Source organism: Clostridium akagii DSM 12554, assembly GCF_000686725.1.
In the GTDB taxonomy this organism is placed as follows: Bacteria; Bacillota; Clostridia; order Clostridiales; family Clostridiaceae; genus Clostridium_I; species Clostridium_I akagii.
Genome location: NZ_JMLK01000012.1, coordinates 115,343 through 173,013, shown reverse-complemented (window position 1 = coordinate 173,013; position 57,671 = coordinate 115,343). Strand labels below are relative to the sequence as shown.

At 31.1% G+C, this 57,671-nt stretch carries 58 protein-coding genes (2 of these 58 running past the window's edge); 55 read left to right on the top strand and 3 right to left on the bottom strand.

Annotated features, from left to right (window positions below; all coding sequences use genetic code 11):
* The 37 genes from ftsA to spoVM form a co-directional block, all read left to right on the top strand.
* Positions 1-963, top strand: partial view of a cell division protein FtsA gene (ftsA, locus tag BR66_RS0107540; RefSeq protein WP_026882372.1) — the 3' portion only. 294 nt of this gene lie to the left of the window's left edge; the window shows 963 of its 1,257 coding nt (coding positions 295-1,257); the start codon falls outside the window, past its left edge; its stop codon occupies positions 961-963.
* A gap of 15 nt (positions 964-978) precedes the next feature.
* Positions 979-2,085: a cell division protein FtsZ gene (gene ftsZ, locus BR66_RS0107535; protein ID WP_026882371.1), complete on the top strand. Its 1,107-nt coding sequence runs from the start codon at positions 979-981 to the stop codon at positions 2,083-2,085.
* A gap of 208 nt (positions 2,086-2,293) precedes the next feature.
* A complete protein-coding gene (gene spoIIGA, locus BR66_RS0107530; protein ID WP_026882370.1) occupies positions 2,294-3,094 on the top strand; it encodes a sigma-E processing peptidase SpoIIGA in 801 nt (266 codons plus the stop codon).
* A gap of 16 nt (positions 3,095-3,110) precedes the next feature.
* Positions 3,111-3,815: an RNA polymerase sporulation sigma factor SigE gene (gene sigE, locus BR66_RS0107525; RefSeq protein WP_026882369.1), complete on the top strand. Its 705-nt coding sequence runs from the start codon at positions 3,111-3,113 to the stop codon at positions 3,813-3,815.
* A 73-nt stretch (positions 3,816-3,888) separates the two neighbouring features.
* Positions 3,889-4,662, top strand: coding sequence for an RNA polymerase sporulation sigma factor SigG (sigG, locus tag BR66_RS0107520; RefSeq protein ID WP_026882368.1), 774 nt, complete (start codon positions 3,889-3,891; stop codon positions 4,660-4,662).
* A gap of 118 nt (positions 4,663-4,780) precedes the next feature.
* Positions 4,781-5,041: a YlmC/YmxH family sporulation protein gene (locus tag BR66_RS0107515; protein ID WP_026882367.1), complete on the top strand. Its 261-nt coding sequence runs from the start codon at positions 4,781-4,783 to the stop codon at positions 5,039-5,041.
* A gap of 60 nt (positions 5,042-5,101) precedes the next feature.
* A complete protein-coding gene (gene nrdR / locus BR66_RS0107510) occupies positions 5,102-5,557 on the top strand; it encodes a transcriptional regulator NrdR (protein WP_026882366.1) in 456 nt (151 codons plus the stop codon).
* A gap of 81 nt (positions 5,558-5,638) precedes the next feature.
* A complete protein-coding gene (gene pgeF, locus BR66_RS0107505; RefSeq protein ID WP_026882365.1) occupies positions 5,639-6,349 on the top strand; it encodes a peptidoglycan editing factor PgeF in 711 nt (236 codons plus the stop codon).
* Between the two features lie 65 nt (positions 6,350-6,414).
* Positions 6,415-7,113 carry a response regulator transcription factor gene (locus BR66_RS0107500; RefSeq protein ID WP_026882364.1) on the top strand — a complete coding sequence of 233 codons (699 nt, stop codon included), beginning with the start codon at positions 6,415-6,417 and terminating at the stop codon, positions 7,111-7,113.
* Position 7,114: 1 nt separating this feature from the next.
* Complete coding sequence (pnpS, locus tag BR66_RS0107495; protein ID WP_026882363.1) at positions 7,115-8,809, top strand: two-component system histidine kinase PnpS; 1,695 nt, start codon at positions 7,115-7,117, stop codon at positions 8,807-8,809.
* A gap of 115 nt (positions 8,810-8,924) precedes the next feature.
* Positions 8,925-11,084: a methyl-accepting chemotaxis protein gene (locus BR66_RS0107490; protein WP_242841127.1), complete on the top strand. Its 2,160-nt coding sequence runs from the start codon at positions 8,925-8,927 to the stop codon at positions 11,082-11,084.
* 123 nt (positions 11,085-11,207) lie between these two features.
* The gene (locus tag BR66_RS0107485) at positions 11,208-12,134 is read left to right on the top strand and encodes a phosphate ABC transporter substrate-binding protein (protein WP_026882361.1); all 927 of its coding nucleotides are present in this window, start codon (positions 11,208-11,210) and stop codon (positions 12,132-12,134) included.
* 67 nt (positions 12,135-12,201) lie between these two features.
* On the top strand, positions 12,202-13,092 hold the full coding sequence (gene pstC, locus BR66_RS0107480; RefSeq protein ID WP_026882360.1) for a phosphate ABC transporter permease subunit PstC: 891 nt from the start codon (positions 12,202-12,204) through the stop codon (positions 13,090-13,092).
* Complete coding sequence (gene pstA / locus BR66_RS0107475; RefSeq protein ID WP_026882359.1) at positions 13,092-13,976, top strand: phosphate ABC transporter permease PstA; 885 nt, start codon at positions 13,092-13,094, stop codon at positions 13,974-13,976. The genes pstC and pstA overlap by 1 nt, the downstream gene beginning before the upstream one ends.
* 12 nt (positions 13,977-13,988) lie before the next feature.
* On the top strand, positions 13,989-14,738 hold the full coding sequence (pstB, locus tag BR66_RS0107470) for a phosphate ABC transporter ATP-binding protein PstB (protein ID WP_026882358.1): 750 nt from the start codon (positions 13,989-13,991) through the stop codon (positions 14,736-14,738).
* Between the two features lie 29 nt (positions 14,739-14,767).
* Positions 14,768-15,424, top strand: coding sequence for a phosphate signaling complex protein PhoU (gene phoU, locus BR66_RS0107465; protein WP_026882357.1), 657 nt, complete (start codon positions 14,768-14,770; stop codon positions 15,422-15,424).
* Positions 15,425-15,578: 154 nt separating this feature from the next.
* A complete protein-coding gene (locus tag BR66_RS0107460; RefSeq protein ID WP_026882356.1) occupies positions 15,579-16,898 on the top strand; it encodes a DUF512 domain-containing protein in 1,320 nt (439 codons plus the stop codon).
* On the top strand, positions 16,899-18,215 hold the full coding sequence (gene der, locus BR66_RS0107455; protein ID WP_026882355.1) for a ribosome biogenesis GTPase Der: 1,317 nt from the start codon (positions 16,899-16,901) through the stop codon (positions 18,213-18,215).
* 1 nt (position 18,216) lies between these two features.
* Positions 18,217-19,212, top strand: coding sequence for an NAD(P)H-dependent glycerol-3-phosphate dehydrogenase (locus BR66_RS0107450; RefSeq protein ID WP_026882354.1), 996 nt, complete (start codon positions 18,217-18,219; stop codon positions 19,210-19,212).
* Between the two features lie 165 nt (positions 19,213-19,377).
* Positions 19,378-20,856, top strand: a complete 1,479-nt coding sequence (gene spoIVA / locus BR66_RS0107445; RefSeq protein WP_026882353.1) for a stage IV sporulation protein A — start codon at positions 19,378-19,380, stop codon at positions 20,854-20,856.
* 314 nt (positions 20,857-21,170) lie between these two features.
* Positions 21,171-22,052 (top strand): YicC/YloC family endoribonuclease, encoded by an 882-nt coding sequence (locus BR66_RS0107440; protein WP_026882352.1) that lies wholly within the window; start codon positions 21,171-21,173, stop codon positions 22,050-22,052.
* Positions 22,053-22,069: 17 nt separating this feature from the next.
* On the top strand, positions 22,070-22,342 hold the full coding sequence (gene remA, locus BR66_RS0107435) for an extracellular matrix/biofilm regulator RemA (RefSeq protein ID WP_026882351.1): 273 nt from the start codon (positions 22,070-22,072) through the stop codon (positions 22,340-22,342).
* A complete protein-coding gene (gene gmk, locus BR66_RS0107430; protein WP_026882350.1) occupies positions 22,342-22,971 on the top strand; it encodes a guanylate kinase in 630 nt (209 codons plus the stop codon). The genes remA and gmk overlap by 1 nt, the downstream gene beginning before the upstream one ends.
* Positions 22,952-23,173, top strand: a complete 222-nt coding sequence (gene rpoZ, locus BR66_RS0107425; protein ID WP_026882349.1) for a DNA-directed RNA polymerase subunit omega — start codon at positions 22,952-22,954, stop codon at positions 23,171-23,173. The genes gmk and rpoZ overlap by 20 nt, the downstream gene beginning before the upstream one ends.
* Position 23,174: 1 nt before the next feature.
* Positions 23,175-24,362, top strand: a complete 1,188-nt coding sequence (gene coaBC, locus BR66_RS0107420) for a bifunctional phosphopantothenoylcysteine decarboxylase/phosphopantothenate--cysteine ligase CoaBC (protein ID WP_026882348.1) — start codon at positions 23,175-23,177, stop codon at positions 24,360-24,362.
* Positions 24,363-24,416: 54 nt separating this feature from the next.
* Positions 24,417-26,618: a primosomal protein N' gene (gene priA, locus BR66_RS0107415; RefSeq protein WP_026882347.1), complete on the top strand. Its 2,202-nt coding sequence runs from the start codon at positions 24,417-24,419 to the stop codon at positions 26,616-26,618.
* Between the two features lie 27 nt (positions 26,619-26,645).
* A complete protein-coding gene (def, locus tag BR66_RS0107410; protein ID WP_026882346.1) occupies positions 26,646-27,095 on the top strand; it encodes a peptide deformylase in 450 nt (149 codons plus the stop codon).
* An 18-nt stretch (positions 27,096-27,113) separates the two neighbouring features.
* Positions 27,114-28,028, top strand: a complete 915-nt coding sequence (gene fmt / locus BR66_RS0107405) for a methionyl-tRNA formyltransferase (protein WP_035795728.1) — start codon at positions 27,114-27,116, stop codon at positions 28,026-28,028.
* A gap of 65 nt (positions 28,029-28,093) precedes the next feature.
* The gene (gene rsmB, locus BR66_RS0107400) at positions 28,094-29,428 is read left to right on the top strand and encodes a 16S rRNA (cytosine(967)-C(5))-methyltransferase RsmB (RefSeq protein ID WP_026882344.1); all 1,335 of its coding nucleotides are present in this window, start codon (positions 28,094-28,096) and stop codon (positions 29,426-29,428) included.
* A 1-nt stretch (position 29,429) separates the two neighbouring features.
* A complete protein-coding gene (rlmN, locus tag BR66_RS0107395) occupies positions 29,430-30,470 on the top strand; it encodes a dual-specificity RNA methyltransferase RlmN (RefSeq protein ID WP_026882343.1) in 1,041 nt (346 codons plus the stop codon).
* A 1-nt stretch (position 30,471) separates the two neighbouring features.
* The gene (locus BR66_RS0107390) at positions 30,472-31,188 is read left to right on the top strand and encodes a Stp1/IreP family PP2C-type Ser/Thr phosphatase (protein ID WP_026882342.1); all 717 of its coding nucleotides are present in this window, start codon (positions 30,472-30,474) and stop codon (positions 31,186-31,188) included.
* A gap of 1 nt (position 31,189) precedes the next feature.
* Complete coding sequence (gene pknB / locus BR66_RS23365; protein WP_051624139.1) at positions 31,190-33,196, top strand: Stk1 family PASTA domain-containing Ser/Thr kinase; 2,007 nt, start codon at positions 31,190-31,192, stop codon at positions 33,194-33,196.
* A 19-nt stretch (positions 33,197-33,215) separates the two neighbouring features.
* Entirely contained in the window at positions 33,216-34,082 is an 867-nt protein-coding gene (gene rsgA / locus BR66_RS0107380) for a ribosome small subunit-dependent GTPase A (RefSeq protein ID WP_026882341.1), read from the top strand.
* Positions 34,079-34,729, top strand: a complete 651-nt coding sequence (gene rpe / locus BR66_RS0107375; protein ID WP_026882340.1) for a ribulose-phosphate 3-epimerase — start codon at positions 34,079-34,081, stop codon at positions 34,727-34,729. Before rsgA ends, rpe begins: the two co-directional genes overlap by 4 nt.
* Position 34,730: 1 nt before the next feature.
* Positions 34,731-35,366 (top strand): thiamine diphosphokinase, encoded by a 636-nt coding sequence (locus BR66_RS0107370; RefSeq protein ID WP_026882339.1) that lies wholly within the window; start codon positions 34,731-34,733, stop codon positions 35,364-35,366.
* 119 nt (positions 35,367-35,485) lie between these two features.
* Positions 35,486-35,659, top strand: a complete 174-nt coding sequence (locus BR66_RS26130; protein WP_169738166.1) for a hypothetical protein — start codon at positions 35,486-35,488, stop codon at positions 35,657-35,659.
* A gap of 10 nt (positions 35,660-35,669) precedes the next feature.
* On the top strand, positions 35,670-35,738 hold the full coding sequence (gene spoVM / locus BR66_RS26790) for a stage V sporulation protein SpoVM (RefSeq protein ID WP_423219378.1): 69 nt from the start codon (positions 35,670-35,672) through the stop codon (positions 35,736-35,738).
* Positions 35,739-35,782: 44 nt separating this feature from the next.
* Here spoVM and rpmB read toward each other — a convergent pair whose 3' ends face one another.
* A complete protein-coding gene (gene rpmB, locus BR66_RS0107360) occupies positions 35,783-35,974 on the bottom strand; it encodes a 50S ribosomal protein L28 (protein ID WP_026882338.1) in 192 nt (63 codons plus the stop codon).
* Between the two features lie 196 nt (positions 35,975-36,170).
* Between rpmB and BR66_RS0107355 the strand changes: the two genes are divergently transcribed.
* The 6 genes from BR66_RS0107355 to BR66_RS0107330 all read left to right on the top strand — a co-directional run bounded on the left by BR66_RS0107355 (position 36,171) and on the right by BR66_RS0107330 (position 41,965).
* Entirely contained in the window at positions 36,171-36,515 is a 345-nt protein-coding gene (locus tag BR66_RS0107355) for an Asp23/Gls24 family envelope stress response protein (RefSeq protein WP_035795693.1), read from the top strand.
* Between the two features lie 12 nt (positions 36,516-36,527).
* Complete coding sequence (locus BR66_RS0107350) at positions 36,528-38,177, top strand: DAK2 domain-containing protein (RefSeq protein WP_026882336.1); 1,650 nt, start codon at positions 36,528-36,530, stop codon at positions 38,175-38,177.
* Between the two features lie 60 nt (positions 38,178-38,237).
* Complete coding sequence (gene recG / locus BR66_RS0107345) at positions 38,238-40,274, top strand: ATP-dependent DNA helicase RecG (protein WP_026882335.1); 2,037 nt, start codon at positions 38,238-38,240, stop codon at positions 40,272-40,274.
* A 106-nt stretch (positions 40,275-40,380) separates the two neighbouring features.
* Positions 40,381-40,944 (top strand): 16S rRNA (guanine(966)-N(2))-methyltransferase RsmD, encoded by a 564-nt coding sequence (gene rsmD / locus BR66_RS0107340; protein ID WP_026882334.1) that lies wholly within the window; start codon positions 40,381-40,383, stop codon positions 40,942-40,944.
* A 1-nt stretch (position 40,945) separates the two neighbouring features.
* Positions 40,946-41,431, top strand: coding sequence for a pantetheine-phosphate adenylyltransferase (gene coaD, locus BR66_RS0107335; RefSeq protein WP_026882333.1), 486 nt, complete (start codon positions 40,946-40,948; stop codon positions 41,429-41,431).
* A gap of 12 nt (positions 41,432-41,443) precedes the next feature.
* Positions 41,444-41,965, top strand: a complete 522-nt coding sequence (locus tag BR66_RS0107330) for an ATPase (RefSeq protein ID WP_026882332.1) — start codon at positions 41,444-41,446, stop codon at positions 41,963-41,965.
* Here BR66_RS0107330 and ylbJ read toward each other — a convergent pair.
* A complete protein-coding gene (gene ylbJ / locus BR66_RS0107325; RefSeq protein ID WP_242841126.1) occupies positions 41,952-43,016 on the bottom strand; it encodes a sporulation integral membrane protein YlbJ in 1,065 nt (354 codons plus the stop codon). The genes BR66_RS0107330 and ylbJ overlap by 14 nt on opposite strands.
* A gap of 190 nt (positions 43,017-43,206) precedes the next feature.
* Complete coding sequence (locus BR66_RS0107320) at positions 43,207-44,418, bottom strand: nucleotidyltransferase (protein WP_026882330.1); 1,212 nt, start codon at positions 44,416-44,418, stop codon at positions 43,207-43,209.
* A 389-nt stretch (positions 44,419-44,807) separates the two neighbouring features.
* Between BR66_RS0107320 and pta the strand changes: the two genes are divergently transcribed.
* The 12 genes from pta to ffh all read left to right on the top strand — a co-directional run.
* Positions 44,808-45,809 (top strand): phosphate acetyltransferase, encoded by a 1,002-nt coding sequence (pta, locus tag BR66_RS0107315; protein ID WP_026882329.1) that lies wholly within the window; start codon positions 44,808-44,810, stop codon positions 45,807-45,809.
* Positions 45,810-45,874: 65 nt separating this feature from the next.
* The gene (locus BR66_RS0107310; protein WP_026882328.1) at positions 45,875-47,080 is read left to right on the top strand and encodes an acetate kinase; all 1,206 of its coding nucleotides are present in this window, start codon (positions 45,875-45,877) and stop codon (positions 47,078-47,080) included.
* Positions 47,081-47,261: 181 nt separating this feature from the next.
* The gene (locus BR66_RS0107305; protein WP_026882327.1) at positions 47,262-47,762 is read left to right on the top strand and encodes a YceD family protein; all 501 of its coding nucleotides are present in this window, start codon (positions 47,262-47,264) and stop codon (positions 47,760-47,762) included.
* A 12-nt stretch (positions 47,763-47,774) separates the two neighbouring features.
* On the top strand, positions 47,775-47,960 hold the full coding sequence (gene rpmF / locus BR66_RS0107300; protein WP_026882326.1) for a 50S ribosomal protein L32: 186 nt from the start codon (positions 47,775-47,777) through the stop codon (positions 47,958-47,960).
* Between the two features lie 229 nt (positions 47,961-48,189).
* Positions 48,190-49,209 (top strand): phosphate acyltransferase PlsX, encoded by a 1,020-nt coding sequence (gene plsX, locus BR66_RS0107295; protein ID WP_026882325.1) that lies wholly within the window; start codon positions 48,190-48,192, stop codon positions 49,207-49,209.
* A gap of 145 nt (positions 49,210-49,354) precedes the next feature.
* The gene (gene acpP, locus BR66_RS0107290; protein ID WP_026882324.1) at positions 49,355-49,585 is read left to right on the top strand and encodes an acyl carrier protein; all 231 of its coding nucleotides are present in this window, start codon (positions 49,355-49,357) and stop codon (positions 49,583-49,585) included.
* A 117-nt stretch (positions 49,586-49,702) separates the two neighbouring features.
* Positions 49,703-50,401, top strand: a complete 699-nt coding sequence (gene rnc / locus BR66_RS0107285) for a ribonuclease III (protein WP_026882323.1) — start codon at positions 49,703-49,705, stop codon at positions 50,399-50,401.
* A complete protein-coding gene (locus BR66_RS0107280; RefSeq protein WP_026882322.1) occupies positions 50,394-51,473 on the top strand; it encodes an elongator complex protein 3 in 1,080 nt (359 codons plus the stop codon). The genes rnc and BR66_RS0107280 overlap by 8 nt, the downstream gene beginning before the upstream one ends.
* Before the next feature lie 322 nt (positions 51,474-51,795).
* A complete protein-coding gene (gene smc / locus BR66_RS0107270; RefSeq protein WP_026882321.1) occupies positions 51,796-55,362 on the top strand; it encodes a chromosome segregation protein SMC in 3,567 nt (1,188 codons plus the stop codon).
* 32 nt (positions 55,363-55,394) lie between these two features.
* The gene (ftsY, locus tag BR66_RS0107265; protein WP_026882320.1) at positions 55,395-56,306 is read left to right on the top strand and encodes a signal recognition particle-docking protein FtsY; all 912 of its coding nucleotides are present in this window, start codon (positions 55,395-55,397) and stop codon (positions 56,304-56,306) included.
* Between the two features lie 89 nt (positions 56,307-56,395).
* Positions 56,396-56,740 (top strand): putative DNA-binding protein, encoded by a 345-nt coding sequence (locus tag BR66_RS0107260; protein ID WP_026882319.1) that lies wholly within the window; start codon positions 56,396-56,398, stop codon positions 56,738-56,740.
* 28 nt (positions 56,741-56,768) lie between these two features.
* Positions 56,769-57,671 carry the 5' portion of a signal recognition particle protein gene (gene ffh, locus BR66_RS0107255; protein WP_026882318.1) on the top strand. The gene runs 438 nt beyond the window's last position, so only the first 903 of its 1,341 coding nucleotides appear in the window; the start codon lies at positions 56,769-56,771; its stop codon lies beyond the right edge, outside the window.

Genomic DNA, 57,671 nt, shown 5'->3' with positions numbered 1-57,671 from the left:
AGAGAAATTAGAAAAAATGATGTGGAAAGAGTGTTAGAAGCTACTAAACTTGTATCAATTTCAACCGATAAAGAGATTATAGGTATTGAACCAAAACAATTTATAATTGATGGTTATGACAATATTAAAGATCCTATTGGAATGAGTGGATTAAGACTTGAAGTAGAGGCAGAGGTTTTGATTGCTAAGACTACAGTTGTAAATAATCTTATAAAAAGTGTTAATAAGGCTGGAATTAAGGTTAAAGGTATATGTTTACAACCTAGGGCCACTTCTAAAGTTGTGTTAACAGGGGAAGAAAAAGAAATGGGAGTAGCTTTGGTAAATGTTGGAGCTGAAACAATTGATATAACTATAATTAAGAATGATAACATTTGTTTTACTTCAATAGTACCAATTGGTGGAAATAGCATAACTAATGATATATCTTTAGGTCTAAAGCTTCCATTTAATGAAGCTGAAAAACTTAAAATTAAATATGCTAATTTATTAGATGATGAAAACATCGGGAAGGATAAAGAATTCATTAAATCATCATATAATGATGAGCATTCAATAGACTATAAATTTTTTAAGGAAATTTTAGAGGCTAGAGTTGAGGAATTAGTTATTCTTGCTAAAAGTGAGATTGAAAAAAGTGGTTTTTATGAGCAGATTTCGAACGTTGTTTTTGTGGGTGGAGGAATTTCATTAATTAAAGGTGTTACATCATTTACAAAGAATATACTCAAAAAAACCGTTAAGATAGGATCTCCTGAATACGTAGGTGCAGCAAATCCAATATATTCTGTTGCTGTTGGTATAGTCAAGGATGCATCAGATACATTTAAACAGAGTGAAATATCTGACGAGTTTTATGAGAATGTAGAAAGTACCAGTATTTGGGAACAAAAAAATAAAAAAGATTATGAAAATGCAGGCGTTTTGACTAAAGTAAAAAAATTTCTTGCGGATTTTTTCTAAAGAGGAGGTATTAGTGTGCTAGATTTTGATGTTGATGTTCAAGAATTTGCACAAATAAAAGTAATTGGTTGTGGTGGCGGAGGAAATAATGCTGTCAATAGGATGATCATAGATGGACTTAAGAATGTTGAGTTTATCGCTATAAATACAGATAAACAGGCATTGGCACTTTCACAAGCGTCACAAAAGATACAGATCGGAGATAAGTTAACAAAAGGACTTGGTGCTGGAGCGAACCCTGAGATAGGACAAAAAGCTGCAGAGGAAAGTAAAGAGGAGATATCTGAAGCTATTAAAGGTGCAGATATGGTATTTATTACTGCTGGAATGGGTGGAGGAACAGGAACTGGAGCAGCACCTGTAGTTGCCGAGATCGCCAAATCTATGGGGATTTTAACAGTAGGAGTTGTTACAAAACCTTTCCCTTTTGAAGGTAGAAAAAGGATGATTCATGCTGAAGTTGGTATTAAAAATTTAAAAGAAAGAGTTGATACACTAGTTACAATTCCAAATGAGAGATTACTTGCTATTGTTGACAAAAAAACAACTCTTGTTGAGTCATTTAAATTTGCAGACGATGTATTAAGACAAGGTGTACAAGGTATTTCTGATTTAATAACAATACCAGGGCTAGTAAATCTAGATTTTGCAGATGTAAGGACAGTGATGCTTGACAAAGGACTTGCTCACATGGGTGTTGGTACAGGTACAGGAGACAATAGAGCGGCTGATGCAGCTAAACAGGCAATATCAAGTCCGTTACTAGAAACTTCAATTGTAGGAGCTACAGGAGTGTTATTAAATGTAACTGGTGGAGAAGATTTAGGATTACTAGAAATAAATGAAGCTGCACAAATTGTTCAAGAAGCAGCAGATCCTGATGCAAATATAATATTTGGAGCAGTTATTGATGAAAACTTAAAGGATGAATTAAGAATAACAGTAATTGCTACAGGGTTTGAGAATGATAAAATAGAACCAGATATAAGAACTAAAAAAGTTGATGATGAAGTAAAAAAATCGGATCTTGAAGTTGCAAGTACGGTGGATTATTCATCTAAAATAAACGATAGTGATTTAGACGTACCGGCATTTTTGCGAAGACAAAACAAAGGGAAATAAAAAAACAGCTACTTCAAAATAGAAATCAATTTCTATTTTGGGGTAGTTGCTTTTTTTTTTGGATTTTTTAGAAAATAATTTGTATTAGATTAGTAGTATTTGATAAATAATAGCAAATTAAAGGAAAGAAAAGTTTTAATTATAGATTATATTATGACAAAATATTGTTATATATAGGGATATAATAATCTAAGTGGGGAGGAATAATATGGTAATATATTTAGATGTGCTTATTACTGAAAATCTACTTGTTAATTTTTTTTTATTGTATATAACTGCACAAACATTAAAAATTTATATAAAACTAAAAATAATCTTTCTATCAGCATTATTTGGTAGTCTGTATGTTTTAACTTTAGTGTATTCTGTGCCAAAAATATTATTATCATTGCCATTTAAAATTCTTGTAGCATTTTTAATGATACTTATATGTTTTAGAATTATGAATATGTTTTTTTATATAAAAGCATTAGGCATATTTGTTTTATATTCAATGCTACTTGCAGGAATTTGTATATTTATTGAATTTAGTAACAATGGGAATTTAACATTTAATTATAAAATGTTGGACTTTTCATATACAGGTATATTAACAGCAGCATTAACATGCTATGTGATAGTGCACAGACTTCTAATATACATAAAAGATCGTAAAGAGATAACAAAATTAATATATGAAGTGGACATAATAGTTGATAATAAAATTAAAAGGGTAAAGGCTTTTTTAGACACCGGTAATGAACTGAGAGAACCTGCTACAAACTTACCAGTAATGATTGTTGAAAGACATATATTAAAAGACATAGATATAAAAAAAAATAAAATTTATTACATACCATATAAGGTTGTAGATGGTTCGAGAGGTATTCTTATTGGGTTTAAACCGTCATCTGTTAATATTTATTGTGAGGATACTTTTAGTAGCAAAGAATTGATAGTAGCTTTTTCTGACACAAAACTAAGTGACTTAAACGATTTTAATGCCTTATTATCTAGGGGTATTATATAAAATGGGGGGGTTATGTATGTGGTTAAGTGTAATCTGTAATAGAATATTAATAAAATTCAGGTTTTTAGTTAAAAAAGTAATGTATATAGGAGGGAATGATGCATTGCCTCCTCCGCTGACAAAGGAAGAAGAAGGAGAACTTATTAACAAACTTATGCATGGCGATGAAAGTGTGAGGTCTATTCTTATTGAAAGAAATTTGAGGCTAGTTATATATATAGCTAGGAAATTTGAAAATACTGGAGTAGGAGTAGAGGATTTAATATCAGTTGGAACAATAGGACTTATAAAGGCTGTGAATACTTTTGATCCAGAGAAGAATATTAAGCTGGCAACCTATGCTTCTAGATGTATTGAAAATGAAATTTTAATGTATTTAAGAAGGAATAATAAAATTCGTGCTGAAATTTCTTTTTATGAACCACTTAATATTGATTGGGATGGAAATGAATTATTATTGTCAGACATATTGGGAACAGAAAATGATTCTGTTTATAATCTCATAGAGGATGAAGTGGATAAACAGCTTTTAAATATAGCTATGATGAAGCTTTCGATTAGAGAAAAAGAAATAGTACAACTTAGATATGGACTTAATGGATGCACAGAAAAGACACAAAAGGAAGTTGCGGACATGCTTGGAATCTCCCAATCTTATATTTCAAGACTTGAAAAGCGAATTGTAAAAAGATTAAAAAAAGAGATCAATAAAATGATATAGGTATGTCTCTAGTATAAAATCGGTTGCCAGAGGGAATAATTTAAATGCTATTATTCTTAAGGGGCTGATAAGATTGATGATTAATAAAGTGGAAATATGTGGAGTTAACACATCAAAACTTCCAGTGTTGAAAGAAAAAGAAAAGAGGGAACTTTTATTATCTCTAAAAAGAGGCGATTCTAATGCAAGGGAAACTTTTATAAGAGGAAATCTCAGGTTGGTTCTAAGTGTAATACAGAGATTTAATAATCGAGGAGAAAACGCTGATGATTTATTTCAAGTTGGTTGCATTGGACTTATCAAAGCAATAGACAATTTTGATTTGAGTCAAAATGTTAAATTCTCAACTTATGCTGTTCCAATGATAATAGGAGAAATAAGAAGATATTTAAGAGATAATAACTCAATAAGGGTTAGTAGATCTCTTAGAGATATAGCTTATAGAGCTCTTCAAGCAAGAGATAAGCTTATTAGAGAAGACAATAAGGAACCAACTGTTTCTCAGATTGCAAAGGAACTTGAATTGCCAAGGGAAGAAGTCGTTTTTGCATTGGATGCTATACAAGATCCAATATCATTATTTGATCCAATTTATCATGATGGAGGAGATGCAATTTATGTTATGGATCAAATTAGTGATAGTAAAAATTTAGATGATAGTTGGCTTCAAAATATTTCAATTAAGGAAGCCATGAAGAGATTGAGTAGTAGAGAAAAAATGATTTTAAATATGAGATTTTTTGATGGAAGGACACAGATGGAAGTAGCTGATGAGATAGGCATATCCCAAGCACAAGTTTCAAGGCTAGAAAAAACAGCTTTGAAACATATGAGGAAATATGTATAGTAAAAATTGACTGAAAGCTATGAATGCAACAAAAAATTCATAGCTTTCAGATTTTAATCTTAATGTAATAATATGTTAATTTTTATAATATATTTTAATATTGTGAGGTGGTGATGTTATGGAAGAAATTTTACATTCCCTAAATAGATTAAAGGCTATGGAAGTAATAGATGTTTCGACTGGTTCAAAACTTGGATTTATAAAAGATTTGGTTGTGGATTGTGATGATTATAAAATTATTTCTATTTTATTACCCAATCAAAAGCTTGGTTGGTTTTCCAAAAGTAATGATATAGAAATTCCTTGGCAGCAAATAAATAAGGTGGGTGTGGATGTAATTTTAGTAGATTGTAAGGACATATCCTATAATAAGGATTGATGATATAAGTAATTAGAGTGTATAATATATTTAAAATATTATACAAAGGACGTGAAAACATTGAAATGCCCATTTTGTGGATTTGAAGACAGTAAGGTTATTGATTCTAGAGCTACTGAGGATAATATGGCAATTAGAAGAAGAAGAGAATGTCTAAAATGTACTAAAAGATACACCACATATGAAAAAGTAGAGGATATTCCTATACTTGTAATCAAAAAAGATTCCAGTAGAGAGTATTTCGATAAGTCAAAGATAATAAATGGTCTAATAAAAGCATGTCAAAAAAGACCAGTTTCAAGGCAACAAATCGAGGATATAGCTTTTGAAATAGAAAAGAGTTTAAGTAATGAAATGTTAACGGAGGTTAAGTCAGAGGACGTGGGAGAAATGATAATGGAAAAACTTAAGGAGCTTGATGAAGTGTCATATGTTAGATTTGCATCTGTATACAGGCAATTTAAAGATATAAATACTTTTATGCGGGAGATAAATAATCTGTTAAATAAAAAATGATGAATTAATATTTGTTAAATGTTTGTTAAACAGTGTTAAAATTTAAATGGATTATGATAAATTTCAGTTTTGGGGTGTAGAATGAAAAGTATAATTGACAAGTTTGAGTTTATTTCATTTAAAGATAATTTCATCGAGCTGAACTTTTCAACGGCTAAAAATGGTCTTGATTTTAATATGAATACACAAAATGGTTTGAAAAATTTAGAAAATATAAAAAAATGGTTTGACTTGAATGCAGTTGGATATTTAAGACAAACACATAGTGATGAAGTTGTGTTTTATGATAGTATTGTAAAAGATGGAGATGCACTTATTACAGACAAGCCTAATATTGCAATTGGTGTTTTTACAGCAGATTGTGTACCTGTTTTAATTTATGATAAAAAAAACAAGATTATTGCAGCTGTTCACAGCGGTTGGAAGGGAACGTTAATGCAGATTGTATCTAAAACCATACTAACCATGAGGGATACTTATAAAATTAGCTTAGATGACATAATTGTTTATATAGGACCACATAACAGGTCTTGTTGCTACGAATTTGGTAAGGAGGCACTTAAACAGTTTTATGAAGCTGATATATACAAGGAGTTAAATATTTATATAAATGGAAAACTTGATTTGAATAAATGTATAAGGAGCCAATTAATAAATATAGGCTTAAATGAAAACAATATACAAGATGTAAAGATATGTACGTCTTGTGATGATGAATATGAGTTGTTTTCTTACAGAAAACAAAAGGAAAATTGCGGTAGAATGTTTTCTTTTATTTTCATTAGGAAATAATATTTTAGTGTTAGATAGGGCAGCGACTATTTAGTTCAACCAGTGAAATTCAGGGGGGTATTATTATGGCAGGAGAAAAAATTTTAGTTGTTGATGATGAGGAACATATAGTAGAATTAATAAAATTCAATTTAGAGACAAATGGGTTTAAGGTTGTTTCGGCAAGTAATGGTATAGATGCATTAAAACTTGCAAAACATGAAGTTCCTCAACTGGTTTTATTAGATCTTATGCTTCCAGGCATGGATGGATATGATGTATGCAGGGAGATAAGACGAGATCAGTCAATTTCAACGATGCCAGTAATTATGATAACCGCAAAAGGGGAAGAGCTTGACAAAATACTTGGACTTGAACTTGGCGCTGATGATTATATAACTAAACCATTTTCAGTAAGAGAACTTGTGGCAAGAGTGAAGGCTGTGCTACGTAGAACTAGGGTTCAATATATTGATAAAACATTTACTTTTGATAATGTGAATATTGATTTTCAGAGGCACAACATTGTTAAAAATGATAAAAAAGTTGAATTGACTCTAAAGGAATTTGAACTTTTGCAAATATTAGTAACTAACAAAGGAAGAGTTATGACTAGAGACTTTCTTTTAGATAAAGTTTGGGGCTATGAGTATGTTGGTGAAACAAGAACTGTAGACGTCCATATTAGGCACTTAAGACAAAAAATCGAAAATGACGATAAAAATCCTAAATACATAGAAACTATTCGTGGAATAGGCTATAGATTTAATTACGACGGTGAATAATATGAAAAAAAAGCTACTAGTTAATATTTTAGGTACGATTTTTTTCACATTAATATTAGTAACTTTGCTTTTTATTTCCATAGTAAATTACCAGTATGAGGAAAATGTAAAATCTGAATTGAGTAATAATAATCAAGTTGTTGAAAAAATTATGTCTTCGAAAAATGTTAAAAATGTCAACGCTCTATTAAATAAATTATATTTAGATACAAATAAAGACATAATGGTCTTAAATGATAAAAATCAAATACTTTTCAGTAATGTTCAAACTTTAAATGATATTGATATCACTAAGATGCAGGAAATAGGTAATGCAAAAAAAAATGGTGAAGCATATACTATAAGGTTTAACAATTCAATTAATAAAAACGTTGTTTATTATGCAACAAATATTAAAGGTTCATTTACTGTAATTAGTTTAGAATCACTTTCATTATCAAAAATTATTCAAATTAAGTACATAAAGTATTATTTGTTACTGGTTCTAATTTCAATTTTGCTTTCAGTTTGTTTTGGAATTAAAGTTTCGAATTCAATTTTAAGACCAATAAAAAACCTAGAGTTCACTAGTTCCCTAGTAGCTAAAGGTGAATTAAAGAGAAGGGTTTTAATAGAATCTGATGACGAACTTGGACACCTCAGTAAGACATTTAACAACATGGCAGAACAGTTACAAACCACAATGAAAGACTCCTTGGATAAGCAGATGAAAATGGAAGCTATACTTAAAAGTATGGAGAGTGGGGTTATAGCTGTAGATAGAAATAATAAGGTGATAATGATTAATCCCTATGCAGAGGTTTTATTTGGAATAGAAAAAGACATAATTGGCGAAAATTTTATTGAACATATTAGAGATTTTGAATTTGAAGAAGTTTTCAAATACAAGAGTAGTGAATTTATAGAGTTAAAAATACTTTGGCCAAAAGAGAGAATTTTAAGAATAAAAACTGCTGATATTGTAGCAGATAAAAATCATATAGGAACTGTGGCAGTAGTTCAAGATATTACAGATATAAAGAAACTTGAAAATATGAGATCACAGTTTGTTGCAAATGTTTCTCATGAGTTAAAGACACCATTAACTTCAATAAAGGGATTTGCAGAGACTTTAAAGTATGTGAAGGATGAGAAGAAGAGGAATCAATTTTTGGATATAATTGATGATGAAGTTGAAAGGCTTACTAGGCTTATTAATGACATTTTGACGCTTTCTGATATTGAAGGCCATAATAATATACAAATGGAAGATTTTTATGTAGATGATTCAATTAATAATGTATTTCATCTTATGAAAAATACTGCAGATAGTAAGAATATAAAACTTGCAATACTAGAAAATGCTCATATAAAACTTAGAGGTGAAAAAGACAAATTTAAGCAAATGATTCTAAACTTAGTTGATAATGCTATAAAATACTCCGAGGCTGAGGATAGTGTGTCTATAGGGGCCAAAGTAGAAAATAATAATTGCATAGTATGGGTAGAGGATACAGGAATAGGTATTTCAAAAGAACATATAAACAGGTTATTTGAAAGATTTTATAGGGTAGATAAGGCTAGATCAAGAGCTAAAGGAGGAACAGGACTTGGACTTGCAATTGTAAAACACATAGTTATAAATTTTGCAGGAACAATTAATGTTACCAGTGAATTAGGAAAAGGAAGCAAGTTTATTATTAAAATTCCATTTTAATAAACAAATTAACCATAAACCACTTTTTTATTTAACTCAAAATTAACAAGTAACTAAAGTAAAGTTAACTTGGATGTTATAAGATTAACATACTTTTGAGTTGAAGGAGCAGTGGATGATGAAAAAAAAGATGAAGAAAAAGATGAAAGATTTAGGTATAGTTCGAAAATATAAAGACTATTTTGCACACATAATATCTGCAATGAAAAAAAAATCGGAACATTTGCATTTGGTATCAAAATTCAAAGATTCTATTTCACTGAAAATAGTATCAAGTGTGTCTATACTAGTAGTAATAGGTATGATTTTTATCGGTGCATTCATTTACATAATAACTTATAATAGTATGTTTAATATGAGCAATGACAACATGAAAACTGTTTCTACGCAAATTTATAATAATTTTAATACACTGATTGATGGTGAAAAAAATGATGCAAAACAGATTTCCGTAGATAATGACGTTAATAAAGTCCTTGCTCAAATTTCTAATAGTACGGATGATTCTATTGAAAACAATTATGCTAGTGATATTAGTAATCTTAGAAATAAACTCAAAAAAATTGCAGGTTTAAATAAATATGATGAAAATATATTTGTTACGGATAAAAAAGGTTTCACTATTGCTTGTAGCAATGATGATTTTCAGAGATTTGACCTTAGCACTCATGATTACATGAAGCAGGCATTATTAAGTGGCAATCCTGTGATGAGTAATGTGTACACATCAGTGATATCTATTAAACCAGTAGTAACTTTTCTGCAACCTATTAAAGATGCAAAGGGGAATATAATTGGTACTGTTGGAAAAAATGTATTTACAGATTATTTTTCAAGCACTTTTGATAAGTTTAAATTTTTAAATAGCGGATATATATTCATAGTTGATGATTCTCAAAGTATAATATACAGTCCCGATAAAATGGATATTAATAAAAAAGATAAACTGAAAGAAATAGATCAATTATCAAAAAATAATAAATTTATGAATTCTGGGAATTCAATGATACTTAAATACACTAAAGACAATGTGAGGTATTATGCTAATTGTACAAGCGTACCACAATTGAAAGCACTTATAGTTCTTACAGTAAAGCAAGGAGAAATTGAAAGTGCACCTAAAATCATAGGACTGTCTATTTTAGTAATAGGTATATTATTAATAATTTTAATCATTATAATTTTAAATTTAATAATAAAAACCATATTTAAACCTATGAACCTACTGATAAAAAATACTAAAGAAATATCAAAGGGAAATCTAACGGTTACAAATACAATACATAATATGGACGAAATTGGTACTCTCAGCTATAATTTTAACATCATGGCAGGCAGCTTGAAAAATCTTCTATGGGAGATTAAAGGGTACAGTGATGATTTTTTAAGGATTAATGTAGGAATTAAAGACTCCTATAGTAGCATTGTATTAGGTATGAAATCAGTGGATGAAAACACCGAGGTTATTGAGAGGGATACAGTTAGAATTTTTAATGCGGTGGAAAGTAGTTTCAATTTTTTTGATGCGGTAAAGGATAAATCTGAAAATATAAAATTACAATCTGAAAAAGTTCTTAAGGAAGCAGTTTTTATTAAGGATATAAACAATGACGGACTTGAAACCGTGAATGAGTTAAAAGATATAAACTTAGAAACAAACGCAAGATTGAGTGATGCAAATAGTTCATTTGACAAACTAAAAATAAACCTTTTAAATATTGCAGAGGTAGGAAAAACAGTAACTCAAATATCAAGGCAGACTCATATCCTTTCTATAAATGCAGCCATTGAAGCAGGGAGAAATGGGGAAGTTGGAAAAGGATTTGGAGTTGTTGCAGGTGAAATTAAAAAATTATCTCAAAACGTATCTTATCAAATGGAAAAAATAGATGAAATTTTAGCAGCATTAAATTCTGATATGTTTAATGTGCAAGAAAAAATAGAGCAAGTAAATAACACCACCACTCGTCAGTTTAAAATTGTAAATAATAGTATAGATAACTATGCTAAGATGTTAAAGTCCTCTGAAGCTATTGTTAATTATATGAATGATGCATATAAAAGTATTGGAATGCTAAATGAAGAAAATTATTTCGTGTCAGAAAGATTAACAAAAATTAAAAATTCCTACGAAGAATTTAATAATACTATAGCTGTTGTAAGTGGAATTGCATCAGAAAAATATGAAAATACAAAAGATATGTATGATATGCTAGAAAGTATGCATACTAATAGTGAAAAAATGGCCAATAGTATAGACAAATTCACAGTGTAAAGTTACAATGTTAACATATCTTAACATGAGTATAATATTTGATTAACTTTGAGCTGTTAGAATGTAACTGTTGGTAAAAACAAATATATAAGTTTCGTATTTTGAATGGAGGGTAACTTTATTATGAAAAGTAAAAAAGTGAAATTTGCTGTAATTGCAGCATCGATAGCCGTTATGGCTGGGTTATTTGCAGGATGTGGAAGTTCAACGGCTTCTAACAATACGGCGGGGAACAAAACAAACGGAGCAGATACAAAAACAACAGTTTCAGGGTCAATTACAGCTTCAGGATCTACTGCACTTCTACCACTAGTGGACGCTGCACAAAAATCATTTACAGTACAAAACCCAGATGCTACTGTATCAGTACAAGGTGGCGGTAGTGGTACTGGTCTTACTCAAGTAAGCCAAGGTGCTGTACAAATTGGAGATTCAGATATTTTTGCAAAAGAAAAATTAACAGATGCTACTAAAATTGCAGAGTTAAAAGATCACCAAGTTTGTGCTACTGGATTTGCTGTAGTAACAACAAAGGATGCTGGTGTTACTAACTTAACAAAAGCTCAAATTCAAGATATCTTTATGGGAGTAGTTAAAAACTGGAAAGATGTTGGCGGTAAAGATTTAGCAATAAATGTAATCCATAGACCAAGTGGTTCAGGTACAAGAGTTACATTTAAGAATACTGTAATGGCAGGAAAAGCAGAAAAAGATGATTTGGGAATGACTCAGGATTCAAGTGGTGCAGTTGCAACTTCCATGAAACAAACACCTGGAAGTGTAAGTTATTTAGCACTATCATATTTAACTGATGCAGTTAAGGCTGATATAAACGCAGTTAAAATTGATGGAGTTGAAGCTACTACTAAAAATATAATTACTAGCAAAACACCAACTAGTAGTAAATATATATTCTGGTCATATGAACATATGTATACAAAGGGAGTAGCAACTGGAGTATCAAAAGCATTGATTGACTATATGATGAGTGCTAGTTTCAAACCACAAATTACTAAACAAGGTTATATACCAATGAGTGATTTTAAATAAAACTGACTAATAGACTGGCTGCTTGCAGCTGGTCTTGTGTCTTAATAAATTGTTTGAGGTTGATTATATGGAGAAGAGAAGTTTTTGGAGAAAATTCAGGACAGAGTACATAGGTAAAGGATATGCTACATTTTGTGGATTATTATTAGTGGCTTTAACACTAACAATAATTTTTTTTGTGGCTTCCAAAGGAATTAGAACGTTTACACATGATCACTACTCAATAGTGGATTTTTTGTTTAGTTCTAAATGGCAACCAGATGCAACAAAACCTTTGCTTGGAACAGCATTTTTTATAGTAGGTTCGGTAATAGTTTCACTTGGAGCTGTTATAATAAGTGCACCTATAAGTATAGGACTAGCAATTTTCATGAATTTAATATCGCCTAAATTAGGTAGGAAAGTATTACAGCCAGCACTAGAATTATTTGTTGGAATTCCTTCAGTAGTATATGGATGGGTTGGAGTAATCGTACTAGTACCTTTTATTAAAAAATGTTTTGGTGGGATGGGCTTTAGCTTAATGGCAGGTATGATAGTATTAAGTATAATGATATTACCAACTATTGCTAGCTTGGCTTCTGATGCGATTAAAACTATTCCCCATGATTATATTGAAGCTTCTTATGGTCTCGGTGCTACAAGGTGGCAAACTATATATAAGGTTGTTGTTCCAGCGTGTAAAAATGGAATATTAACTGGTATTGTTCTTGGTCTTGCAAGAGCTATGGGTGAGGCACTGGCAGTACAAATGGTTATTGGTAATAGTTTTAAATTTGTATCCGGTTTAACTAAACCAACAATTACATTGACAAGTATATTAACTATGAGTATGGCAAATACTGCTGATGGTACACCTGCAAATGATGCATTATGGTCATTGGCATTATTGTTATTATTGATATCATTTATGTTTATTATTATAATAAGATTAATTGGTAGACGAGGTGAGAGGTAATGAATGCTAAAACTTGGGACAAAATAGCAACAGTGGTACTCTATATAATTTCAATGCTAATAGTAGTATTATTAGTTGGATTTATTGGGTATATCATATATAATGGTAGAGACTCACTTAATCTACATTTTTTAACTAGTGATTCATTAGTAGATCAAGCTGGTGGGGGTATTGGGCCACAGTTATTTAATTCGTTTTATATGTTATTTATTTCGCTTATAATAACGGTGCCTATTGGAATAGGAGCAGGAATTTATTTATCACAATATGGAAAGCAAGGCAAGATACTTGATTTTATTAGATTATGTATTGAAACGATGGCATCACTTCCTTCCATCGTAGTAGGTCTATTTGGACTTTTGGTATTTGTTAATATGACACACTGGCAATATACAATACTTGCAGGGTCACTTGCAATAGCAGTTATAAATTTGCCATCCATGGCAAGGGTTAGTGAAAATGCAATAACAGCAGCATCGTCAAAAGTTAAAGAAGCTAGTTTAGGGTTAGGTTCAACTGAATGGCAAACAATTAAAAAAGTAATATTACCATCTGCCATGCCACAAATATTAACAGGTATAATTTTGGCAGCAGGAAGAGTGTTTGGAGAGGCAGCAGCACTTTTATATACTTCAGGTATGAGTACACCAGCTTTAAATTATAATAATATAAGCTTGACAAATAAGATGTCACCTTTCAGTCTTTTTAGACCAGCAGAAACCCTTGCAGTGCATATTTGGAAGTTGAATTCTGAAGGAATGGTACCGGATGCTTCAAAAATAGCAACAGGTTCGTCGGCGGTACTTGTAATAATGGTATTATTATTTAACTTTTTAGCAAGGTTTATTGGAAATAAATTATATAAAGCATACAGTGGAAAGTAAGGGGGAGCTTAAGTGGGAATAGTCAGAACAAATAAGTTGAATTTATTTTATGGAAATGCTCAAGCACTAAAAAACATTAGTCTTGATATAGAAAAAAACTCTGTAACTTCTTTGATTGGACCATCTGGTTGTGGGAAATCCACATTTATAAGGACAATCAATAGAATGAACGATTTAATTGAAACAGTAAAAATTGATGGAGAAGTATTTTTTGAAGATAAGAATATATATAAAGATTATGATGTTATTGAGCTGAGAAAACGTATCGGAATGGTGTTTCAAAAAGCTAATCCTTTTCCAATGTCTATTTATGATAATATAGCTTATGGGCCAAGAATACATGGAATAAAAAATAGAGTACAACTTGATGAAATAGTTGAAAGAAGCCTTAGGGATGGAGCACTTTGGGACGAGGTAAAAGATAGACTTAAGAAAAGTGCACTTGGTTTATCAGGTGGACAACAGCAAAGGTTATGTATAGCAAGAACACTAGCAGTTGAGCCAGAAGTAATTCTTATGGACGAACCTACGTCAGCTCTAGACCCTATATCAACTTTGAAGGTTGAAGAATTAATGGATGAATTTAAAAAGAAATATACAGTAATAATTGTAACTCATAATATGCAACAGGCTGGAAGAATTTCTGATTATACTGCATTCTTCTTAAATGGTGAAGTAGTTGAAAGTGGAAAAACAGAAAATATTTTTTATAAGCCATTGGATAAAAGAACAGAAGATTATATAACAGGTAGATTTGGTTGATAAAATAGATTCCCTGGAGGTGAATAATTATGCCAAGAAAAATTTTTGACTCGCATTTAGAAGAACTTCATGTTGATTTACTAAGAATGGGAAGTATGGCTGAAAAACAATTATTTCAGTCTATTGAATCATTGGTTAATCAAGATGAGGCATTAGCTAGAAAAGTTATAGATAATGATGACATTGTTGATGATATGCAAAAAGACATTGAAAGTAAGGCAATAAGGCTAATAGCATTGCAACACCCGTTGGCTATTGATCTTAGAAACATATTTACAACTACTAAAATAGTAACAGATTTAGAGAGAATGGCAGATCATGCAGTTGATATAGCTAAAGTTACAAAACGTATAAAAAATGAAAAACCTATTAAAGCACTTTTGGATATTCCTAAAATGGCAAGTATTGTTAGAGAAATGATAAGAGAGTCTCTAGATGCATACGTAAATGCTGATGTTGAAAGAGCCTATGAAATATGCAAAAAAGATGATGAAGTTGATTATATTTACAAACAGGTTTTTAGTGATTTATTGCTAATGATGATGGAAGACCCTAAAACTATAAACCAAGCAACTCAATATATTTTAATATGCAAATACTTGGAGAGAATAGCTGATCACACTACTAATATATGTGAATCCACTATATATCTTGTAACTGGTGAGCAAATCGATTTAAATGAATAGTAGCAAAAACTTCTTTTACTTCATAAAAACTCCTTTTTACACTAGCTAAAAGGGAGTTTTATTTTTTTTGTATTCTTGACTAAACTTTTTTATTAATGTATATTACATAATGGTAGGTAAAAAACTGTTACATGGCTTATTTAGGAGAGTAAGTATGAAAAATGAAATTTTAAAGGTAGATAAAGGAAGTATTGCAGAAGAATTGGGTATTGAAATAGGCGATAGAATAATAAGTATTAATGGTACGGAAGTTACAGATATACTTGATTATAGATTTTTGATGTCAGATGATTATGTAGTGATAGAGCTAGAAAAAGTTAATATTAATGAAATTTGGGAGCTTGAAGTTGAAAAAGATTTTGATGAAAACTTTGGTATAGAGTTTAAGGACCAAATTATGGACGAAGCAAAAAGTTGTAAAAATAATTGTATATTCTGTTTTATTGATCAGTTGCCAAAAGGAATGCGTAAACCTTTATATTTTAAGGATGATGATTCTAGGCTTTCATTTCTACAAGGTAACTTTGTTACTTTAACAAATTTAACAGATGAGGATATAGACAGAATTATTAAATATAAAATAAGCCCAATCAATGTTTCGGTCCATACTACAAATCCAAATCTAAGGGTAAAAATGTTAAACAACAGGTTCGCTGGTAACATTATTGAGAGACTAGAAAAGCTAGCTAAGGGCAAAATTAATATGAATTGCCAAATTGTAATGTGTCCAGGAGTAAATGATGGAAATGAATTAAAGCGTACAGTACTGGATTTATATAAATTTTATCCATACATTAAAAACGTAGCAGCAGTACCAGTAGGTATAACAAAGTATAGGGAAGGTCTATTCTCTATGGAAATATATAATGAGAAATCTGCTAGTGCGCAGCTTATGTTAGCTAGCAAAATGCAAGATGAATTTATAAAAAAAATAGGTTCACCTTTTATAAGGCTTTCTGATGAATTTTATGTTGTTGCTAAAATGGATGTACCTGATAAAACTTTTTATAAAGACTTTGATCAACTTGAAGATGGAATAGGTATGATAAGGATATTTAGAGACAACATTGAAAAGTCTCTTAGTACATTGGATGGTAAAAGAAAAGGTGAATTTACATTAATTACAGGTTCGTCTGCCTATAAAGAAATTAAAGCAGCTGCTGAAAAGATATCATCAAAAAATCATAAAATAACTATAGATGTTGTTATGATTTTAAATAGATATTTCGGGGAGACTATAACTGTTGCAGGGCTTTTAACAGCTACGGATATTATAGATCAGCTTAAAGGTAAGGGTATTTCTAAGCATATGATTTTACCTGGCAATATGCTGAAATCTGGAACAGAAATATTTTTAGATGATATAACAATAAAAGATGTAGAAAAAAATTTAAATACAAAAGTTTTAGTTTGTGATTATACGGGAGACGATTTAGTCCAAATCATAAACGAATATTCTGAGGAGGATAATTAAATGGCAAAACCCATAGTTGCAATAGTTGGTAGACCTAATGTTGGAAAATCAACTTTGTTTAATAAGTTAGCAGGAAAGAGGATTTCTATTGTTCAAGATACACCAGGTGTTACAAGAGATAGAATCTATGCAGAAGCAGAGTGGTTAAATAATGTATTTACAATAATAGATACAGGTGGTATAGAGCCTGAGAGTCAAGATGCCATTGTAGCTCAAATGAGAAGACAGGCGCAAATAGCAATAGAAACTGCTGGTGTAATAATATTCATAGTAGACGGAAAACAAGGACTTACTGATGCTGACAATGAAGTTGCACTTATGCTAAGAAAATCAGGAAAACCAGTTGTACTTGTTGTAAATAAAATAGATAATCTGTCAGATGAGCAAAATGCCTATGAATTTTATAATTTAGGAATTGGGGAGCCTGTAACTATATCTTCAACCCAGGGGTTAGGTCTTGGTGATATGCTAGATGTTGTAGTTGGACATTTTAGTGAATTACATAATGCAAATGAAGATGATGATGTTATTAATATAGCCTTTGTTGGAAAACCAAACGTTGGAAAGTCATCTCTAATTAATAAACTACTAGGAGAAGACAGGGTTATTGTCAGTGATGTTCCAGGAACAACAAGGGATGCAATTGATAGCCATTTGGAAACAAGCATTGGTAAATTTACATTAATTGATACTGCTGGAATCAGAAGAAAAAGTAAAGTAAAAGAAGAAATTGAAAGATATAGTGTTATTAGAACTCTTGCAGCTATAGAAAGAGCCGATGTTTGCATACTAATGGTAGATGCTACAGAAGAACTTAGTGATCAAGATGAAAAAATCATAGGATATGCTCATGAACTTAACAAGGCAATAATGGTTGTTGTTAATAAATGGGATCTTATTGAAAAAGATGATAAAACAATGATAAATACAAAAAGAATACTTCAATATAAATTATCATTTATGGCATATGCACCATATATATTTATTTCTGCGCTAACAGGACAAAGAGCAGGTAAAGTTTTAGACATGGCTAAGGAGTGTTACACTAACTACTCAAGAAGAATCTCTACTGGTGTTTTAAATGATGTAATAAGTAAGGCAGTGCTAATGAAAGAACCACCAGTTATTGCACTTAGAAGATTAAAAATATTTTATGTTACTCAGGTTGGAGCTAAACCACCAACATTTGTTTTCTTTGTTAAAAACCAAACCTCACTTCATTTTTCTTATGAACGATATTTAGCAAATAAATTAAGAGAGAGTTTCGATTTTAGCGGAACGGGTATAAAACTTATATTCAGAGAAAGGAAGGAATAAAATGAAAAGAGTAACTTTCCTTGGCATTGGAAGTTTTGGAACTTCCCTTGGAATATTACTGGCTAGCTGTGGGCATAATGTAACAATATGGGGTAGAAACAAAGATGAGGTAGATAGGATTAAAAAGGATCGAATTAATAAAAAATATTTGCCTGATATAACTATTCCAAGTAACGTTATTATTACTAGTGACATAGATGAAGCTATTAAAGGAAGCCAGTATATAGTTCTAGCAGTTCCCTCCTATTCAATAAGGAGTGTATGCAAACTTATAAGTGATAAATTAAAAAAAGATCAGGTTCTGATTTCATTAGCTAAAGGGATTGAAGAAGAAACAAATCTAAGATTATCAGAAGTTATACAACAAGAAGCACCATTTAATCCAGTGGTGGTATTGTTAGGACCAAGTCACGCCGAGGAAGTTTCTCGTAATATTCCAACTACAGTTGTAGTTAGTTCTAAAGAAATGGAGTATGCTGGCAAAGTTCAGGATCTTTTTATGTCAAAATATTTCAGAGTATACACTAATGATGACTTAATAGGTGTGGAAATAGGCGGAGCAGTAAAAAATATAATTGCACTTACATGTGGAATTTGTGATGGGCTTGGTTATGGAGATAATACCAGGGCCGCACTTATGACACGTGGTATGAGTGAAATAATTAAGATTGGAACACTTCTTGGCGGTAAGCAGGAAACATTCTTTGGACTTACTGGAATGGGAGATTTAATAGTTACATGCACAAGTCTTCACAGCAGGAATAGAAGAGCAGGAATTCAGATTGGTAAAGGCATACCAGTGGATGAAGCTTGTAAGAACATAGGAATGGTAGTTGAAGGAGTTGCAGCTTGCCAGGCATTTTATGAATTAAAAGAAAAACTAGGTGTTTCTATGCCAATAACTGATGAACTTTATAAGATACTATTTAAAAATAAGGATATAAAAGAAGCAGCTCATTCCCTTATGAATAGAGACAAAAAAAATGAGATGTACTAGAATATTTCTTAATACATAAAACACCATATTTACTATTTAGTCATTAGTAAATATGGTGTTTTTTATGTAAAATTAATATTATTGTGGCATAATGATATTTTAGTAATAATAATGTAATCTAATTAATATATATATATCGTCAAATAATATATGGGAGGATATATTTTGGATAATTTTGATATATACAAAGACATTGCTGAAAGAACTCAAGGCGATATTTATGTTGGTGTTGTAGGACCTGTCAGGACCGGTAAATCAACATTTATAAAAAGATTTATGGATCTCATGGTTATTCCAAACATAGAGAATTCTTATAAAAAGGAAAGGGCTAAAGATGAATTGCCTCAAAGTGGATCTGGCAAGTCCATTCATACCACAGAACCTAAATTTGTTCCAAATGAAGCTGTAGAAATAAAATTTGGCGAAGGAATAAAATTTAAGGTTAGAATGGTTGATTGTGTGGGATATATAGTTAAAGGTGCACTTGGCTATAAAGAAGGAGAACGGGATAAAATGGTAAGTACTCCTTGGTATGATCATGAAATACCCTTTGAAGAAGCAGCAGAAATAGGGACAAAAAAAGTAATTAATGAACATTCTACCATCGGATTAATGGTAACTACAGATGGAAGCATCACTGATATACCTAGGGATGAATATGTTGATGCGGAAGAAAGAGTCGTTAGTGAGCTTAAATCTATTAATAAACCATTTGTTATATTACTGAATTCTGCCAATACTAACGCTCCAGAAACAATAGAACTTGCAAGCAATATGGAAACTAAATATGATGTTCCTGTACAAATAATGGATGTTCTTAATATGGAGCAAAGTGATATATCGGATATTTTTAATAGAGTTTTAAAAGAGTTCCCAATTAAGGAAATAAACATAGATGTTCCGGAATGGATCGAAAAGTTAGAATCAAAGCACTGGCTTAAAAATAATTATTGGGAACTTGTGAAAAATATGTGCAAAAGTATTAATAAAGCTAGGGACATAAAAAAGACTTTGGACGGGTTTACTAATGCTGATTTTATTGATTCTCTAAAAATAGATGAGATGAATATGGGAGATGGAACTGCACGTATTACATTATTACCTCATAAAGGAATATTTTATAAAGTGTTAAGTGAATATTGCGATACTGATATTTCGGGTGAAAGCCAGCTTTTAAATACAATGAGGGAATATCATGGTGCTAAGGTGGAATATGATAGAGTATCTCAGGCACTAAGAGAAGTAAGAGAGACAGGATATGGTCTTGTCGCACCACAACTTTCAGAAATGAAGCTTGAAGAACCCAAAATAGTTAAAAATGGTTCTAGGTATGAACTGAAGTTAAGGGCAAGTGCACCGTCATTCCATTTTATTAGGGCTGATATAGAAACAGAAATATCACCTATTATGGGAAATGAAAGGGAAAGTGAAGAGCTAGTAAAATCACTGCTAGAGGAATTTGAAAGTGATCCAGCTAAAATTTGGGAAAGTAATATGTTTGGCAAATCATTTGATCTCGTAGTTAAAGAGGGTCTGCAAAAAAAATTATTTAAAATGCCAGATGATGTGCAAGTAAAGATTCAGAAAACTTTGGAAAAAATCATTAATGAAGGTAACGGTGGGCTAATATGCATAATACTTTAACCTAAGTACTAGACAATTTAATGGCTTAATAAATTAAGAGTTAACAGTTAATGATCCTATTAGCTGTTAACTCTTAATTTTAAATTTGGCTAAGTGACAAGAAGTACCAATAAACATTATTTAGAAGGATAATTTATAGTAAAACACATAAATATGGAGTAAACACTAAAGAAATAAAAGAAAAGTCCTATAAAATGTTTAAAAATATGATATAATCAGTAATGGCAAAACATTGTACTTGAATTTTTATGTATAAAGTATGTATAATAAAAAGTATAAATTTATTGGTGTCACTTATGGAAGGATGATTTACTATGGTAAACAGTATGACAGGATATGGTAGAGAATTTTGTGAATCAAAAGTAAGAAACTTTACAGTAGAGATAAGGAGTGTAAACCATAGGTACCTGGATTTGAATATTAAAATGCCAAGAAGTTTGTTAGCCCTTGAAGACAGGATAAGGAAAATGGTTCAAGAGAACATAAGCAGGGGAAAAGTAGATATATACATAACACAAACAATTTTAGAAACGGAAAATTCAAAGGTAGTATTGAATAGAAACCTGTGTGACAGTTATGTAAAATGTCTAAATGAAATAAAAGAAATGTACGATATAAATGATAATATATCGCTTTCGTTGATTTCTAAATTTCAAGATGTAATAACTGTGGAAGAGCAAGATGAAGACATAGAAAGCATTTGGGGTATTTTAAAAGATCCATTAAAAGGTGCCTTAGAAATGTTAATCTCAATGAGACAAAAAGAAGGAACAGCACTAAAAAGTGATATTGAAACTAAATGTAGTGTAATAAAAGAATTAGTTGATTTAGTTGAAGAAAAATCCATTCATTCTATTGACCATTATAGGGAAAAGCTAAATACTAGGATAAATGACCTTATTTCAGATAAAAGCCTAATTGATGAAAACAGACTAGCAATGGAAGTTGCCATATTTAGTGATAAGGCTTGTATTGATGAAGAAATTGTAAGGCTTAAAAGTCACCTAGCACAGGTAAGTGAAAGTATAAATATTTCAAAGCCTATTGGAAGAAAATTGGATTTCATTGTACAAGAAATGAATAGAGAAGCAAACACTATTGCATCTAAGGCAAACGATGTAAATGTGATTCATATAGTCTTGGATATTAAAAATGAGATTGAGAAGATTAGAGAACAAATACAAAATATAGAGTGATTATAGGAGGAAAAAAAGTGGGAATAAGATTAATAAATATAGGATTTGGAAACATAGTTTCAGCTAATAGATTAGTTGCAATTGTTAGTCCAGAATCTGCACCTATTAAGAGAATAATACAAGAAGCAAGAGATAGAGGGATGCTTGTAGATGCAACTTATGGAAGGAGAACTAGAGCTGTTATAATTACAGACAGCGATCATGTAATACTTTCAGCAGTTCAACCGGAAACTGTAGCAAACAGATTATCTTCTAAGGAAGAAGATGCTACAGATGAGGTAGAAGAATAATGGCGGATAAAGGACTGTTGATAGTATTATCAGGCCCATCCGGAGCAGGAAAAGGTACCATTTGTAAAGCTTTATTAAATAGGCAAAAATTTTGGCTATCAGTATCGGCCACTACTAGGGAGCCACGGAAAGGTGAAATTCCTGAACAAAGCTACCATTACATAACCAAAGATCAGTTTAAAACAAAAATAAAAAATGATGATTTCTTAGAATATGCAGAGGTCTATGGTAATTTTTATGGAACACCAAAATCTAGTGCCATAGAAAAAATTGAAAAAGGCGAAAATGTGATCTTGGAAATAGATATTCAAGGGGCATTAAAAGTTAAAGAAAATTATCCAGAAGGTATATTTATCTTTATTTTACCACCATCTATGGAAGAATTAAAAAAGAGAATTATAGGAAGAGGCAGTGAAACAGCTGAATCGTTAGTAACCAGATTTAAGGCAGCTTATAAAGAGGTTAATTATGTGTCAAAATATAATTATGCTGTAATAAATGATACAGTAGAAGAAGCAGTTAGCAAAATAGAAAGTATCATAGTTGCAGAGAGATGCAGAGTAGATAGAATGAAAGACAAGATTTTAGATTCAAAGGAGGGTATAATACATGAAAGATTCTATGATTAATCCATCAATAGTAGACTTAGTACGAATAGGTGTAGACAAATATTCTGTTGTGGTTATAACAGCAATGAGGGCTAGACAAATAATATCAGGATCAAGACCACTTATAGATAGCGATATAACTAAACCACTTACAATAGCAATTAACGAATTCTATGAAGGAAAATTTGATTTCACAGATCCTACCATTGAAGGGATAAAGTAAAATGTCTTCAAAAACAGTAATTGTATGTGTATGTGGTGGAATAGCTGCTTATAAAGCACTAGATGTTGTGAGTCGCCTTAAAAAGAAAAATTATAATGTTCATGTAATAATGAGTAAATCTTCAACTGAGTTTGTAACACCACTTAGTTTTCAGAGCCTAAGCCAAAATCAAGTAATTTGTGATATGTTTGAAGAACCAAAAGCTTTTGAAATACAGCATATTTCTCTTGCAAAAAAAGCAGATTTGATGCTCATTGTGCCAGCTACAGCTAATGTAATTGGAAAAATAGCAAATGGTATTGCAGATGATATGCTTTCAACTACGATTATGGCAACTAAGGCACCAGTGCTTTTTGCACCGGCTATGAACACTAATATGTACATGAATCCTATTGTGCAAGATAATATAAAAAAACTAAAACAATATGGGTATAAATTCATAGAGCCTAGCAGTGGTAGACTTGCATGTGGAGATGAGGGAATAGGAAAACTACCTGACACTGAATATATTTCACAGGTAGTAATCAGTTTACTTTATGATATTAAGGATATGGCGGGTAAAAAGATATTAGTGACAGCTGGACCAACGGTTTCACCCATTGATCCTGTGAGGTTTATAAGTAATAGATCTTCTGGAAAAATGGGTTATGCTATAGCAGAAGAGGCCAGAGATAGAGGGGCAGAAGTAACATTAGTATCAGGTCCCTGCGACTTGGACGCTCCTTTTGGAATTAAACTTATAAAAGTCATTACAAATGAAGAAATGTATAATGCAGTTTTACTAGAATTTGATAATAGTGATATTGTTATTAAGGCGGCTGCTGTAGCTGATTATAAAGCCAAAGTTTATTCCGAAAACAAAATAAAAAAGTCGGAGAATTCTTTAGTACTAGAGTTTGAAAGAGATATTGATATTCTAAAAACCTTAGGTGAGAGAAAAAAAGATCAGGTATTGATTGGATTTGCTGCAGAAAGTAATGATTTATTAGAAAATGCTAAGAAAAAAATAGCTAATAAAAATTTAGATTATATAGTTGCAAATGATATTACAGAAAAAGACACTGGCTTTTCAAGTAATGATAATTTAGTTACCATTTTAAGTAATCATGGTGAAATTTTCAAATTAGAAAAGATGCCTAAAAAAGCAGTTGCCAGAGAATTATTTAACTTATTAAACAGAAAGCGCTAAATGCGCTTTCTGTTTCTGTAATTCCTATATTTTCATGGGTAAAAGGGTGATTTAGTGCTTAAATTTGCTGGAGTTGTTATTAATAATGAATCTTCAAAAGTTGACAGAGTATTTACTTATAAAATTGCTGAAACTATTGTAAGTTCTATAAAGCTAGGACTTAGGGTAAAGGTGCCCTTTGGCAGGGGTAATAGGGTAGTTGACGGATTTATAGTTGAACTTTTTGAAAACTGTGAAAATATAAGTAACATCAAAGAAATTATATCAATCTGCGATGATTTTACAGTAATTAGTGAAAATGATATTAAGCTTATAACATTAATGCGTGAAAAATATATGTGTACTTATCTAGATTGTATTAAACTAATAATGCCAACAGGAATCACACGAGGAATGAATCAAAAGGTTAAAAACGTGGTTTCTTTAAAATGCGAACTTTCTGGTAAATACCATAAAGATCCATATGAAAACATATATACAATTGTAAGTGATAATGATGGAATATACACTAAAAGTGAGCTTAGCAAAAAATTTAATGTGTCATTGTCTTCAATTAATACATTGGTTAAGTATGGATTTTTAACTTATGATGTTAAAATAGTAGATAGATTTAATGAAAGAGTTTATGAAAATTATAGTGAAAGAAAACTTAATGTTAGCCAAAAATCTGCAACTCAAAAAATAATGAATGATAAAAACAATAAATTTCTCATTCATGGTATTACTGGTAGTGGAAAAACTGAAATATATATGCAACTAGTAAGTCTAATGATAGACAAAGGCAAAGAGGCCATAGTTTTAGTTCCAGAGATAGCATTAACCCCACAGATGATTGAAAGATTTAAAGGAAGATTCGGAAAAAATATAGCCGTATTTCACAGTAGGTTATCTCAAGGCGAAAGGTATGATGAGTGGTTAAGGGTTAAAAGCAAAAAGGTCAAGGTTGCTGTTGGCGCAAGATCAGCACTGTTTTTACCATTTTCAAATTTAGGAATAATTATAATAGATGAAGAGCATGAGTTAAGTTATAAATCAGATGTAACTCCTAAATATAATGCTATAGATGTAGCTATGATGAAAGCGGACTTAGAAGATTGTAAATTGGTTTTAGGTTCTGCCACTCCATCCATAGAAACTTATTATAAATGTGAAAATAAAGAGATTGAGCTAATCGAATTAAATGAGAGGGCCGATGGAGCAAAACTTCCTTCTGCTACTATTGTTGACATGAGAGAGGAACTCTTAAATGATAATAGATCAATGTTTAGTGGAGTTTTAAAACAGGAAATTACTACAGTGCTAGAAAAAAAAGAGCAGATAATTTTATTTATAAATAGGAGAGGACACTCCACTTTCGTATCCTGCAGAAAATGTGGTTATGTGTTCAAGTGTGAGCATTGTGATATAGCTCTTACATACCATAGCGATAGCAAAAAACTTATATGTCATTATTGTGGTAGTGTTAAAAGTTTAAGCGCTACTTGCCCAAAATGTGCTAGCAAATATGTTAAGTATTTTGGAGTAGGAACTGAAAAAATAGAACATGAGGTTTGGAAAACATTCCCTGATGCTAAAACAATACGAATGGATTACGATACAACAAGAGGTAAAAATTCTTTTGAGCACATATATAATATATTTAAAAATGGTGATGCTGATATATTGATTGGTACACAAATGGTTGCAAAAGGTTTGGATTTTAAGAATGTAACATTAGTTGGGGTTATAGCTGCAGATTTATCTTTGAATTTACCAGATTATAGAGCCAATGAGAGGACTTTTCAGCTAATCAATCAGGTTTCCGGGAGAGCTGGCAGGGGATCAAAACCAGGCAAAGTAATAATACAAACCTATGATCCAAGTAGCAGTGCCATAATTGCAGCTTCAGAAAATGATTATCAAGGGTTTTATAAAGAAGAAATACAGATGAGAAAATTGATGGATTACCCTCCATTTAAAAATATATTATTAATAAATTTGAGTAGTAAGTTTGAAAGCTTATTAATCAAAAATATACAGAATATTGGTATATTGTTAAAAGACATTTTACAAAAGTGTAGTAATATTAAAATGTTAGGACCATGTCCCTGTTCTATTTCTAAAATAAAGGAAATGTATAGGTGGCAAATTATTTTAAAAGGTAATTTTAACAGCAAATTTTCAAATGACATAAAAAAAATTGTTTATGATGGAATAAAAAATGATTATAATAATATTAGAGTAAATATGGACATTAATCCAACTAGTTTATTATAGGTGGAAAGTTATTAGGAGGTAATTAATATGGCATTAAGAGAAATAAGAACTTTAGGCGATGATTTGCTCAGAAAGAAGAGCAGAAAAATAGAGGTAATAAACAAAAGAATTTTAACTTTAATTGATGATATGAAAGAAACGATGTACAATGCTCATGGTGTAGGACTTGCTGCACCTCAGGTTGGAGTATTAAAGAGACTCGTGGTTATAGATGTAGGTGAAGGGCCTATTGTTTTAATAAACCCAGAAATACTTGAAACAAGTGGATCTCAAATAGATGAAGAAGGTTGTCTAAGTATACCTGGTAGAGAAGAAGAAGTTGAAAGACCAAACTATGTAAAAGCAAAAGCATTAAATGAAAAAGGTGAAGAAATTATAATTGAAGGAGAAGAACTACTTGCTAGGGCGATTTGCCATGAAATAGATCATCTCTTTGGAGTATTATTCATCGATAAGGCATTAAAAGGAGATGAATAATAATTGGATATAATATTTATGGGTACACCGGATTTTTCAGTGCCATCCCTAAAGAAAGTTATAGAAAATTATAATGTTAAGGCTGTATTTACTCAACCTGACAAACCAAAAGGAAGAGGCAAAAAAATGTGTGCGTCCCCTGTAAAGGAAGTAGCACTTCAAAGTAATATTAAGGTTTATCAGCCTGTAAAGATCAAAAATGAATCAGAAATCATAGATAAAATTAGAAAAATAAAACCTGACTTTATAATTGTAGTTGCTTATGGACAAATTTTATCAAAAGAAATATTAGATATTCCTAAATATGCTTGCATAAATCTACATGCATCTTTACTTCCAAAACTCAGGGGAGCAGCTCCTATAAATTGGGCAATTATAAACGGTGAAAAGTTTGCTGGTAATACTACTATGTTAATGGGTGTAGGACTTGACACTGGTGATATGTTATTACGACAGCAGGTGGAAATAACTGAAGAAATGACAGCAGGGGATTTATACCACATTCTTAGGAATAAGGGTGCGGATCTTCTTGTAGAAACAATTGATAAATATTCCAAAGGAATTATAGAGCCAGAAAAGCAGAAAGATGAGCTTTCAAATTATGCGCCAATGATTACAAAAAACACAGGGAAAATAATTTGGAACTCAGCAAGTAAAAAAATTGAAAATTTAATAAAGGGTTTGAATCCAAATCCATTAGCATACACTAGCTATAAAGGTAATATCATGAAAATCCATAAGGCGAAATCTATGGACGTGGATTCTAAAAAGGTTCCAGGTACAGTCTTAAAAGCAGATAAAATGGGAATACTAGTGGCATGCAAAGAAGGAAGTTTGCTCATAAATGTCATTCAATTTCCAGGTAAAAAAGCTATGAATGTGGAAGACTATATAAGAGGAAATGATATAGAAGAAGAAACCGTACTTGTTTAGATTTGTAAAATAGTTATTAGCATACTTAAAAGTGAATAAATTAAAATTGAAATTGAGGTAATTGAATGGATAAATGTAGAGTCGTAGCTTTGAATGTTTTAAATGGTGTTATAGGTGAAGGTGCTTATTCTAATATATTATTAAGTAAATCTATCAATGAGTCTGATTTAAATGAAAAAGACAGGGCACTAGTCACTGAAATAGTGTATGGTACATTAAAGTATAAATATACTATTGACAAGATACTTATGTTTTTTATAAATAGAGACCTAATTAAATTGGATATTTCTGTACTCAATATGTTAAGAGCATCCATATACCAAATTAAATATTTGACTAAAGTCCCTGAATTTGCTGTAGTAAACGAAGCTGTAGACATAATAAAAAAATTAAATGGTATAGGTGCCTCTAAATTTATAAACGGTGTTCTTAGAAATTATCTTAGACAAAAAGATGCAAATTTTATAGGTGAAAAGGAAATAGAAAAAATTTGTTTTCAGTATTCTTTTTTGCCATGGATGGCAGAGCTTTTTATAAAACAATATGGAAATGAAAAAGCAATGGAAATCATGCAGGGTAGTAATGAAGTACCAACAGTATCAGCTAGAGTCAACGTGCTTAAGACTAGTTATGATAAGGCAATTGAAAGGCTTAAAACGGATGGATTTTCTGTTGAAGAAGGTTATGCAAGCCCTGAGGCTATAACAATAATTAAAGGAAAAAACATTGAACACAACAAGTCATTTATTAGTGGGTATATAACCGTTCAAGATGAAAGCGCTATGCTTGTGGCACCTTCCATGGAACTTACGGATAATATGATTGTTTTTGATATGTGCAGCGCTCCAGGTGGTAAAACTACGCACATTTCAGAAATAATGAACAACACAGGTAAAGTTACTGCTTTTGATATTCATAAAAACAAATTGAGATTGATTGGTTCAAATGCTGGGAGACTAGGCATAACAAATATTAAATTAACTGAGATGGACAGTAGCAAATATGATGAAAAATTTTATGAGGTTGCAGATAGAGTTCTAATTGATGTTCCATGTTCAGGACTTGGGTTAATCCGAAAAAAACCTGAAATAAAATGGACTAAAAGCGAAAGAAACCTGCGAGATATATTAAAACTTCAAAGAGATATAATGGAGACATCTGCGAAATATGTAAAAAAGCATGGCGTTCTTATGTATTCTACTTGTACGCTTAATAAAGAAGAAAACGAAGATAATTTAAATTGGTTTTTAAATATACATAAAGATTTTGAAATAGAACCTTTGTATTTTGGTAAAGCACCAAATATAATGTATAATAAGAGTGGATCAGTAACTATAATACCAAATAAATATATGGATGGTTTTTTTATATGTAAATTAAGAAAGCATGGTAGGTGTTAAAGTGATTAATATATTGGATTATAATTTATCAGAACTTAAGTTATGGATGAAGGTAAATGGAGAAAAAGAATTCAGGGCAAAACAGGTATTCGACTGGATATACAACGAAGCCTTTGAATTTGAGAAAATGAATAATATTCCGAAGAGTACAAAAATAAAATTAGAAAAAGCATTTTATATAGGTATTCCAAAAGTAAGAAGAATATACGATTCTATTGATAGCGCTACAAAAAAATTCTTATTTGAATATGCAGATGGAAATGTAATAGAATGTGTGGAAATGGAATATAGTTATGGAAACTCCATTTGTGTTTCCACTCAAGTTGGTTGTAAAATGGGCTGTAAATTTTGTGCATCTACAATTGGAGGTATGATTCGGAATTTAACTTCTGGTGAGATTTTAGCACAAATATTAAAGGTTCAAAGCATTGTTAAAAAGAGAATTTCAAATGTAGTTCTTATGGGGAGTGGGGAACCTTTAGATAATTATGAAAATGTATTAAAGTTCCTAGAACTTTCTAATGCTGAGTATGGACTTAATATTGGACAAAGGCATATAACATTATCCACTTGTGGTATAGTTCCTAAGATATACGAACTTGCAGATTTGAATTTGCAGATAACTTTAGCAATTTCACTACATGCACCTACAGATGAAGAACGAAAAAGTTTGATGCCTATTGCTAGCAAATATAGTATAGAAGAGCTAATAAGTGCATGCAACTATTATATAGAAAAGACTGGAAAGAGGATTACCTTTGAGTATTCACTTGTAAAAGGTATAAACGACAATGAAAATAACGCAAGAAAATTAGGCAATCTTCTTAAAGGCCTATTGTGTCATGTTAATTTAATACCCGTGAATAGTGTTACTGAAAGCGAATTTCAAAAACCTTCAAATAAAACCATGGATGATTTTAGTAATGTGCTAAGCTTAGTGGGTGTGAACAATACTATAAGAAAAGAAATGGGAAGCGATATTAATGCAGCTTGTGGTCAACTTAGAAAAAGTTTTATTAATAGTATAGAAGAGGGGTGCTAACATGGTGGGGATGTTATCAGACATTGGACTTGTTAGAAAATTAAATGAAGATTATTTAGGCTTAATCGAGGATGATAAAAAAAGACTATATGTTGTGGCAGATGGTATGGGCGGGCATAATGCTGGAGAAATAGCTAGCAAACTAGCAGTGGAATCAGTCATTGAGTATGCAAGTGGTGAAACTCAATTTGATGATCCTGGTAGTGTTTTAAGTAATGCAATTAAATTTGCAAATAAAAAAATTTATGACCACGCATTAAGTGATTCAAATACAACGGGCATGGGAACTACAATTACGGCATGTCTAATTAATCAGAATAAAGCAATAATTGCTAACGTTGGAGACAGTAGTTGTTTTGTAATAAATGAAGATGGTATAAAAAAGATTACAAAAGATCATTCTCTTGTTCAGCAACTAGTGGATTCGGGTTCAATCACTGAAGAACAAGCAATTAACCACCCAAACAAAAATATTATAACAAGGGCTCTAGGAACTAATATTTCTGTAGAAGTGGATTTGTTCCCTATTGATTTAGAAAAAATAGATAAAGTAGTTTTATGCACGGATGGGCTCACAAACTCTGTAAATAAAAATGAGATATACGACATAGCCATTAAAAACAATAATGTAGATGCCGCATGTCAACTTATCGAACTTAGTAAATTAAAAGGAAGCACCGATAATATATCCGTAATTATTTTTGAAAGGAAGTGCTAAGATGGTTGAAGTTGGGATGCTATTAAATAATAGATATGAAATTCTTGAGAAAATTGGCGAGGGTGGTAGTGCCGTAGTATTTAAGGCAAAATGTCATATTCTAAATAGATTAGTTGCGGTTAAGGTATTAAAGGATGATTTGTCCGCCGATATGGAATTTGTGGAAAAGTTTAAACGTGAAGCTTATGCTGTGGCTAGTTTGTCAAATAATAATATTGTAAATATATATGATATAGAAACAGAAGAAAATATAAATTATATAATACAGGAATATATTGATGGGAAAACACTTAAGCAGGTAATCACTGAAAATGGAAAACTTGATTATAAGGATGCAGTAAACAAATGTAGACAAATAGCCTCTGCACTTGATTGCGCCCATAAAAATAAAATTATACATAGAGATATAAAACCTCATAATGTTATGGTTACAAAAGAAGGAGTACTAAAGGTTACTGACTTTGGTATAGCGAAGGCTGCAGATTCAGCAACAATTATTAGAACTGAAAAGGTTATGGGTTCAGCACAATATCTTTCTCCTGAGCAGGCGAAGGGTATGCATGTTGATGCTAGGACTGATATATATTCTCTAGGAATAGTGTTATATGAAATGTTAACTGGTAAATTGCCTTTTGATGGAGAAACAGCGGTTTCTATAGCATTAAAACAGATTCAAGAAAAGCCTGTACCTCCAATAAATCTTAATAATGAAATACCTATATCATTAAACAATATAGTACTTAAAGCTATGGACAAAGATCCAATTAATAGATATCAGAGTGCTAAAGAACTCATTGATAGTCTAGATAATTTCTCTAGCAATCTAAATACGGACTTTACAAGTAATTCTTCAAATAATGAGTTTACAAGGGTAATGGACCCAATAAGTGATACAACTTTTTTTAAACCATCTGATATTGAAAATATAAAAAAGAGAGAAGAACTTGAAGAGCCAGAAGATAAAGAATTGCCAATAGATGAGATTCAGGAGCCTAAAACAAAAAAAAGTTCTATTTCTAAAAAAACCAAAACTATGATTGCTGTACTACTTGCTATAATTGTCCTGGGCGCAGTAGTTGTTATTGGTTATACAATTGGAATGGGAGGTTCAAAAAGTCAAAGCAGCAATACCACTGGAACACTTACTGTTCCCAATATAGTAGGAATTCAGCAGTCAGCGGCAAAAACACTTATCACAGGTAAAGGACTTAAATTTACTGTAGCAGATACAAAAAGCAGTGATAAACCTAAAGGACAAGTAATAGATTGTTATCCAGCTGTGGGCAGTAAAGTTAGTAATGGTGATGAAATAAGGGTAACCATAAGTGCAGGACCTGCGGAGGTTACAGTACCACCACTTATAGGCACTGATTTAACTAGTGCAAAACAATCAATTACATCTTCAGGTTTTACTCTTGGTAATGTTAGCTATGAAAATAGTGATACCGTTCAGTCGGGCTATATAATAAGGGATAATCCAGCAGATGGCGCAGGTGCAGCTAAAGGTGCTGCAATTGACCTAGTGGTAAGTTCTGGACCAGCGATTAAGATGTCAACTGTACCGGACGTTAGAAATAAGTCAAAGGAACAGGCAATTGATGCTTTAAGTAAAGCAGGACTTAACTACACCATAAATACAGTTCAAACTGCAGATAATAGTCTTGATAACAAAGTTGCAAGTCAAGATTTAGCACCAGGAAGCAGTGTAAAACAACAGTCAATGGTTATAATTATAGTTAACCAATATGTTGATAATACTGCAAATGTCCCAAGTGTAGTAGGTCAGACACAAAGTGTTGCACTAGCTACTTTAAAGGGCCAAGGATTTAATATGAGCATTAACCCTACAAACGCTACAGCAACTACGCAAGCACAAAGTAATACTGTTCAAAGTCAAGATAAGAGTGGAAAGCAAACAAAAGGATCAACAATTACAGTAACAATGTATGGAACATATACAGCACCAGCAGCCAATGACACAAATACTACAACACCACCAACAAAATAAACCTTCTTAAGGAGAACCTATGAAAGGTATAATAATAAAAGGTATTGCAGGTTTTTATTATGTAAAAACCGATGAAAAAGTATATGAATGTAAGGCTAGGGGAAAGTTCAGACATGAAGAACTTTCTCCACTAGTTGGAGATAAAGTAGAAATTGTCATTGAAAATGAAAAAGGACTAATTACAGAGATATTTAAAAGAAGCACTGAACTTGTACGGCCAGCTATTGCCAATGTAACTCAAGCCATTATTGTTTCTGCAGTTAAAAATCCTGATTTCAATACGGATTTGCTTAACAAATTTTTAATACTCTGTGAGGCCAATGGCCTTAATGCAATAATTTGTTTTAATAAAATTGATTTGATTCCTAAGGAAGAACTTGAGAATAAAATTTCTTTTGTTAAAAGTATAGGTTATGAGGTATTGTGCACAAAAGCAAAAACAGGTGAAGGCATAGATGAAATTAGGAAACATCTTTCTGGAAATGTTACTGTTTTATGTGGACCGTCTGGGGTTGGTAAATCTACAATATTAAATAACATTTTAGGTCGTGATGCTATGAAGACTGGCGATATAAGTGAGAAGGCCAAAAGGGGTAAACATACAACTCGGCATTGCGAACTTTTAGAAATCGAAGGGGGATATCTTGCTGATTCTCCTGGATTTTCTTCATTAGATGTGGCTGCAATTGGAAAAGATGATTTACAGTATTGTTTTCCAGAGTTTAAAAATTATCAGAATGAGTGCAAATTTTCAACTTGTATGCACTACAAAGAACCAGGTTGTCAGGTGAAAAAAGCTTTAGAAGAAAATAGGATAAACAAGAACAGATATGATTTTTATATAAAAACTTTAGAAGAAATATTGAGTAGGAGGGAATGGAAATGATAAAATTATCCCCATCTATATTATCAGCAGATTTTACAAAGCTAGGTGAAGATGTTTTAGCAATTGAACAGTATGGTGCAGATATGGTACATGTGGATGTAATGGATGGACGGTTTGTTCCTAACATATCCTTCGGCTTCCCAGTAATTAAAGCATTGAAGAGGGTCTCAGGGCTTGCTATGGATGTGCATCTAATGATTGAAGAACCATCAAAATATATTGATGCTTTTTCAGAAGCAGGAGCAGATATTATAACTGTCCACTATGAAAGTGATATTCATCTAGACCGAACAATAAAATACATAAAATCTTTAGGTAAAAAAGCAGGAGTAGCTATAAATCCATCTACGCCTGTTAGTGTTCTAGAATATGTGCTAAGAAATGTTGACATGATTCTTATAATGTCAGTTAATCCTGGTTTTGGTGGACAGAGTTTTATTGATTATAGCTTGGAAAAAATTCAAGAGGTAAAAAAAATGGCTGATAAATATAACCCTAATCTTCTCATTGAAGTGGATGGGGGAATTGATCCAAGTAATATTGAAGATGTAGTAAAGGCAGGAGCAAATGTAATTGTTGCCGGCTCAGCTGTATTTAAAAACAACAATGTAGAAGAAAACATAAAACAACTAAAAGAAGGTTTCTGATATGAGAGTTATTATAATTTCAGGTGGTAAAGCACCCAAAGAAGCTACAATTAGAAATTATATAACTGATGACACCTATATAATAAGTGCTGATAGTGGAGCAAATGCGTTATATGAATACAAAATAGTCCCTAACGTATTGCTAGGAGATTTTGATTCTATTGATGCAAATGTTCTTGAATACTATGAAGGCAATGGTTGTAGAATAAGCAGATATAAAACTGAGAAAAATTTTACGGATACTGAAGCAGCCGTAGAAGAAGCGATTAGTTTAAATCCTAAAGAAATTTATTTTTTTGGAAGTACAGGTACAAGAATTGATCATACACTTGCCAATTTAGGACTTCTTTATCGCTGCTATTTAAAGAATATAAAGTCATATATAATAGACGAGAATAACAAAATATCAATTCACGGTAAAAATTTTACGCTTAATGAATTGAAAGGGCAAACATTTTCTTTACACGCCTTTGGTGGTATGGTAAAAAATTTATCTATTAAAGATGCAAAGTATGGATTAAGTGATTATGATTTATATTTCGGAGATCCAAGGACTGTATCTAATGAATGCACAGATAAACCTGCTCAGATAACTTTTGATAGCGGAATTTTGATACTTATAAGATCAAATGACTAAACAAAAAACTATGATAAAATACATTATGAATGGATTTTATCATAGTTTTTTTTGTAAAAATGTAACTTTTAACATTTTTCTGCATATAATATTATTGGAATAATAATAGGGGTAACTAAATGACAAAAAGAATAAGGAAGGGTTCAAAATTATTTTGGGGAATAACCATTGCCTCTATAGGTATAGGTATAGTACTTACATTCATTATTCCAATTTGGGGATGGATTATGGCAGTAGGAGCAGGACTTATATTTTGTGGATGGCATTTGATTGAACACTCAAAAGACCACTAGGGGGGATTTTATGAAGATAGTTGCTTTTAAACTTCCAAAATTTTTATCTTCAATAATTAGATTTTTTACTAGAAAATAAGTAAAATAAAAAATGCAATTGTTTAGACAACTGCATTTTTTATTTTATATAGCACGTTGAACCTTACCTGAACGTAAGCATCTTGTACATACATGTATTGTTTTTGGAGTTCCAGAAACTATTGCTTTTATCTTTTTTATATTAGGAAGCCAAGTTCTTTTTGACTGTCTATGTGAATGACTATATTGAACTCCTGCAACCAAACTTTTATCGCAAATATCGCATTTTCTTGACATTGAAAACACCTCCTTAGCCGAAGTATTAACTTCAAAAATTATCACAAACAGTATTTTATCATAGAACACAGCAAGTTTGCAAGTAAAAATTTTAAATGACCTATTAAGAAAGGTGTAAATAATTAAAATTCTTGAATTCTTTATGAATATAATATAAAATATTCTTATGGTAAAGAATTAAGGAGGCGTTCGAATAATGGGTATATCAAATGAAAACGGGTCCATTAACTATTCTGTTGATGTACTTGGTAATATCGTAGGTATTTCAACTATGGAGTGCTATGGTGTTGTAGGTATGGCATCGAAAAATGCCAGCGATGGTTTTTGGGAATTGTTAAAAGGCGAAAACTTAAGTCGCGGTGTAAAAATAGTTTGGAAAAATGACAATCTTAATATAGAGTTATATATTATAGTAGAATATGGTACAAAGATTTCTGTTATTGCAAATAACATAATACAAAAGACTAAATATAACGTAGAAAACTATACAGGACTCAAAGTTAGTAGCATTACAGTTAATGTTCAGGGTGTGAGAGTCTAGGGAGGTAAAAAATTGGAACACTTAAATATAGATGGTCATAGATTTTATAATATGATAGTAAATGCATGCAATGAATTAGAGTCAAAGAAAAATTTTGTCAATTCACTAAATGTATTTCCAGTACCGGATGGAGATACTGGAACTAACATGTCTATGACTTTTAGAGGTGCAATATCTGAGATATCAGGTATGCAGGATAAATCGGTAGGTGAAATCTCAAAAAAACTCTCAAAGGGAGCACTAATGAGTGCACGTGGTAATTCAGGAGTTATACTTTCGCAGATACTTCGTGGTATAGCAAAGGGAATGGAAAATTTAGAGACTGCTGACGCTAGTCAAATGGCTAACAGCCTTTTAGAAGGTAGTAAGGCTGCGTATAAGGCTGTAATGAGACCAACCGAGGGAACTATACTTACAATAATAAAAGCAGCAGGAGAAAGTGCTTCAAGATCCATGGAAAGCGATATAGATAAACTTATGGAACAAGTTTGTTCCTATAGTGAGGAAGTATTAAAGAAAACACCTGAAATGCTTCCAGTACTTAAAAAGGCAAATGTGGTTGACGCTGGTGGGGCAGGTCTGCTTATAATTCTTAAGGGAATGACAGCAGCACTTAAAAGCAATTTAGAAGTAACTTTAAAAACCAAATCAGAAGAAAAAGTTATTAATGTTTCAGCAAGGGGAATTGAAACTAGTGATATAAAGTTTGGATACTGCACTGAATTTTTCATAAAGGCAAAGGTGGATGATATATCTGCATTTAAAAACCAGTTAGTACAACTTGGAGACTCATTGATTGTGGTAAATATAGATGATATAGTAAAGGTTCATGTCCATACAAATGATCCAGGACTTATACTATCAAAAGCATTAAAATTAGGTGAACTTTCTAAGATTAAAATCGACAATATGAAAGAACAGCATAGGCATATTTTAGATGACGAGGACTTATTGCATGAGGAAGCTATTATTAACAAAGAAGCAGAACATGAGGAAATAGTTCATAAAAAATATGCATTTATAGCAGTAGCAGCAGGAGAAGGACTTGTACAAATATTTAAAGACTTAGGTGCTGATTACGTAATTGAAGGTGGTCAGACAATGAATCCTAGCACACAGGATATTTTAAGCAGTATAAATAAATTGGATGCAGAGAACGTATATGTGCTTCCAAACAATAAAAATATAATTATGGCAGCATCTCAGGCTTCGGAATTATCAGAAAAGAATGTAATTGTTATACCTACAAAGACAATACCCCAAGGAATTACGTGTCTAACAGAATTCAATAGTAATATTCAGGTTAAAGAAAACACTGAAAATATCACAAAGGCTTTTTCTAAAGTAGCAACAGGTTCTGTGACATATGCAGTTAGAGACACTGAAATGGATGGGGAAAAAATAAGTGCAGGCGACATATTAGGGTTAGTTGAAAATAAAATACGTAAAGTAGGCAAAAACGTATATGATGTATGTGAAGGTATAATTAAAGATATGGTTAAGGATGACAGTGAACTTATATCAATATACTACGGTGAAGGCTCTAGTGAAGAAGAAGTTAAAAATTTAGTTTCAAAGATAGAAAGTCAGTATCCGGATATGGATGTTCAGTGTAACAATGGACAACAACCACTATATTATTTTATAGTTTCAGTTGAATAAAAAAAGCCTTAGGGCTTTTTTTATTCTTTATACACATAAATAAATTTGTGGGGTGATTATATGGACATATATAGTGATGTTAGCATTATAAAAGGAGTTGGTGAAAAATCACGAGAACTTTTAAGAAAATGCAGTATATTTTCAGTTATTGATTTACTACTATATTTTCCAAGGGATTACGAGTCAGTTCTGTTATCTAATAATGTAAATGAGTTTAATAAGGGCGAAAAGTTAATAGTACAATGCAGATTTATAAAAAATGAAGGCAGTTTTAGAAGTAAAAATGGAAAAATGATAACAAAATTATTATTTTCTGATGGTAATAATATATTTAGAGGAACTTGGTTCAATATGCCATATATATTTAAAAATTTTAAAGTTGATAATGAATATGTGATTATGGGTAAGGTAAACATAATTAATGGAGAGATAAGTATAGAGTCTCCGATATTACTAAATGATAAAACAATTGTAGGAGATAAACTTATCCCTATATACAATTTAAAGGAAACATTGAGGAATACATATTTAATTAAACTTATAGGTAATGTACTAAACCAAATTGTTATAGAAGAAAATTTACCTGAATGGGTGATAGATAAAAATAATTTTTATACTTTAGATAAAGCTATAAGATGCATTCATAATCCTAGAAATATTGAAGAACTCAATGAAGCTAAAAGACGTCTTAAATTTCAAGAGCTGTTTACATATTCTTTAAAAGTTCTTATGCTTAGGGACTATATAAATAAAGGCAAAATAGGAATAGCATATAAAATAGCTCCAGAACTCACGATGCTGAAGGATAAGATACCATATAAACTTACAGAGGCTCAAAACAGATCAATTAGAGAAATTTTAATAGATGAAAAAAGGCCTTTTGCTATGAATCGACTTTTGCAGGGCGATGTAGGTTCTGGTAAAACTATAGTTGCGTTTATAGCAATGTTCAATGTGGTGAAAAATGGGTATCAATCAGTACTTCTAGCACCTACAGAAATACTTGCAAATCAACATTTTGACGAGGCAAAAAAATTATTTGATAAATTCAATATTAATATAGAACTTTTAACTGGTAGCGTTACTGCAAAGAAGAAAGAAAAGATAAAGGAAAATTTAAAGGACGGAAATATAAATATTATTATTGGAACTCATGCTCTTTTAGAAGATGATGTTGAATTCAAAAATTTAGGTATGGTAATAACCGATGAGCAACATAGGTTTGGTGTAATGCAAAGAAGTAAGATATTTAATAAAGGTAATAATGTGGATATTCTTGTTATGACTGCTACCCCAATTCCAAGAACATTAGGGCTATATCTATATGGAGACCTTGATATATCAGTTATAGATGAACTTCCACCTACAAGGAAAAAGGTTGATACACGTTTTATAAATGCTAAAGCTAGTGATGAGGTATTTAAATTTACACTTAAGGAGATAGAAAATGGTAGGCAGGCATATGTAGTTTGTCCACTAGTAGAAGAAAATGAAAAGTTACAGTTAAATTCGGTTAGCAAACTGGTTGAAGAATTAAGCACAAATTATTTTAGTGATTTTAGAGTAGAAATGATATATGGGAAAATGAAGGGTAAAGAAAAAAGCGATATTATGAATAGATTTAAAAAGGGTGAAATAAATGTGCTAGTTTCAACAACAGTAGTTGAAGTTGGGGTAAATGTACCTAATGCAACAGTTATGATAATAGAGAATGCTGAGAGGTTTGGTCTATCACAATTGCATCAGCTTCGTGGAAGAGTTGGCAGAGGGGAACATAAATCCTACTGCTTTTTAATTGCAGAGGCAAAAAGTAAGACTGTAAAACATAGATTGGAAGTAATGGAGAAGAGTAATGACGGGTTTTATATTGCAGAAGAGGATTTGAAAATTCGTGGTAGCGGAGAAATATTTGGTTTTATGCAACATGGAGATAATGGTCTTATTTTGTCAGATGTCATAGAGGATTCAGCTATATTAAAAGAGGCAAATAAAGAGGCTAGAATCCTAATATCCAGCAATGAAAATAAAGATATTAACATTAAAAATCACATTTTAGCCAAAATAGAAATTAGTTCAAAATATATATGTTTTAACTAATGTTAAGAGAAAATGAGAAAATACTAAAAAGTTTTGTATAAATTATAAGTCTATGCTACAATATTAGGGAAGTATTAGGGAAGTATTAGGCAAAAGGAGAAAAAACATGAGAATAATTGCAGGTATTGCCAAGGGTAAAAAATTATTATCACCAGATGATGGAGTAGCAACTACAAGACCTACTTTAGATAGAGTAAAAGAAGCAATGTTTAGTATAATACAGGCAGCAGTGCCATATTCAACTGTACTAGATGTATTTGCAGGAACAGGAAGTCTTGGACTGGAAGCAGTGAGCCGTGGTGCTAAAAAATGTTATCTTGTTGACAAGAGCCCGGAGACATTTCCACTACTTAAAAAAAATGTTGAAAATTTAGGTTTTAGTGATAAATGTGAGTGTCTTAATATGGATTCATACAAGGCATTAGAAGATGTAAATAAAAGACAAATAATATTTAATTTGATATTTATAGATCCTCCATATAGAAAAAATATGATTCCGCAGGCAATAGAATTTATCGCAACTAATAATTTGCTTGAAAAACAGGGACTAATTGTGACAAAAATCGATTCTGTAGAAGAGATTTATCAAGGTAATGAAAAAATAATGTTAACTAAAAGCAGAAAATATGGAAATACCACTGTTTGTGTTTACAGGAGTAAGGAGAACTAAAATGAGAACGTCAATATATCCTGGGAGTTTTGATCCAATCACAAATGGTCATTTAGATATAATAACTAGGGCAGCTAAGACATTTGATGAAGTTATTGTGCTAGTACTAGTAAATCCAGATAAGAAGGGCATGTTTTCTATAGAAGAACGTGTTGAGCTAATAAAAAGAGTTGTAAAAGGGTTTAAAAACGTAAAGGTTAAAAGTTATAGTGGGTTACTTGTAAACTTTATGAAAAAGGAAAATTCACAGATAATAATTAAGGGATTAAGGGCCATGTCAGATTTTGAATATGAATTTCAAATGGCACTTATGAATAATAAGTTAGATCCCAATGTAGAAACCTTTTTTATGATGACAAGAGCCGAATATTCCTATTTAAGTTCATCTTCTGTAAAACAAGTAGCAATTTTTGGTGGTTGTATTAAAGGTTTAGTACCAGAAGAAATCATTAAGGATATAGTTAAAAAATCAAAAACCTTTAAATGAGGAGAGATTAGAATGAATGTTATTAAACTTTTAGAATATTTAGAGGAGATTGTGGACACTTCTTCTAAGGTACCTATTACGGGGAAAATACTTGTAAATAAAAAGGAAATCATAAAAACATTAGATGATATAATGTCTCAACTTCCTGATGAATTAAAAAAGGCTCAATGGGTACTTAATGAGAAGGACAAAATAATAAGTGATGCTCTCAAGGAAGCTGAAAAGATAAGACAAAAAAATGTTGAGCAGATTATGAAGGACATACAAAGTCATGATATATCTAAAGAGGCCAAAAAACAGGCAGATAAGATAATTTCAGATGCACAAAAAGCTTCTAGGGAGATTCAAATTGGTTCAAGAGAATATGCATCTGAGGTACTTGCGGATCTTGACAGGGAAGTAAAAGAAAGTAGTCAGATTATGCTGAGTAATGTTAAAAATGAAATGGATAAATTTTTACAAGGTTATCAAAAAAGAGTCTGTGATGTGGGAATTGCTATTAAAGAGAATACTAAGGAACTTAAAAAGATTTAATAAGTTTTATTATTTTGTACATTATGAAGGGACAAATGAATAGTAATATCAATAAATTTAAATTAAATTCTGAAGATACTAAATGATTGCTATTTATAGTTACAAGGCTATAGTGACTAAAAAACACATATAGCATAAAGGTAGAAACAGCTGAAATTATTCCTTGAAGTAATTTTCTACCTAAATATTTAAGCATACTAAATTTATATTTATAGGTAAAGGCGTAAACTTGTGACATAACGCATAATCCACCAAAAGAGGTGAAAAAACTGAATAACATCAATTTTATCAAGGTATCGACCTTTAAAATATTAACAATGCTACAACCATTTGTCATTTCAATCATTCCAAGTAGTATAGACCCAAACACATTATTTTGATTTATTGTTGTAAATAATAAAGTATTTTTTATCTGTCCTAATAAAACTGAAAACACTACAATAAATCCTGCAACTAATGAGCAGGAGTAAATTGAATTTTCAACACTTCCTTTTAGTGACTGGCCTAAATTGATGATTTTCATATCATGATGATTATTGTAGACCACTTTTTCTGATATGTTTTTTGATGGTAGAAGTACGCTCATAGCAAAACAAGATACATAGCCAGAAATAAGCAATAAATACCCATATAATTTAGAATTAAGCATTGAACTACCTATGGTTCCTACAATAAACAATGGACTACAATTTGTTGCTACATTAAGTAACCTTTCTGCAGTATTAAAATCAATCTCTTTCTTCTCATATAAATCACAACAGTATTTTGCACCAAGTGGATATCCGCATAAAATACTTATAATTAAGACAATACTAGATTTTTTGGGTAGCCTAAGGATTTTGCATAACATTATTCCAAATGTTTTTGCGTAAATATAAACTCCATCGTAATCAATAATGATATTTGTTAAAATAACAAAAGGAAACATAGTTGGAAAAACCTTGTACACAAAAAGTTGTGCTCCTTGCAAGGAACTGTTTATGCAGCTTTGTGGATTTAAAATTAGTGTAACAATAATTAGGGAACACATTATTGTTATAAATAAATTCAACGCGTTTCCCCTAAAAAACCTACTTACCCAGTGTAATATAATAATAAGAATAATAACAAATGCAATATAATAAATAATAATCAAAACAAGAGCATCTCCTTTCAGTATATAATAAATTTATATTTTTAATATTCATAAATATACTATTTAGGAGGTAATAAAGTTTTTATAACTGGCAAACTTTAACTTACTATTTAGTTTTAAGGTACATAGGGCTTATTAAATAATCCCACATAGGTTTCACATTTTTATTAATCATACTATACGCATTACTAGCTTGAATATCCAGTTTAAGACAGTCATCTAGAAGTTGCTTTTGAGGGAGCTTTGAATAAACAGGTATGGATGAATTGTCTTTTAGTAATTTTAGGATCTCCCTGCCTTTATCGTTAAATCCTAGTACCCGTGCATATGGACATGTATTATTTCTTAATGTAGCAGTATTATAATTTTCAAAACCAATAAAATATTGACACATAATTCTACTAATTCGAGTATATGAATATCGCTTACTTTTAGTTTTAATTATAAGTTCGTCAAGACTATTCGAAGAAATTATAGAATTAAATATTTTATTATGTAGACCTTCATTAGCATCTGGTATGTTTTCAATATTATTTATGGAAGAAAGACACTTATATTTTAAGTATTTAAACATTTTTTCTTTATAAGCAAAATCATAATTATTAGTAGACAATTGTAATAAGCTTTTGTAAGCTGAATCAGGCATAAATTTACTTAGTACGTGTAAATTGCTGTTTTCCATGAGATGTTTTCTCAGTGCGGTGGCGCTTGGCAACGTTGACGTTATATCTTCATCATTGTACTTATCACCAACTCTTTTAACTGTAATAGGGGTAATTGAACTATTCAATTTTATAATACTTTTACAGTATTCAATGCCTAAAATGTTGTTTGAGCTTTTTAATAGATCATCCACATTTTCACCTAATAATTCATAAACAGCTTTGTTTCTAGCAACATAATATGGTAAGCCTAAATTTATATAAGATTTTAAAAGGGTTTTGTAATCATCAGTTTCATCCGATAAAAATTTTGCTAACCTGTATAAAGATTTTATGTCTCCATCTTCACTTCCAAAACTTAGATTGCTGACTACATTTAAATTATTTAAAAGACTAACAGCACCAAAGGCAAAAAATTCTGCTGAAGAAACTGCATAAATGGCAGGAAGCTCTAACACCAAATCTATGCCATTTAACAGTGCCATTTTGGCTCGATTCCATTTGTCAATTATACTTGGTTCACCTCGTTGAACAAAATTCCCACTCATAACACATATAATTCCATCTGATTTTGCTTTTTTTATTGTGTTGTTTATATGATAAATATGTCCGTTATGTATAGGGTTGTACTCTGATATTATTGCGGAAATATTCATATTATCACCTACTTAGTTATTCATTTAGCACTAAAACAAGAATATGAATTATTGTTTTAGTGCTAGGAGTTTTGCATCAATATATATTATTTACTAAAAAAGAACACTATATTATGGCAAGTTTACACATACATTATGACCTTTAATTTTGTAAAATACAATATATATTTAGGATTATAAAAATAAGTGTGGATTGGCTTTATATTTATTATATATGAGCACAAAAGCAAATTGTTTGAAATATTAGAATATATAGAATTAATGTTTACTTTCTTTTTTCATTAAAAAGCAGTAAAATAAATGTGTATATTTATAGAGTTAATATATTATAGCTACTTATGATTATATTTATATCTATTTTTTGCATTTGAGAAGGGAGAAAATTAAAAATGGACTTAATGAAAAATTTTTGGGAAATGGCTAAGAACGATAAGAAAAAGGTTGTATTAGCTGAGGGAGAAGAAAGAAGAAACTTAATTGCATGTGACAAAATTTTAAAAAATGGGTTGGCAGATATTTTACTTATAGGTAATAAGAAAAGAATTGCTGAAAATGCTAAGTATCTCTGCGTAAATGTTCAAGGAGCAGAAATACTTGATCCTGAAGAATCAGAATTAACAGAAGGATTTGCAAAAGAATTTTACGAACTTAGAAAGCATAAAGGAATGACCATTGAAAAAGCAAATAAAATGGTAAGAGATCCAATATACTTTGGAACAATGTGCGTAAAAATGGGATATGCAGATGGAATGGTTTCAGGTGCAATTCATACAACTGGGGATTTATTAAGACCAGGACTACAAATAATTAAAACTGCACCAGGTGCAACTAATGTATCAGGATTTTTTGTTATGATGGTACCAGATTGTAAATATGGAGAAAGTGGATTATTGTTATTTGCAGATTGCGCAGTAAATCCAAATCCAACCGCTGAAGAACTAGCTTCAATTGCAATTACAACAGCAGAAACTGCTAAAAAATTATGTAATCTTGAACCAAAAGTAGCAATGCTTTCATTCTCAACAATGGGTAGTGCTAGTGGCGAGCTTGTTGAGAAAGTTAAGAAAGCTACTGAAATTGCTAAGGCTTTAAGGAGTGATTTGGATATAGACGGAGAACTTCAATTAGATGCTGCAATTGAAGAAGAAGTTGCACAGCTAAAAGCTCCTGGAAGTAATGTTGCTGGAAAAGCTAATGTATTAGTGTTCCCAGATTTACAAACAGGAAACATAGGATATAAGTTAGTTCAACGATTTGCAAAAGCAGAAGCTATTGGACCTATATGCCAAGGTTTTGCTAAACCTATAAATGATTTATCAAGAGGTTGTAAACCAGATGATATAGTGAATGTGGTTGCAATGACTGCAGTTCAAGCACAAAAAGGAATATAATTATTGGTGGTCAAATTAATGAATAATTAATTTGACCACCATATAAATTACTAGGAGGTTAGTAAATGAAAATTTTAGTTATTAATTGTGGAAGTTCTTCAGTAAAATATCAACTTATGGATATGGAAGATGAAAAAGTTCTTGCTAAGGGTCTAGTTGACAGAATAGGAATAGAAGGATCAATGTTAACTCATAAAGTTAATGGTAAAAAATACATAATAGAAGAACCACTTAAAGACCATACAAAAGCAATAAAATTAGTTTTAGATGCTTTAGTGGATAAAGAACATGGTGTTATAAAATCAATGTCAGAAATATCAGCTGTTGGACATAGAGTAGTTCATGGCGGAGAAAAATATGCAGAATCTGTATTAATAGATGAAAATGTTATGAAGTCTATTGAAGACTGTATTAAATTAGCGCCACTGCATAATCCTCCTAATATCGTAGGCATTGAGGCATGTAAAGAGTTAATGCCAAGTATTCCAATGGTAGCAGTATTTGATACAGCGTTCCATCAGACATTGCCTGATTATGCGTATATGTATCCATTACCATACGATTTATATAAAGAACATGGAATCAGAAAGTATGGTTTCCATGGTACTTCTCATAAGTACGTTTCAAAAGCTACTGCAGAATTTCTTAATAAGGATTTAGATTCTCTAAAGATAATCACTTGTCATCTTGGAAATGGTGCTAGTTTAGCCGCAATTAAGTACGGCGTTTCTATCGATACAAGCATGGGTTTTACACCTCTTGCAGGTATTGCTATGGGCACACGTAGTGGAGATATTGACCCAGCAATAGTAACATTTTTAATAAAGGATTTAAAGATGAGTACTGAAGAAGTTGATACCCTATTAAACAAAAAATCTGGAATTTACGGCCTTTATGGCAAGAGCAGTGATATGAGAGATGTAAAAAAAGCTGGATTTTATGAACATGATGAAAGAGCAATGCTTGCACTTAATGTGTTCCATTACAGAATAAAACAATATATAGGATCATATATTGCTTCTATGAATGGAATTGATGCTATCGTATTCACAGGTGGTATTGGAGAAAATTCATTTGAAAATAGAAATGGTATTTGTGAAGATATGGATTACCTTGGAATAAAAATTGATCAAGAAAAAAACAACAATGCAGTTGGCATAGAAGCAGATATTAGTGCTACAGATTCTAAGATAAAGGTTTTAGTAATTCCAACAGATGAAGAGCTTATGATTGCACGTGACACTAATGATATCGTAAATAAATTAAATTAGACTTGACAATTTAGCGTTTGGTTTATATAATTAGTGTGTTATTTTCATGCAGGAATTAATTAGTAAGTAGATCTTTATTGAGGAGGGAATAGTAGGCTCTGGCTCGAGCTGTGCACTTTTTAGCATAATGTACGAATTTTGTTCGTATGAGAAAAAGTTTGTTTTTTCAGAGCTTTTAGTTATGATTATAAATATTTCTGATTTAATACGTAAAAACATTTCAAAAAAAGAAATTAATGTTGTGTTGGAATCTAAGAATATCGTTGATAGTTATGAAACTATTGATGTATTAGATCCAATAAAGGTTGAAGGAGTCATAAATAAGATTGAGGAAACTATATCTCTTGATGGCGTTATTAAAGGTAAAATAGTGCTTTCATGTTCTAGATGTCTTCAGAATTTTAACTATGATTTAGATATTGAATTTCATGAAGAGCTAACTAATGATCCTGATAGTAAGGATGAAGACCTCATCTTTATAAATAATGATGATTTTAATCTAACAAAAATCGTTGAAAACAATATAGTTATGTCACTTCCTATTCAAAGGTTGTGTAAAGATGATTGTAAAGGCTTATGCACTGTTTGTGGTGAAAATTTAAATCTTAGCAGTTGCGACTGCGAAAATTCAAATTATGATCCTAGATTTGCAAAGCTGAAAAATTTGTTTTCAAACAACTAAGGAGGTGTTATTGTGGGAAATCCAGCAAGAAAGTTTTCAAAAGGTAGAAGAGATTCAAGAAGAGCACAGACTTTCAAATTAAGCTTACCAGGAATGGTTGAGTGTCCAAATTGTCACGAGATGAAACTTTCACATAGAGTTTGTAAAATCTGTGGGTATTACAAGGGCAGAGAAGTAATTGCTATAGCAGCAAAATAAAAAAGAAGAAAGTCTTAAGACTTTCTTCTTTTTTACAAATAGATAATAATTGTTTACTGGTTTCATTTATTAATGTAAAATGGTTTTATACATCCTATAGCATACCTGAGAATTCGCTTTAACAAGTGTATAGTAAGGATGCAACGCATTAGTTAAGCTTAATACTACTAATGCATTGCTTAACTCCCATGTGGGTGTAAGATTCGCTTTATTGGAAGGGTGTGATAAAATGATTATTGCAGTAGATGGAATGGGTGGGGATAATGCTCCAAGTGCTGTAGTAGAGGCTTGTGCTGAGGCAGTTAATGACTTCGATGTGGATATAATAATTACAGGACCAGAGAATATTATAAAAGCTGAACTTGAAAAATATAGTTATAACAAGAGCAAGATACAAATAGAAAATGCTACAGAAGTAATAGAAAGCAGCGAACATCCAACAGTAATTAAAAAGAAAAAGGATTCAAGCCTTAGTAAAGCACTTAGGTTAGTTAAAGAAAATAAGGCACAAGGTATAATTTCAGCAGGAAATACAGGTGCCATTATGGTAGGTGCAACACTCATAGTGGGAAGAATTAAAGGTATAGAAAGAGTGGCGTTAGCACCTATAATGCCTGGACGAGATGCATCTTTTATGATTATTGATGCTGGTGCAAACGTGGATTGTAAACCACAGTACCTATTACAATTTGCACTTATGGGTAAAATCTATTTTGAAAGCATTCTAGGTGTGAAAGAGCCAAGCATAGGTTTAGTGAATATTGGTGAAGAAGAAGAAAAAGGTAATGATTTAACAAAAAAAGCATATAAACTATTAAGAGAATCTGATTTTAACTTTGTAGGAAATATTGAGGCGAGAAATGTTTCTGATGGAACTGTAAACATACTTGTGTGTGACGGCTTTATTGGAAATACATTATTAAAAATGTATGAAGGAGTTGCAACAAACATTTTTAAAATGCTAAAAAATGGCATAATGTCTTCTACAAAAGGGAAAATTGCAGGGATACTTTTAAAGCCAACTTTGAAAGGTCTTGTGAAAAAATTTGATTATACAGAAATAGGTGGTTCAGCATTTTTAGGAGCAAAAGGAATAGTTATTAAAGCTCATGGTAGCTCAAACACGAAAGCATTTAAAAACGCCATAAAGCAGACAATTGATTGTCATGATTCTAAAATCATTGACAAAATTTCCTCTGAACTTTTGAAAGTAAATGAACTAATTAAATCATCAGATAATCTAGAATAATGAATTTTTATTTGGGATTATGTGGAACTAAGATCATAAATTAAGTATTTATAGTTTAATATATTAACAAAAAAAAATAATATTAATATTGACGATAGTGTTTATATGTAATATTATCTATATAGAGTTTAGGAGGTGAATTTACATGTTTGATAAAATCAAAGGCATAATTGCAGAACAGTTAGGTTTAGATGCTAGTGAAATAGCAATGGAATCTTCATTCGTTGACGATTTAGGTGCTGATTCACTTGATATAGTGGAGCTAATAATGGCATTAGAAGAGGAATTTGATATTGAATTTCCAGACGAGGATGCTGAAAAAGTAGCAACTGTAGGAGATGTAGTAAATTACATAAAGGCTCATACAGAAGAATAACTATAAGTCCCGTTTATACGGGACTTTGTATTTTAAAAAAATTTGAAAAAGTTTATTTTTGAATTTGTACCACATGCAGGTTGAAAAATAAGCTTTTAAGGAGATGCAGACCAAACTATGAACAATGATTGTCTAGATGAATTACAAAAAAAACTAACAGTAAATTTTGAAAACAAGCAATTGCTTATAACAGCCATTACACATAGCTCTTATGCAAATCAGAAGAAAAATGTGAAATACAATGAAAGATTAGAATTTTTGGGTGATGCAGTTCTTCAAATTGTAATTTCAGAATATTTATTTTTAAATTATGAAGATAAGTCAGAAGGAGAACTATCAAAAAAAAGATCTCTCATAGTTTGTGAAAATTCATTGTTTAAAATAGCAAAACAATGGGAACTTGGTAATTATATTTTAATGAGCAATGGGGAAGAGATGACTGGAGGAAGAACTAGAGTTTCTATATTGTCAGATTGTGTTGAGGCAATAATAGCTGCAATATATCTTGATAAGGGGATTGAAAATTCCAAAGAATTCATATTAAGAAATTTCAGTGACATAATAGAAAGTGCAATGAAAAATCAAATTATACTAGATTATAAAACAAAACTTCAAGAAGTTCTTCAGAAAAAAGGAGAAGTGGATATACAATATAATTTGATTAAATTTGAAGGACCACCTCACAGAAGAAAATTTTATATTTCAGTTATCTATCATGGAGAGATTCATGGAACGGGAAGTGGATATAGTAAAAAAGAGGCTGAGCAGGATGCAGCTCAAACATCGCTTATGAAAATGGATGATATTTATGAGTAAGCAGCATTATATTATACCAATATTTGTACCTCACGAAGGCTGCCCACACAATTGCGTGTTTTGTAATCAAAATGCTATCACTGGTAGTGAAAACAATGTGGATGCTGATTTTGTAAAAAATACAGTAGATAATTATTTGAAGACTATAGGAAATACAAATGCTACAATCGAAGTTTCATTTTTTGGAGGAACTTTTACTGCAATAAATATAGAAAAACAAAATGAATTACTTACTGTTGCTAAAAGATACAAGGATTTAGGTAAAATTAAATTTATAAGACTTTCCACAAGACCAGATTATATTGACGATAATATATTAAATAATTTAAAAAGGTTTAGTGTAGATATAATAGAGCTTGGTGTTCAATCATTAAGTGATAAGGTGTTAATCATGGCGGGTAGAGGTCACACTGCAAAGGATGTATATGATGCTTCAGAAAAGATAAAACAATATGGGTTTACCCTAGGACATCAAATTATGCCTGGGCTTCCAGGTGATGACTATAAAAAGGATATGATGACTGTTAGTAAGGTTATTGAGATTAAACCTGATATATGCCGAATTTACCCTTCCCTAGTGATAAAGAACACACCTATGGAACAAATGTATTTAAAAGGCACATATAAGCCTTATAGCTTGGATAAGGCCATAAATATAAGTAAAGAGTTAGTTGGAAGACTTCAAGCTGAAAATATAAAAGTTATACGAGTAGGACTTCAACCTACTGATGAAATAAATATAGGCAAAGAATTGGTTGCAGGTCCTTTTCATCCAGCTTTCAATGAATTAGTTATAGGAAGTATGTATAGGGATTTTATACATGAAAACATACCAAATGATTATAGCGAACATGTTGAACTAGAAATTAACAGTAAAGAGATATCAAAATTGTACGCTAATAAAAAATACTTTTTTAACAAATTGAAAAAGGATCATAAGAATTGTGATTTTAAGGTTGTCCAGAATAACTCAATTGATAGGGAACATTTAGTAATTAAACTAGGTGATGATAAAAAACTTTTGTCAATGCAGAAATTTTTGGCCGAAAAATACAAAAGAGGAAATAAATAATAAATGTAGAATACGTTCCTAATGATAAAAGAGGTTGCATCAGTATTGAGAGATTGTCCATCAATTTTCTGATTTTGGTACATCCTCTTTATTCTCAAAATTCAGAATTAATAAAAAGTTGTTTAAGGAGGGCAAAATGAAAAATGAGAGTAGAAAAAAATTCTTAAGAGTTGTTATAGTTCTTATAACATTCATATTTATAATAACTACGGTTATGGCGTTTATAAACATATAATATTAAACTAATACAGAATTATTTCACCACTTGTATAAGTGGGAGTATTACAGATGCTAGCGAATATATAAGTGGGAGAGTGTTCTTATGTTTTTAAAGGCAATAGAAATCCGAGGATTTAAATCATTTGCAGATAAAACAAAGTTGGATTTTAAAAAGGGAATTACAGCGGTAGTAGGGCCTAATGGAAGCGGAAAGAGTAATATTTCTGATGCGGTAAAATGGGTGCTAGGTGAACAAAGCGTTAAGAGTCTTAGAGGCGGTAAGATGGAAGATGTAATTTTTGCAGGTACTCAGTTTAGAAAACCAGTTGGACTCGCTCAGGTAATGCTTACATTAGATAATTATGATGGCTCCATTCCAATGGAGTATAATGATGTAACTATTGGAAGAAGATTATATCGTTCAGGTGAAAGTGAATATTACATAAACAATACTAGATGTAGATTGAAGGATGTACAAGAAATGTTCATGGATACCGGTATTGGTAAAGAAGGATATTCAATTATTGGCCAAGGTAAGATAGAGGCAGTACTCAGTGGTAGACCAGAAGAACGAAGAGGGCTATTGGAAGAGGCAGCTGGAATAGTTAAATTCAAGACAAGAAAAGAAGATGCAGAAAAAAAACTGCAAAATACAGAAGAAAATCTTACTAGAATAAATGATATTATTGGTACATATGAAGAAAGACTTGAACCATTAAAAAGTGAAAGTGAAAAAGCAAAGAAATTTATAGAACTTTCATCTAAATTAAAAGAAAACGAGATAAATCTTATTGTTAATTCATCTGAAAGCTATAAGAAAAAAATTAATATAATTTTGAAGGCTATTGAAAGTCTAAATACTGAAATACAAGAACTTCTTAATCAAAAGAATAAAGATGCTGAAAATTTAAGGAGTTTTAATGAATCATTAAATAAGTTAGAAGAGGCCTATGAAAAGCAGAAGAAACAATACTATGAAAATAAATCAGAACACCAAAGTATTATAGGTGATAATGGATTAATGAAAGAAAAAATTCAAAATTCTGCAAGATTAGTTGCTAAAGCTAAAAGGGAACTGGAAGAAATTAATGAAAAAAGAACTAAACTTTTAAATGACAAAGAAGAAAATGAGCTTAAGCTTGAGAAGCTTAAAGGTAAATTAAAAGAAATTAATGAGTATATTGAGAATATGGTTAGTAATATGAAAAGTTCAGAAACTGAAAAAACAAAGGAAAAGGAAATTCTTAATAATTGTAAAAATAAGCAATTTGATACATTGGGAGCAATATCTGATGCTAAAAATTTTATGATTCTTGTTAAAAAGGATATTGAAAATCATGAATTAAATATTGCACAAATTAAAGAATCCTGTGATAGTTATTTAAATGCTATTAAGATAAATGAAAATACTAAAACTGATTTAGAAAAAGAAATACATAGTATAAAAGATAAGATTAGTACATATCAGAATACCCTTACTGAGAATAACAAGGAAACAATTAAAATCAACAAAGTTTTTAATATAAATGGTGAACAACTTAAAATAAAAAATGCTGAGCTAAATAAGTTGGAAGCCAATAGAAATATGTTAGTAAATTTGGATGCCCAATATGAAGGTTATAATAAATCTGTTAAAAATTTGATGATTAATATAAAAAACAAACAAATAACTAGTGCTGAAGGAAATTGTTATGTGTTAGGTGAAATAATTAGTGTGAATAAAGGATTAGAGCTTGCTATAGAAACAGCTCTTGGAGGCGCTATTTCAAATATAATTACTGAGGATGAAAATTTAGCGAAAAAACTTATAAGTTTTTTAAAACAAAAAAAATTAGGTAGGGCTACTTTTTTGCCATTAAATATCTTAAAAAATAGAAGCCTTGTACTAAGCAATAATATAATTGATACTACTGGATTTGTTGGAATTGCAAGCAATCTTTTATCCTATGATAAACATTTTGCACCGGCGATAGAACATATCCTTGGAAGAACAGTAATTGCAGAAGATATGAATAGTGCTCTTTTAATTGCAAGACAATCAAATTTTAGTTTTAAAATAGTAACACTAGAAGCAGACGTTGTAAATGCAGGTGGAGCTTTAAGTGGCGGAAGTGTGTATAACAAGAGCGTAAACATAATAGGGAGAAAAAGAGAGATTGAGGAGCTAAGAAGCAAAATTGAAAAACTTAAAATTGACATAGATAAACTTATGATTGAAAATACAAAACATATGTCAAAACTAAAGGTACTCCATGAGGATAATTTAAACTTAGTGGACTTAGTTCATTCTGAAAATATAGAAATAACTAAAATTGAAGGTAGGATCAATGCGCTTAAATCTGAAAGTGCAAAACTTAATAATAACTACAAAGTTTCCATGGATGAGGTTGATGCTATTAACAACAAATTTTATGAGGCATCAAAGGATCTGACAAATGAAGAAAGTAAAGTAGAACAATTAACTGAAAATGAAATAAAATTATCTATAAAGATTGAGGAACTTGATAAAAAGTTGAGTAGCAATGCAGAAAAGCTGGTTGAGTTTAATACTAAGTTAACCTCGGCCAAAGTTGAAAAAGCAAAATTTGATGAAATATTAACAGGTGAAATCAGAGAATCGCAGAGGTTTTCTAAGGAGCTAGAAGATATATATACTAAAATTAATCAGTTAACAAATGAAATTAATACTGAAAAAAACAATACAAATATCTATATGGAAAAGATAAACAAAAATTCAGGCAAAATAAGTGAAATTAAACAATTTTTAGCCAAAATGGATAAAATCTTTGAAAATAGCGACATTGAAAAAATTCAACTTAAAAATAAACATTTAGCTGCAAATGACAAACTTGAGGAACTTAGCCTAATTATTAATAGCAAAGAGGAAGAAAAACATAGACAAGAGCTAAGTTTAACTAAAATAGAGACAGAAGATGGAGTATTAATTGATAAGCTTAATACGGAATACAACCTAACGCTTGCAGAAGCATTTGAGTATAAAAAGGAAATTATTGATTCCGGTATAATAAAGAGTATAATAGAAAATTGTAAAAGAGATATTTCAGCATTAGGTAATGTAAATACATCTGCGGTAGAGGAATATAAAGAGGTAAGTGAAAAATATGAATTTATGAGTAATCAAAGGGATGATTTAGTAAATTCTAAGGAAGAAATCGTTAGCGTGATCACAGATATGACTGCGGAAATGAGAAAGATGTTCACTACCAATTTTGCCAAGATAAGAGAAAATTTTAACCAAACATTTAGAGAACTATTTAAAGGTGGAAGTGCTGATTTAATACTTTCAGGAGAAGATGTATTATCTGCTAATATAGAAATTAATGTAGAGCCACCAGGAAAAAAATTGCAAAATATAAGTCTTATGTCTGGTGGGGAGAAAGGTCTTTCTGCCATTGCATTACTTTTTGCAATATTAAAGATGAAACCTACACCATTTTGCATATTAGATGAAATCGAAGCAGCACTTGATGATGCTAATGTAACTAGATACGCAGAATTTCTTAAAAAGTTCTCTGAGAATATACAGTTTATAGTAATAACTCACAGAAAGGGAACAATGGAAGCAAGTGACGTTCTTTACGGAATAACTATGGAAGAAAAAGGAATCTCAAAAATTGTATCTGTAGACTTAACAAGTGAAGTAGTTTAAAATTATAATAATTATATGCTAGGGGGAAAAAAATGTTTGGTGGTTTTTTTGATAAATTAAAAACTGGTCTTTCAAAAACAAAAACCAATTTTACGGACAGAATTACAGAAATATTAAATGGTACTGTGTCAATTGATGAGGATATGTATGATGAATTAGAAGAAATACTTATTACAGCTGATATTGGGGTTGAAACATCCATGTATATTATAGATAAATTAAAAGTTAAAATAAGAGAAGAAAAAATAAAGGATCCAAATGAAGTAAAGGGTGTTTTAAAACGTGTAATAGTAGATATTTTAGGTGATGAAAAAGGAACATTAGTCCCTAAGTCAATTCCTGAAACCATATTGGTTATTGGAGTTAATGGGGTTGGGAAAACCACATCTATTGGTAAAATTGCGGCAAAATTAAAAAATAAAGACTACAATGTGGTTATTGCGGCTGCGGATACATTTAGAGCTGCTGCTATTGACCAACTTGAGGTTTGGACACAAAGGGCTGGTGTTAAGCTTATAAAGCACCAAGAAGGATCAGATCCAGCAGCAGTTGTGTTTGATGCAATTCAAGCGGCTAAAGCAAGAAAAGCGGATGTACTTATATGTGATACAGCAGGAAGGCTCCATAATAAAAAGAATCTAATGAATGAACTTGAGAAGATAAATCGAGTAATAGACAGAGAATTTACTGAATCTTCTAGAAAAACGTTTTTAGTTTTGGATGCAACTACAGGACAAAATGCTGTAATTCAAGCAAAACAGTTTATGGAAGTATGTAAAATAGATGGAATTATTCTTACGAAATTAGATGGTACGGCTAAGGGTGGCGTTGTTATTTCAATAAAGCACGCTCTAAATATACCTGTAGAACTTATTGGCGTTGGAGAACAAATAGATGATCTTCAAGAGTTTGATTCACATGAATTTGTTGAAGCAATATTTTAAGGAGTTTTAAAAAAATAGAAGTGTTAAGTAAAACTACTTGACACTATCACTATTTTTTGATATTATATGTCTGTGAGTTGGTGACAGAAGTGGATAATAGAGTTCAAATATCTTTACTTTTAGATTTATATGGTAAATTATTAACTGACAAGCAACAAAATACTATGGATTTATACTTTAATGAGGATCTATCTTTAGCAGAAATATCAGAAATAAATAATATAAGCAGGCAGGCAACCTTCGACATAATAAATAAATGTCAAAAATCATTGTTACAATATGATAGCAAGCTTAAATTAATGGAGAAAGAAAACCTCACCTTAGAAACTAAAATAAGTATTAAAGATAAACTAGGGGAGCTAAAAAAAATAATATCCTCACAAAGTGAATTAAATATTATAGACAATATAATGAATGATATAGAAAAATTATAATATTACTTAGTTGTATAGGAGGTTTATCATGGCTTTTGAAGGATTAACATCTAAGCTTCAGGAAACTTTAAAAAAGCTTAGAGGCAAAGGGAAACTCTCGGAAAATGACATAAAAGATGCTATGAGGGAAGTAAAAAGAGCCCTTTTAGAAGCGGATGTGAATTTCAAAATAGTTAAGGATTTTATTAAAAAAACCAGTGAAAAATGTCTTGGAGAAGGAGTTATGAAAAGTTTGACTCCAGGTCAGATGGTTGTGAAAATAGTTAATGAAGAGCTAACTGAATTAATGGGTACATCTGAAAGTAAAATAAATTATAGTGATACTGGAACTACAGTTATAATGCTTGCAGGACTACAGGGTGCTGGTAAAACAACAATGTGCGGAAAACTTGCGTTAGCACTTAAAAAGAAAAACAAAAAACCACTACTTGTAGCTTGTGATGTTTACAGACCAGCGGCTATAAAACAATTAACCGTTGTAGGTAAGTCTATTGATGTACCTGTATTCTCAATGGGCGACAAGGTAAATCCAGTAGAAATCTCAAAGGCAGCTGTTGACTATGCTAAGAACAACGATTGCAATGTAGTTATAATCGATACTGCAGGAAGACTTCACATAGATGAAGAATTAATGGATGAACTTAAAAATATAAAAGAAAATTTAAATCCCAGCGAAATTTTGTTAGTGGTTGACTCCATGACTGGACAGGATGCTGTAAATGTAGCGGAAACCTTTAATGCCGCTCTTGATATAACAGGTGTAATACTTACAAAGCTTGATGGTGATACAAGAGGTGGCGCAGCACTTTCAATTAGAGCTATGACTGGAAAATCAATAAAGTTTGCAGGTATGGGCGAAAAAATGAACGACCTTGAGGTTTTTCATCCAGATAGAATGGCATCAAGAATTCTTGGTATGGGTGATGTTCTA

Bases quoted from the DNA above. Each gene is read 5' to 3' on its own strand.
- BR66_RS0107390 (WP_026882342.1), top strand. From the start codon at position 30,472: ATGGTGGGGATGTTATCAGACATTGGACTTGTTAGAAAATTAAATGAA.
- pnpS (WP_026882363.1), top strand. From the start codon at position 7,115: ATGAAAAAAAAGCTACTAGTTAATATTTTAGGTACGATTTTTTTCACA.
- spoIIGA (WP_026882370.1), top strand. From the start codon at position 2,294: ATGGTAATATATTTAGATGTGCTTATTACTGAAAATCTACTTGTTAAT.
- BR66_RS0107320 (WP_026882330.1), bottom strand. From the start codon at position 44,418: ATGAATATTTCCGCAATAATATCAGAGTACAACCCTATACATAACGGA.
- der (WP_026882355.1), top strand. From the start codon at position 16,899: ATGGCAAAACCCATAGTTGCAATAGTTGGTAGACCTAATGTTGGAAAA.
- rsmB (WP_026882344.1), top strand. From the start codon at position 28,094: ATGGATAAATGTAGAGTCGTAGCTTTGAATGTTTTAAATGGTGTTATA.
- BR66_RS0107450 (WP_026882354.1), top strand. From the start codon at position 18,217: ATGAAAAGAGTAACTTTCCTTGGCATTGGAAGTTTTGGAACTTCCCTT.
- BR66_RS0107515 (WP_026882367.1), top strand. From the start codon at position 4,781: ATGGAAGAAATTTTACATTCCCTAAATAGATTAAAGGCTATGGAAGTA.
- recG (WP_026882335.1), top strand. From the start codon at position 38,238: ATGGACATATATAGTGATGTTAGCATTATAAAAGGAGTTGGTGAAAAA.
- BR66_RS0107355 (WP_035795693.1), top strand. From the start codon at position 36,171: ATGGGTATATCAAATGAAAACGGGTCCATTAACTATTCTGTTGATGTA.
- fmt (WP_035795728.1), top strand. From the start codon at position 27,114: ATGGGTACACCGGATTTTTCAGTGCCATCCCTAAAGAAAGTTATAGAA.
- ftsY (WP_026882320.1), top strand. From the start codon at position 55,395: ATGTTTGGTGGTTTTTTTGATAAATTAAAAACTGGTCTTTCAAAAACA.
- smc (WP_026882321.1), top strand. From the start codon at position 51,796: ATGTTTTTAAAGGCAATAGAAATCCGAGGATTTAAATCATTTGCAGAT.
- plsX (WP_026882325.1), top strand. From the start codon at position 48,190: ATGATTATTGCAGTAGATGGAATGGGTGGGGATAATGCTCCAAGTGCT.
- rpe (WP_026882340.1), top strand. From the start codon at position 34,079: ATGATAAAATTATCCCCATCTATATTATCAGCAGATTTTACAAAGCTA.
- BR66_RS0107305 (WP_026882327.1), top strand. From the start codon at position 47,262: ATGATTATAAATATTTCTGATTTAATACGTAAAAACATTTCAAAAAAA.
- BR66_RS0107460 (WP_026882356.1), top strand. From the start codon at position 15,579: ATGAAAAATGAAATTTTAAAGGTAGATAAAGGAAGTATTGCAGAAGAA.
- pta (WP_026882329.1), top strand. From the start codon at position 44,808: ATGGACTTAATGAAAAATTTTTGGGAAATGGCTAAGAACGATAAGAAA.
- pstC (WP_026882360.1), top strand. From the start codon at position 12,202: ATGGAGAAGAGAAGTTTTTGGAGAAAATTCAGGACAGAGTACATAGGT.
- pknB (WP_051624139.1), top strand. From the start codon at position 31,190: ATGGTTGAAGTTGGGATGCTATTAAATAATAGATATGAAATTCTTGAG.
- BR66_RS0107490 (WP_242841127.1), top strand. From the start codon at position 8,925: ATGATGAAAAAAAAGATGAAGAAAAAGATGAAAGATTTAGGTATAGTT.
- BR66_RS0107370 (WP_026882339.1), top strand. From the start codon at position 34,731: ATGAGAGTTATTATAATTTCAGGTGGTAAAGCACCCAAAGAAGCTACA.
- BR66_RS0107500 (WP_026882364.1), top strand. From the start codon at position 6,415: ATGGCAGGAGAAAAAATTTTAGTTGTTGATGATGAGGAACATATAGTA.
- rnc (WP_026882323.1), top strand. From the start codon at position 49,703: ATGAACAATGATTGTCTAGATGAATTACAAAAAAAACTAACAGTAAAT.
- coaBC (WP_026882348.1), top strand. From the start codon at position 23,175: ATGTCTTCAAAAACAGTAATTGTATGTGTATGTGGTGGAATAGCTGCT.
- sigE (WP_026882369.1), top strand. From the start codon at position 3,111: ATGTGGTTAAGTGTAATCTGTAATAGAATATTAATAAAATTCAGGTTT.
- rsmD (WP_026882334.1), top strand. From the start codon at position 40,381: ATGAGAATAATTGCAGGTATTGCCAAGGGTAAAAAATTATTATCACCA.
- rpoZ (WP_026882349.1), top strand. From the start codon at position 22,952: ATGAAAGATTCTATGATTAATCCATCAATAGTAGACTTAGTACGAATA.
- BR66_RS0107280 (WP_026882322.1), top strand. From the start codon at position 50,394: ATGAGTAAGCAGCATTATATTATACCAATATTTGTACCTCACGAAGGC.
- gmk (WP_026882350.1), top strand. From the start codon at position 22,342: ATGGCGGATAAAGGACTGTTGATAGTATTATCAGGCCCATCCGGAGCA.
- phoU (WP_026882357.1), top strand. From the start codon at position 14,768: ATGCCAAGAAAAATTTTTGACTCGCATTTAGAAGAACTTCATGTTGAT.
- BR66_RS0107310 (WP_026882328.1), top strand. From the start codon at position 45,875: ATGAAAATTTTAGTTATTAATTGTGGAAGTTCTTCAGTAAAATATCAA.
- BR66_RS0107485 (WP_026882361.1), top strand. From the start codon at position 11,208: ATGAAAAGTAAAAAAGTGAAATTTGCTGTAATTGCAGCATCGATAGCC.
- pgeF (WP_026882365.1), top strand. From the start codon at position 5,639: ATGAAAAGTATAATTGACAAGTTTGAGTTTATTTCATTTAAAGATAAT.
- BR66_RS0107440 (WP_026882352.1), top strand. From the start codon at position 21,171: ATGGTAAACAGTATGACAGGATATGGTAGAGAATTTTGTGAATCAAAA.
- BR66_RS0107330 (WP_026882332.1), top strand. From the start codon at position 41,444: ATGAATGTTATTAAACTTTTAGAATATTTAGAGGAGATTGTGGACACT.
- def (WP_026882346.1), top strand. From the start codon at position 26,646: ATGGCATTAAGAGAAATAAGAACTTTAGGCGATGATTTGCTCAGAAAG.
- acpP (WP_026882324.1), top strand. From the start codon at position 49,355: ATGTTTGATAAAATCAAAGGCATAATTGCAGAACAGTTAGGTTTAGAT.
- BR66_RS26130 (WP_169738166.1), top strand. From the start codon at position 35,486: ATGACAAAAAGAATAAGGAAGGGTTCAAAATTATTTTGGGGAATAACC.
- rpmB (WP_026882338.1), bottom strand. From the start codon at position 35,974: ATGTCAAGAAAATGCGATATTTGCGATAAAAGTTTGGTTGCAGGAGTT.
- rsgA (WP_026882341.1), top strand. From the start codon at position 33,216: ATGAAAGGTATAATAATAAAAGGTATTGCAGGTTTTTATTATGTAAAA.
- coaD (WP_026882333.1), top strand. From the start codon at position 40,946: ATGAGAACGTCAATATATCCTGGGAGTTTTGATCCAATCACAAATGGT.
- pstA (WP_026882359.1), top strand. From the start codon at position 13,092: ATGAATGCTAAAACTTGGGACAAAATAGCAACAGTGGTACTCTATATA.